47 protein-coding genes are annotated in these 57,671 nt (G+C 42.1%); 16 read left to right on the forward strand and 31 right to left on the reverse strand.

The window, feature by feature from the left end; genetic code table 11:
* Nucleotides 1-1,047 precede the first annotated feature (1,047 nt).
* A complete protein-coding gene (locus tag GKO22_RS09480) occupies nucleotides 1,048-2,283 on the forward strand; it encodes a 6-bladed beta-propeller (protein ID WP_166334447.1) in 1,236 nt (411 codons plus the stop codon).
* Nucleotides 2,283-5,087, forward strand: a complete 2,805-nt coding sequence (locus GKO22_RS09485) for an outer membrane beta-barrel protein (RefSeq protein WP_166334449.1) — start codon at nucleotides 2,283-2,285, stop codon at nucleotides 5,085-5,087. The genes GKO22_RS09480 and GKO22_RS09485 overlap by 1 nt, the downstream gene beginning before the upstream one ends.
* Nucleotides 5,088-5,527: 440 nt before the next feature.
* Here GKO22_RS09485 and GKO22_RS09490 read toward each other — a convergent pair whose 3' ends face one another.
* The 8 genes from GKO22_RS09490 to GKO22_RS09525 all read right to left on the reverse strand — a co-directional run bounded on the left by GKO22_RS09490 (nucleotide 5,528) and on the right by GKO22_RS09525 (nucleotide 17,518).
* Nucleotides 5,528-6,772, reverse strand: coding sequence for a pectate lyase (locus GKO22_RS09490; RefSeq protein ID WP_166334451.1), 1,245 nt, complete (start codon nucleotides 6,770-6,772; stop codon nucleotides 5,528-5,530).
* Nucleotides 6,759-9,173 carry a family 20 glycosylhydrolase gene (locus tag GKO22_RS09495; protein WP_166334452.1) on the reverse strand — a complete coding sequence of 805 codons (2,415 nt, stop codon included), beginning with the start codon at nucleotides 9,171-9,173 and terminating at the stop codon, nucleotides 6,759-6,761. Before GKO22_RS09495 ends, GKO22_RS09490 begins: the two co-directional genes overlap by 14 nt.
* Nucleotides 9,166-10,701, reverse strand: a complete 1,536-nt coding sequence (locus tag GKO22_RS09500; protein WP_166334454.1) for a glycoside hydrolase family 28 protein — start codon at nucleotides 10,699-10,701, stop codon at nucleotides 9,166-9,168. The genes GKO22_RS09495 and GKO22_RS09500 overlap by 8 nt, the downstream gene beginning before the upstream one ends.
* 8 nt (nucleotides 10,702-10,709) lie before the next feature.
* Nucleotides 10,710-12,005 carry an MFS transporter gene (locus tag GKO22_RS09505; RefSeq protein WP_166334456.1) on the reverse strand — a complete coding sequence of 432 codons (1,296 nt, stop codon included), beginning with the start codon at nucleotides 12,003-12,005 and terminating at the stop codon, nucleotides 10,710-10,712.
* Nucleotides 12,006-12,027: 22 nt separating this feature from the next.
* A complete protein-coding gene (locus tag GKO22_RS09510; protein ID WP_166334458.1) occupies nucleotides 12,028-12,807 on the reverse strand; it encodes a 6-phosphogluconolactonase in 780 nt (259 codons plus the stop codon).
* Nucleotides 12,808-12,836: 29 nt separating this feature from the next.
* Complete coding sequence (locus GKO22_RS09515) at nucleotides 12,837-15,605, reverse strand: TonB-dependent receptor (protein WP_166334460.1); 2,769 nt, start codon at nucleotides 15,603-15,605, stop codon at nucleotides 12,837-12,839.
* Between the two features lie 307 nt (nucleotides 15,606-15,912).
* Nucleotides 15,913-16,983 (reverse strand): LacI family DNA-binding transcriptional regulator, encoded by a 1,071-nt coding sequence (locus GKO22_RS09520; protein ID WP_166334462.1) that lies wholly within the window; start codon nucleotides 16,981-16,983, stop codon nucleotides 15,913-15,915.
* Nucleotides 16,984-17,215: 232 nt separating this feature from the next.
* Complete coding sequence (locus tag GKO22_RS09525; protein ID WP_166334464.1) at nucleotides 17,216-17,518, reverse strand: hypothetical protein; 303 nt, start codon at nucleotides 17,516-17,518, stop codon at nucleotides 17,216-17,218.
* Between the two features lie 418 nt (nucleotides 17,519-17,936).
* Between GKO22_RS09525 and GKO22_RS09530 the strand changes: the two genes are divergently transcribed.
* The 3 genes from GKO22_RS09530 (at nucleotide 17,937) to GKO22_RS09540 (ending at nucleotide 21,363) form a co-directional block, all read left to right on the forward strand.
* Nucleotides 17,937-19,088 (forward strand): TlpA disulfide reductase family protein, encoded by a 1,152-nt coding sequence (locus tag GKO22_RS09530; RefSeq protein WP_166334466.1) that lies wholly within the window; start codon nucleotides 17,937-17,939, stop codon nucleotides 19,086-19,088.
* A gap of 268 nt (nucleotides 19,089-19,356) precedes the next feature.
* Nucleotides 19,357-19,737, forward strand: a complete 381-nt coding sequence (locus GKO22_RS09535) for a hypothetical protein (RefSeq protein WP_166334468.1) — start codon at nucleotides 19,357-19,359, stop codon at nucleotides 19,735-19,737.
* A gap of 60 nt (nucleotides 19,738-19,797) precedes the next feature.
* Nucleotides 19,798-21,363, forward strand: coding sequence for a DEAD/DEAH box helicase (locus tag GKO22_RS09540; protein WP_240920239.1), 1,566 nt, complete (start codon nucleotides 19,798-19,800; stop codon nucleotides 21,361-21,363).
* Between the two features lie 106 nt (nucleotides 21,364-21,469).
* On the opposite strand, the gene GKO22_RS09545 is transcribed toward GKO22_RS09540, so the two are convergent.
* Entirely contained in the window at nucleotides 21,470-21,772 is a 303-nt protein-coding gene (locus GKO22_RS09545; RefSeq protein WP_166334470.1) for a hypothetical protein, read from the reverse strand.
* Nucleotides 21,773-21,987: 215 nt separating this feature from the next.
* On the opposite strand from GKO22_RS09545, the gene GKO22_RS09550 reads away from it, so the two are divergent.
* Nucleotides 21,988-22,428: a hypothetical protein gene (locus GKO22_RS09550; protein ID WP_166334472.1), complete on the forward strand. Its 441-nt coding sequence runs from the start codon at nucleotides 21,988-21,990 to the stop codon at nucleotides 22,426-22,428.
* Nucleotides 22,429-22,494: 66 nt separating this feature from the next.
* Here the strand turns inward: GKO22_RS09550 and GKO22_RS09555 are convergent, their stop codons facing one another.
* Complete coding sequence (locus tag GKO22_RS09555) at nucleotides 22,495-23,076, reverse strand: DUF4142 domain-containing protein (protein WP_166334474.1); 582 nt, start codon at nucleotides 23,074-23,076, stop codon at nucleotides 22,495-22,497.
* A 552-nt stretch (nucleotides 23,077-23,628) separates the two neighbouring features.
* On the opposite strand from GKO22_RS09555, the gene GKO22_RS09560 reads away from it, so the two are divergent.
* Both GKO22_RS09560 and GKO22_RS09565 read left to right on the forward strand, forming a co-directional pair.
* Nucleotides 23,629-24,114, forward strand: coding sequence for a hypothetical protein (locus GKO22_RS09560; RefSeq protein WP_166334476.1), 486 nt, complete (start codon nucleotides 23,629-23,631; stop codon nucleotides 24,112-24,114).
* A 76-nt stretch (nucleotides 24,115-24,190) separates the two neighbouring features.
* The gene (locus GKO22_RS09565; protein WP_166334478.1) at nucleotides 24,191-24,400 is read left to right on the forward strand and encodes a hypothetical protein; all 210 of its coding nucleotides are present in this window, start codon (nucleotides 24,191-24,193) and stop codon (nucleotides 24,398-24,400) included.
* A gap of 46 nt (nucleotides 24,401-24,446) precedes the next feature.
* On the opposite strand, the gene GKO22_RS09570 is transcribed toward GKO22_RS09565, so the two are convergent.
* The 7 genes from GKO22_RS09570 to GKO22_RS09600 form a co-directional block, all read right to left on the reverse strand.
* Nucleotides 24,447-24,977: a hypothetical protein gene (locus tag GKO22_RS09570; protein ID WP_166334480.1), complete on the reverse strand. Its 531-nt coding sequence runs from the start codon at nucleotides 24,975-24,977 to the stop codon at nucleotides 24,447-24,449.
* Between the two features lie 108 nt (nucleotides 24,978-25,085).
* A complete protein-coding gene (locus tag GKO22_RS09575; RefSeq protein WP_166334482.1) occupies nucleotides 25,086-25,583 on the reverse strand; it encodes a hypothetical protein in 498 nt (165 codons plus the stop codon).
* Between the two features lie 46 nt (nucleotides 25,584-25,629).
* The gene (locus GKO22_RS09580) at nucleotides 25,630-26,379 is read right to left on the reverse strand and encodes a LytR/AlgR family response regulator transcription factor (RefSeq protein WP_166334484.1); all 750 of its coding nucleotides are present in this window, start codon (nucleotides 26,377-26,379) and stop codon (nucleotides 25,630-25,632) included.
* A 4-nt stretch (nucleotides 26,380-26,383) separates the two neighbouring features.
* The gene (locus tag GKO22_RS09585; protein ID WP_166334486.1) at nucleotides 26,384-28,000 is read right to left on the reverse strand and encodes a sensor histidine kinase; all 1,617 of its coding nucleotides are present in this window, start codon (nucleotides 27,998-28,000) and stop codon (nucleotides 26,384-26,386) included.
* 185 nt (nucleotides 28,001-28,185) lie between these two features.
* A complete protein-coding gene (locus tag GKO22_RS09590; protein WP_166334487.1) occupies nucleotides 28,186-28,461 on the reverse strand; it encodes a hypothetical protein in 276 nt (91 codons plus the stop codon).
* Nucleotides 28,462-28,989: 528 nt separating this feature from the next.
* Entirely contained in the window at nucleotides 28,990-30,201 is a 1,212-nt protein-coding gene (locus tag GKO22_RS09595) for an enolase C-terminal domain-like protein (protein ID WP_166334489.1), read from the reverse strand.
* Between the two features lie 255 nt (nucleotides 30,202-30,456).
* Complete coding sequence (locus GKO22_RS09600; RefSeq protein ID WP_166334491.1) at nucleotides 30,457-31,044, reverse strand: pentapeptide repeat-containing protein; 588 nt, start codon at nucleotides 31,042-31,044, stop codon at nucleotides 30,457-30,459.
* 170 nt (nucleotides 31,045-31,214) lie between these two features.
* Between GKO22_RS09600 and ligD the strand changes: the two genes are divergently transcribed.
* The gene (gene ligD / locus GKO22_RS09605; protein ID WP_166334493.1) at nucleotides 31,215-33,686 is read left to right on the forward strand and encodes a DNA ligase D; all 2,472 of its coding nucleotides are present in this window, start codon (nucleotides 31,215-31,217) and stop codon (nucleotides 33,684-33,686) included.
* On the opposite strand, the gene ku is transcribed toward ligD, so the two are convergent.
* Complete coding sequence (ku, locus tag GKO22_RS09610; protein ID WP_166334495.1) at nucleotides 33,683-34,441, reverse strand: non-homologous end joining protein Ku; 759 nt, start codon at nucleotides 34,439-34,441, stop codon at nucleotides 33,683-33,685. The genes ligD and ku overlap by 4 nt on opposite strands.
* 175 nt (nucleotides 34,442-34,616) lie before the next feature.
* Between ku and GKO22_RS09615 the strand changes: the two genes are divergently transcribed.
* A complete protein-coding gene (locus tag GKO22_RS09615; RefSeq protein ID WP_166334497.1) occupies nucleotides 34,617-35,207 on the forward strand; it encodes a riboflavin synthase in 591 nt (196 codons plus the stop codon).
* A 9-nt stretch (nucleotides 35,208-35,216) separates the two neighbouring features.
* Here the strand turns inward: GKO22_RS09615 and GKO22_RS09620 are convergent, their stop codons facing one another.
* Entirely contained in the window at nucleotides 35,217-36,158 is a 942-nt protein-coding gene (locus GKO22_RS09620) for a hydrogen peroxide-inducible genes activator (RefSeq protein ID WP_166334499.1), read from the reverse strand.
* A gap of 142 nt (nucleotides 36,159-36,300) precedes the next feature.
* On the opposite strand from GKO22_RS09620, the gene GKO22_RS09625 reads away from it, so the two are divergent.
* Entirely contained in the window at nucleotides 36,301-38,460 is a 2,160-nt protein-coding gene (locus tag GKO22_RS09625) for a S46 family peptidase (RefSeq protein ID WP_166334501.1), read from the forward strand.
* Nucleotides 38,461-38,535: 75 nt separating this feature from the next.
* Here GKO22_RS09625 and GKO22_RS09630 read toward each other — a convergent pair whose 3' ends face one another.
* Nucleotides 38,536-38,850 carry a hypothetical protein gene (locus GKO22_RS09630; RefSeq protein ID WP_166334503.1) on the reverse strand — a complete coding sequence of 105 codons (315 nt, stop codon included), beginning with the start codon at nucleotides 38,848-38,850 and terminating at the stop codon, nucleotides 38,536-38,538.
* 104 nt (nucleotides 38,851-38,954) lie between these two features.
* Between GKO22_RS09630 and mazG the strand changes: the two genes are divergently transcribed.
* Together mazG and GKO22_RS09640 are read left to right on the forward strand one after the other, a co-directional pair.
* Nucleotides 38,955-39,758 (forward strand): nucleoside triphosphate pyrophosphohydrolase, encoded by an 804-nt coding sequence (gene mazG / locus GKO22_RS09635; protein WP_166334505.1) that lies wholly within the window; start codon nucleotides 38,955-38,957, stop codon nucleotides 39,756-39,758.
* A 17-nt stretch (nucleotides 39,759-39,775) separates the two neighbouring features.
* Nucleotides 39,776-40,924, forward strand: a complete 1,149-nt coding sequence (locus GKO22_RS09640) for a serine hydrolase domain-containing protein (protein WP_166334507.1) — start codon at nucleotides 39,776-39,778, stop codon at nucleotides 40,922-40,924.
* A 73-nt stretch (nucleotides 40,925-40,997) separates the two neighbouring features.
* On the opposite strand, the gene GKO22_RS09645 is transcribed toward GKO22_RS09640, so the two are convergent.
* From GKO22_RS09645 to GKO22_RS09670, 6 genes are all read right to left on the reverse strand, one after another.
* Nucleotides 40,998-42,281 carry an ammonium transporter gene (locus tag GKO22_RS09645; RefSeq protein ID WP_240920240.1) on the reverse strand — a complete coding sequence of 428 codons (1,284 nt, stop codon included), beginning with the start codon at nucleotides 42,279-42,281 and terminating at the stop codon, nucleotides 40,998-41,000.
* Between the two features lie 238 nt (nucleotides 42,282-42,519).
* On the reverse strand, nucleotides 42,520-42,963 hold the full coding sequence (locus tag GKO22_RS09650) for an Hsp20/alpha crystallin family protein (protein WP_166334510.1): 444 nt from the start codon (nucleotides 42,961-42,963) through the stop codon (nucleotides 42,520-42,522).
* Nucleotides 42,964-43,134: 171 nt separating this feature from the next.
* The gene (gene folB / locus GKO22_RS09655) at nucleotides 43,135-43,500 is read right to left on the reverse strand and encodes a dihydroneopterin aldolase (protein ID WP_166334512.1); all 366 of its coding nucleotides are present in this window, start codon (nucleotides 43,498-43,500) and stop codon (nucleotides 43,135-43,137) included.
* A 74-nt stretch (nucleotides 43,501-43,574) separates the two neighbouring features.
* Entirely contained in the window at nucleotides 43,575-45,086 is a 1,512-nt protein-coding gene (locus tag GKO22_RS09660; protein WP_166334514.1) for a carbon-nitrogen hydrolase family protein, read from the reverse strand.
* Between the two features lie 125 nt (nucleotides 45,087-45,211).
* Nucleotides 45,212-45,535 (reverse strand): DUF3467 domain-containing protein, encoded by a 324-nt coding sequence (locus GKO22_RS09665; protein WP_166334516.1) that lies wholly within the window; start codon nucleotides 45,533-45,535, stop codon nucleotides 45,212-45,214.
* 15 nt (nucleotides 45,536-45,550) lie between these two features.
* Nucleotides 45,551-46,666 carry a M42 family metallopeptidase gene (locus GKO22_RS09670; RefSeq protein ID WP_166334518.1) on the reverse strand — a complete coding sequence of 372 codons (1,116 nt, stop codon included), beginning with the start codon at nucleotides 46,664-46,666 and terminating at the stop codon, nucleotides 45,551-45,553.
* A 94-nt stretch (nucleotides 46,667-46,760) separates the two neighbouring features.
* On the opposite strand from GKO22_RS09670, the gene lgt reads away from it, so the two are divergent.
* On the forward strand, nucleotides 46,761-47,585 hold the full coding sequence (gene lgt / locus GKO22_RS09675; RefSeq protein WP_166334520.1) for a prolipoprotein diacylglyceryl transferase: 825 nt from the start codon (nucleotides 46,761-46,763) through the stop codon (nucleotides 47,583-47,585).
* A gap of 67 nt (nucleotides 47,586-47,652) precedes the next feature.
* The gene (locus GKO22_RS09680) at nucleotides 47,653-48,867 is read left to right on the forward strand and encodes a multidrug effflux MFS transporter (RefSeq protein WP_166334522.1); all 1,215 of its coding nucleotides are present in this window, start codon (nucleotides 47,653-47,655) and stop codon (nucleotides 48,865-48,867) included.
* Between the two features lie 10 nt (nucleotides 48,868-48,877).
* On the opposite strand, the gene aroQ is transcribed toward GKO22_RS09680, so the two are convergent.
* Together aroQ and GKO22_RS09690 are read right to left on the reverse strand one after the other, a co-directional pair.
* A complete protein-coding gene (gene aroQ / locus GKO22_RS09685; RefSeq protein ID WP_166334524.1) occupies nucleotides 48,878-49,300 on the reverse strand; it encodes a type II 3-dehydroquinate dehydratase in 423 nt (140 codons plus the stop codon).
* A 49-nt stretch (nucleotides 49,301-49,349) separates the two neighbouring features.
* The gene (locus GKO22_RS09690) at nucleotides 49,350-50,975 is read right to left on the reverse strand and encodes a gliding motility protein RemB (RefSeq protein WP_166334526.1); all 1,626 of its coding nucleotides are present in this window, start codon (nucleotides 50,973-50,975) and stop codon (nucleotides 49,350-49,352) included.
* Nucleotides 50,976-51,177: 202 nt separating this feature from the next.
* Between GKO22_RS09690 and GKO22_RS09695 the strand changes: the two genes are divergently transcribed.
* Complete coding sequence (locus GKO22_RS09695) at nucleotides 51,178-52,599, forward strand: glycoside hydrolase family 125 protein (RefSeq protein WP_166334528.1); 1,422 nt, start codon at nucleotides 51,178-51,180, stop codon at nucleotides 52,597-52,599.
* A 272-nt stretch (nucleotides 52,600-52,871) separates the two neighbouring features.
* Here GKO22_RS09695 and infB read toward each other — a convergent pair whose 3' ends face one another.
* The 3 genes from infB to rimP form a co-directional block, all read right to left on the reverse strand.
* Nucleotides 52,872-55,853 carry a translation initiation factor IF-2 gene (gene infB / locus GKO22_RS09700; protein ID WP_166334530.1) on the reverse strand — a complete coding sequence of 994 codons (2,982 nt, stop codon included), beginning with the start codon at nucleotides 55,851-55,853 and terminating at the stop codon, nucleotides 52,872-52,874.
* 103 nt (nucleotides 55,854-55,956) lie between these two features.
* On the reverse strand, nucleotides 55,957-57,195 hold the full coding sequence (nusA, locus tag GKO22_RS09705) for a transcription termination factor NusA (RefSeq protein WP_166334532.1): 1,239 nt from the start codon (nucleotides 57,193-57,195) through the stop codon (nucleotides 55,957-55,959).
* Nucleotides 57,196-57,197: 2 nt separating this feature from the next.
* Entirely contained in the window at nucleotides 57,198-57,662 is a 465-nt protein-coding gene (gene rimP, locus GKO22_RS09710) for a ribosome assembly cofactor RimP (RefSeq protein ID WP_116776534.1), read from the reverse strand.
* Nucleotides 57,663-57,671 lie beyond the last annotated feature (9 nt).

Here is a 57,671-nt window from a genome sequence, read left to right on the forward strand (position 1 = left end):
CACAAAGAAAGCAACTCTTTTAGAGTTGCTTTCTTTGTTTCCGCCCGATTCGAACAGAAACGTGGGGATGGGTTCGAACATATTCTTTGCGGCCTCGCGTATGGGGCATAGCGACGCAAAATATCCCAGCGGGATGAAAACCCAAAGAGTTCGATTCACAGAAGGCACAGGGTAAGCGTTCGGGAACTGTGCGACTGAGCCACTCCCAGCGGGATCACCAAGGCTATTTTACATTCATTACATTATTTGTACTAGAAGCAATGTAGAGCTCGCGCTTGCACACTCGGTGTTGTTTCACCTTAACTCATTAGTTATGAAAGCTAATTTTAGCGTGCTCTCCTGTTAAAGAAGCCAAAAAATTGGCAGTGATTGTTTCATCTACCATCGCATAACCTTAAATGGTAGGCGCTGGGAAGATCGCCACCTTTCCTACTTTTTCAAACCAAAGATATATAAGCCAAATTTAATTTTACCATACGCTGTATTATAGATCTATCAGAGTGGCATTCGTACCAAAAAACTTCAACAAATCTAAAATTGAAAGGATATTGTGAATATCATAAATTACTTAACTCGTGTAAATTTCACTAATAGGTGGTAATTATTGCACATCACGCGTTATTATACGGTCAAAATTATTTTCATTATGAGCTTAATTTAGTGTAATATTTACGAATAAATTTTAAGAAGTATACTTCTTAAAAAATTAACCTCAATTAATCTATAAAAATGAAAAAAACTCGGCATGCTAGCCGTATTGGGTATCCTTTCCCTTACAATTCTTACGCTAGAAAATGAAAGTAATCAAAATGGAATTTTGGGTATTTCCCCAAGTTTAAATGCACAAAACAATAGGGGTAATATTCTATTCGATGATTATTTCAAAGAAAGCTCTTATTGTTTTGTGATTAATTAAAACTTGATAACACGCAAATACTTTATCCTAAATGACCAGTTTCCGAATCATGTGAATAGGCACATTGATGATATCACGGCGAATAATATCTATCATATTTATTAGACATGGATTTTATGAAAACAATTTTAATGAAAATATACCTTTTAACCTTTCTGTTTTTTACAATAGTATCCTATTGTCATTGCCAAGTGGGCACAGTCGACTCTTCAGAAGTCAAATCCATTAGGATTGATCCCGGTCAGGCAATTGGGAAAAGTGTATCTGAGGTATTCGATCATGTACAGTATATCCCATTGGAGACGACGAAGGAAAGTAGCTTTGGAGAAATAAGCAAGCTAGAATTCTCACAAAACAGGCTGGTGATTTTCGATATAGATACTTGGGCTATCTATATATTTGACATGTCGGGAAAATTCATCAATAAGATATCAGAAAGCCAAATCAGCAAATTAAATAGCTCAATTCAGCAGAATATCGGAAGCGCCTTCAATACTTTTACTGTAAGAAAGTACCAAGGAAAAGATGTCATTGACGTCACATCGCGTAATTCTATATTACGGTTTGATATGGATGGACAATATCTTAACAAAATTAAGATAGAGCATGTTCATTACGGATTCGTATTAGCGTCGGGAACAAAAATCCTGAATGGTTATATGGATGACGCGAAGAGGTATTATGAGTTTGCTGTGGTAAGTAATGTTGGTGATACAACGCTATATTTTCCATTTGATATCATGAGTTACGATGTGGACGATTTGTTCTCTGGTAATAGAATGTCCTTTAGTAAAGACTTCCAAAGTGTTTTATACTCTAATTATTACTCTTATGATATATTTGAGGTCAATAGTACGAAGGTGTTGTATAAATATAAACTAATTCTACCTGGCGATATATCATTACCTAAAGATTTCTTAACTAACCCAGAATATAACCTTAAGAGATGGCCTTATATGGTGAAAAACAAGGCGATGGTGTACGGTTTGTCGAATATGCGTTCTATAGGTGATTATCTCTATCTTAAGTTTGACTCTTTCAGCCAACTTAAAGCTAGTCGAAAAAATATCGCCTACAACTTGCGGACTAATACTCCTATCTCTTTACAGGATCTTACCCCAGATACGCTCTCCTATTATTTACCAATCGAGGATAGTTCATGTGGCAGTAATTTTATGTCCAAAGGATTTATAAATTTTGACGGTAAGAATCTTTATACGTCGATGTCATTCCTTTGCATGAAGGCTTTTACGCAGCAAAATGTACAAAAAGAAGTCACGTATCCTAAAGAGCTTAACGACATACTCCGCACTAAACTACACAATCAAAATCCTATTCTAGTGGTATTAACACCGAAAACAAACTGATGCGTAGTACGGTACGGCGATTTCTCACACTACTGTTTTTTTTGCTATCATCATTGTCTGCACATAACCTCCTTGCTACTGTGCAACAAAGCAAGCAACTTCTCAAAGGTAGGGTTAAAAATGAGGCCAAGAACTATTTCCTAACTTCTGCAACCGCTACGCTATTCAAAGCCGATTCTACCTTGGTCAGTTTTCAGATTACCGATGCTTACGGTAGTTTTTCATTTGGTAATATCATTCTTGATCAAGAATATTTTGTACAGATTTCTAGTATGGGTTACGCACAGTTTTCTAAACCTTTTAGGATTGAAAAGGCTGGATCTACACTTGATTTGGGCATTATACACCTAGAAGAAAGCTCAATAGCAATTGATGAAGTTGCTATCCAACTATCTCCAGTAAGGATGAACGGAGATACATTAGAATTTGATCCCAGAGGGCTGAAGATGGATGCTAATGCGGTAGCCGAAGACTTCCTGCGAAAAATACCCAACATCACGATCTGGAACGATGGCCAAATTACAGTTAACGGCAGAGAAATCAGCACGCTCTTGGTCAACGGTAAACCTTTCTTTGGTGGTGACTTTAAAATCGCGACCCAAAATTTGCCCACCGATGTAATCGATAAGGTTCAGGTATACAAAAAAGAGGAAAATAAATCAAACTCTTTAGACAGTATAATGGAAATGAACATTAAACTGAAAAAAGATGCTGGCGCAGGATATTTTGGTAAAGTTTCAATCGGTAAGGGAAACCTTGATAGGATTGATGTGGAAGGTACTTTAAATTATTACACTAAGCGGACGCAAACTTCTGTGGCCTTGGCAGGAAACAATACCAATAAGATTGCAGCGGATCTGGAAACAGTCCTGTCTCAAGGAACGTATAAGAGTCCGACGAATTATTTGGATTACCAGTCCGACTCGCGCTTACCAGGCATCAATACAACTTATCTGGGCGGTGTACGTTTCAATTACAATTTTATTGAGGATCCCCAGTTTAATCAGCAAAGCGCTATTACCGCTGATCATTTTTATCAAGATCGAGCTACTTTTGAAGTGATCGACAATAGAACGATAATGCCCCTGACAGATGATTCGCAGAATTTAGAGTCGGGCACAAATACCAGTGATCGTTCTGTACGATCTAATAAATTCAACTTAAAATATAACTGGATCCAACCTGATCATACCCTCTCTCTACGCTCCGCTATTAAATATCAGGATGAAGAAGTCGCTAATCTAAACTCACGTTCTATTTCTGATGAACTGGGTCAAGAGCTAAGCAATAGCCAAGGAGTATATAACAGCAATACATCATCTCAAAGCTACCTAGTTAGTCTCGATTATAACTATAATCCGCAACATTATCTAATGAAAAAGCGGCCTCCATTTAGTTTTTCCTATTCAGGTACGTTTGATGACAGTAAGAACAATGCTGATCTTGTTAATACTTTTACCTCATTTATCGATCCGAGCTCGAATATGATTTTCGATAGAAATTACCACATAATACTTCAAGAGAATCGTCAAAATGCAAGTGTAGTACTTCCTAATTTTGAAAGAGTTATTTTAGGATACCCTACAAGATTTTTGAACATTGACCTAGTAGCCAATTACGCAAGATTCGGTAAAAAATTGAACTCTGTTGTATCTGATTCTGATATGGGAGTTTACGATATCAATGATAACTTAAGTGATCAAAATACAGAGGAAGAACAAAAGTTTCACTATGGCACAAGACTGAACAAATCTTGGGGAAAGAGACTCAGCGAAAGATATGAAAAAAACACGCGCATCTCTTTGGGGCTGTTATTCGCAAATATAGGCTATAAAAACAAGTCTCTTTTTGATTTTCGAAATATCCAGAGACAATATGCTGATTTTGTTCCAGAAGTCAGCATATCAAGATTAAACAATAATTTTGGACGTTTTATGACGTCCTTCAGTTCTGAAATTAAAACAGAGCTAAATCTTCCATATATCGATCAGCTAGCCCCACTCGTGGACAGTGCACAGGTTTTTTTTATTCGACGGGGCAATTTAAACGTAGACAGGGAGAAGGTTTATACCTCCAACACGTCATTTGAATACGTCGATCTGAAGACAAAGAATGCATTCAGGTACAAATTGGGAGTGGGATTCGATTACTCTAACAATAAAATTATAGACAGCATTTTTATTACTCCAGACAATAGGCAGCAAGCTTTTGCGGTCAATGGTTTTTCTTACAGAAAGTTTAGAGCATCTGTAGAGGTTCGTAAATCCGTCAAGTTCGCTGGTTCGGATTTTAATTTTTTTGTGGGAGCAAACTTTGACCAAACCGCTACGCCCACCTATATCAACGAAGTTTTCTTAAAGAATAATAGCAAGGATTTATCACTAACCTCGACGCTGGGTTACGGTATAAATGATGTGTTGAATATTGAATTTCGGGAAAGAATATTTTTTAATGAGCTAAAACAGGAAGTACTGAATTCGCAATTTAATGGCACTACCTTATCTCATACACTGAGCATCAATTATGCAATCGATAAAAATCTCTCAGTGAATACCAATCTGACCTATAATAGCAATAGATCGACTTGGGCATCACCTGTAAATTTTACGATTTGGAATACTTACGTAGCATATAGGATGCTGAGAAATAAAACTGCTGAAATTAAGCTTTCGGCAGTTGATCTTCTGAGACAAAACAGAAATGTTTCCAATATTTTTAACAATGGGAATTTCACTACTATCTATAGCAATAATCTGCAACAGTATTTTATGTTATCGCTTGCGTACTATCCTAGACGATTCTAAAAAAATACATCGTTATGCCATAGGAAAATAGTGAAGCTTTCAAATACATACCTACTTGCTTACGTATTGAAGATTAATTCATACATTTACTTAACGGCATTTGCAGCTAAAAAACAAGGTGAGATTTTCGGCGAGTCGCTTTTCTACACATGGCTTAAGCCATGTGAAAGCAGATTTCACCCTCAAATATGATCCCAGCGGGATCACGAAAGCCTCCGGGATCACGAAAGCCTCAACAAAAGTTGGGGCTTTTGTCGTTTATAGCCGGGATGAAAACCCAAAGAGTTCGATTCACAGAAGGCACAGGGTAAGCGTGCGGGAATTGTGCGACTGAGCCACTCCCAACGGGATCACCAAAAGTGATATTAAAAAGTAGCAAAACCACACAAACAATCAACGCATACACCGACAAGCATATTTCTGGCGCACTATTTACGCCTTTAATGGAACTGTCTATAGTGATAATAATCCGTCATGAATCGCAAGCCAAAACTCGTCCCAATGTCGCGATTGACGAACCAAACCCGATCATTGCGAAAACGCGTACGCGTTTCTAATACCTGTCCCCGAAGATTTTTATCTGCATGATCCTGTGCAAACCGATTATTCACTAACCAACGAGCCGATAATTCGATATTTGGAACAAACTCCTGATAACCCAATTCTGCTAAACGCATCCAAACAATGCCGGCGAACGCAACCGCCGAACCTGTAATCGACCCTTTGTCTGGCGCCCTCCCATCAGTGTAGTTGTCATAAAGAATCGTTCCGTCTTTCAATTGTGCCTTGGCATGTGTACGGGCGGTCTTGGCTGCTGCCTCAACGTATTTTTTATCTTTGGTGAGCGCATGAGCCTCCAAAAGCGACTCGGCATACCAAAGATTGAATCGCGGGTGAAAAGAATGATTGATGGCAGAATTGGGCATGAACTGTGGCCAAACACCATGCTCGTCCTGCAGCTCTACAAGTTTGTCGCATAAGCGTAGAAAGGCGTCGCGGAAGGCCTCATTACCTGTGAACTCGTAGGCATCTTTGAAAAGTGATCCTTCGGTATTCGGCCGAGATACATCGTATAAAGTCTGCTCACCCAATGCCTTATTTTTCCAAAAAGGACTATACTCCTTCTGAACCTCGCCAGTCTCTGCGTCTACGTTGTCATAACAGATACCCTTTTCGGCATCGTACATATGATCGAGCATCCATTGCGCTGCTTCACTGGCAATACGTGCATAACGTTGGTCACCTGTGGCATGGCTGAGCGCATAAATACCTGGAGTACCATCAGAAATCGTAGCAAACACAATCAAGTCATCTCCAATAAAATCACCATGTGTAGCTCGAATCATCCCGTTTAGCACAGGATGCTCCTTAATTTGCAATGCAGTCCAATAATCACCACCACGACGTGCGACATTCAACCATTTCTTATTGCCTACCACCTCATAAGCACCTACTAAAGCATTGATCGCTTGCCCTGTATGCCAAGGTACTTCGTAGGGATACCATTCGCTCAGCGTAAGGTTATAATCGCAAAGCGATCGCCCTTGTTTGTCCATAATAACAGTCGCTACGGTATTGGCCATTTCATTGATCGTCTTTGAAGTCTCCTGCTTCGTCAATTGGGCATAGCCCGTGAACCATGCGGACAACTGAAAAAATACGATAACCCATCTAATCTGCTTCATGTTTATTCGGATTTGGATTTAAGGTGTATTTATGTTTGTGGTTTATAACTGGCAATGGAGTGGCTAGCCGAAAGGTAAAGCGGTCGGTCTCGGCAACAGCATGCATCTCCAATAAAATATCGTTGTAACCGCGTTTCAACCGTAGCGTGTACGCAAATTCGGGCAACACCCCTTCTTCCGTGCTAGGATTACCCGTTAACCACACGCCATTCAAATTCAATCGACCGGCATGCCCCCAATGTGCCACGATACTGGTATCTTCATCGACATGGATTTTCGCATAGGCATACCATCGGCTTCCTTTTCCGTTGATCGGCATGAATCCACCGACCGATGAATTTACCTTGGTCCATCGCAGCGTCTTGTCTCCCCTACGTGTAAAATCGCCTGGCTTGGGTGGATGATTCTGATCGACATCATCACTGTACACACCACTAATCTGTGGTGAAGCTGAAAATGGGCCGGATAAGAGCCAATACCCGAAATAATAATGCGGAGATACGTGCACCCGATTTAATGCTACACGGTCGTCGCCCAGCAATCTATCTAAATCCGCTATACGACTTTGATAAGGTTTGAGCGCGTAATCTAGACTATACTGCTGGTTCTCACGATGCCACAAGCGTACGAACCGGCTTTGAAGATCTTCATACTCTTTTCTGAGGGATTGGATTTTATGAGGAATTACCTGACCTTTCTCAGCCTGTGAGGCAATGATTAACCTTGTCTTCAATAGCAACTTGTAGCGGTCAATGATATACTGCAAAACTAACAGATCAGTCTGATTTCGAACGGCGGTTGACTTGCTCAGTAGAGAATCTGCTTTAGACACGTAATCTAATGCGCTCGGCACGTCCGTATTGTTGAGTAACAGCTCATCCACACCAGATGGAAGCAAATCTTGCCACCAGACAGCATCAGACATATTGTAGGTCAAAGGTAGATTGCTTAATTCCACGAGTTGGCGTATGGCGGGTACCACAGATGGTAGGTCTGTGCCATACACAACGCGTTCGAAGTGCTCATCCTGCTTTGCATCTAAAGTCTGTTCAGCATTCCAGCTCTTGGCCGCTGCCATTGATACCGGATACCAATCCATTGAAAACAACTGATCTTGTCCACCTTCGTCCCAAATAGTGGTAAATACACCACGCGCGCCAGCTTGGTGGCCTGCGGCGGTAAACCCATCGATGTTTGCGATAGCGGTAGCCACATCTGGGAAAAGACGCAAGGAATTCAATACGCCCGGGCAAACCATATAGGGCAATCCACGGCTGGCGAATGGCTTGATCCATTTGTCATAAGAGTCGTGGTTGCTGTATTCCCAAGTCATGTATATGATATCCTTTGGTAACATATCCAGAATCTCCTCATGTTCCAATACAATATCTCCCCAGATCATGAGCTGCTTGCCATGGGACTTGACTACATCGTACAAAAACCGGATGTGATCCGCGTAGTATGTGGCTATACCCACGCTGTCTACATAGGCTTTGGACTTGCCTTTGCCAAGATCAAATGTCTCGTCGCAGTTGACATGAAAATAGGGAGAATTGAAAGCGGTACACAGTTCTCCGAGCACAGTTTCTAAAAATTGCTTGGCTTTGGGATTGTTTGGCGATATCAAATTGATGGTCTCTCCGAGATCAGCATAGGCGGGTTGCGAAAGAATATTCCGAAAGTGGCCAAAGGATTGAAAATTACCAATGAGCTTAATGTGATGTTTTTCGGCATAGGCTGATAGTTCTCGAATATCCTCCACGGTGAAATGACCATCGTCTGGCGAAAAATCCGGATAAGCTTCCGAACGGAAAACGTGCTCAATATAGCATGAAAATCCATTGACTTTGAGCTCTGCAAGTCGCCTAATCTGTTCCTTCGCATACGCAACGGTGGATATAGGCCCGCGGCTGATATCATCAAACACCACGCGATCTTTAAACGATGGCCAATCGGCTATCAGCACATCTCGGTCATATCCCGCACGGAGCAGTTGCTTATACGTCTGTAGACCATAGAAAAGCCCTGCTTCGGTATGTGCTACCAATCGCTTATCTGCGTTGGTAATCTCCAGAATATAGCCCTCTGTACCGATACTGTCCAGCCAAGGTTTTGCAGCGTCGGGAATTATCGCGATATCACTATCTGCGATCAGTGCAAGGCGTAGCCCTTCTTCTGCTAAACGCCCGCCAGCGACCTCAAGTAGACGGGACAGCACCGCCGTATCCAGACCGTCTAGACTGATCGTAAAACTAGTATCCGCTTGCGCAACCTGATCTCCGACCACAACGTATTGAGGATAGGGAAATAATACCGGCAAAGGTGCAACATGCCGTGTACATCCAGAAAGATACAAAATGGCTATAATCGCCGTAAAGAGTATAGCATATCGCTTATTCATCACCGATAAAATTTCCTACGCTTTGTATTTTCTTAGCTGATCCGGTGAGTTGTATCTGCCGCTTTTTATCCTTGGGCAACCAACTATTCGTCATAAACAGTCCATCTACCGCAGCCGCCTGAATCATCGGTGCCGTCTTCGACAGTGCAGCATCCAGTTGGGAGATATGCACGCGTCTAGCGTCCTTCAATACAATAGCTGCCCGATTGTCTGCAGTTAACGACGAGAACCTGACCTGATGGAGCGATAAGCCATCAACGTGACGTGCAAATAATCCATACGCAGGCAATAGTCCGAACATGGTCGCTTCGGGATAATGTTCTGCCAACTCTTCGATCTCGCGATGTCGCAGAGTATCAGAGCCTCCCCCAGCGAAACTAATATCAACACGATTTAGCGTCACATTCTCAATGACACCTCCCGGAACACCGACTATGGAACAACCCGTTTGTCCGGCACGAGTAGCGGTAATATCCGATAGGTGGATGTTGCGGGCAATCCCAATAGAAGGGCTATCGGCGCCATCATAATATTTTCTGGCACGGTTACCCAGTCGCACGAAAATGGGAACTTCCGTCCCTTCCATAATGATTCCCTGCACTTGAATATTCTCCATCACTCCGCCATCGACCATCTCCAACGATATGCCACTGCTGCCGTCGGGCTTACCATAAATGACGGTACGCTGAGCCGAAGGTCGTATAATACAATTGCTGATCCGGATATTTCGAAAACCACCAGTCGACTCTGTCCCCAATTTGATCGCATTGCAGTGGCTACTGATGATACATTGATCGATCACGATGTTTTCAGAGACAAATGGAGAAGTACTTTTTATCGTAATTCCATCGTCATCGGCATCGCCCACGAGATTACGAACTAGTACATCTCGGCAGCCGTCAAGGTCGAGCATATCGTTGTTTTTGTTGGAATGATTCCAGACGGTGATGCCGTCTATCACCAATCGCTCGCATCCGAGGTAATGTTGCATCCAAAACGCGGAATTGCGTAAGGTAACTCCGCTCACGCGAATATCTTTGCACTGTACAAACCATAGCAAATACGGACGATCTCGATAGCGATCTGGCTTTTTCAGCGTATTGGATATGAATTGCGCTCCTTGACCATCCAGTGTACCACTTCCTTCAATAGATACATTGGTCACGCCATTAGCGTAGATCAATGCCTGCTTAGCCCAATCACCTCCATAGAAAGTGACACCGGGATCCTGATACGGATAATCGCTAGCCCGATCACTGCCTAGCAGAACGGACTTCGCCGAAAAATGTAAGGTAACGTCACTTTTGAGCACGAGGGTCGCGGAACGAAATACACCTGTTGGAAAAAACACCTTGCCTCCGCGCATCGCACAGCTATCAATAGCGAGCTGTATGGCTTTTGTATCGTCAGTAGTGCCATCTCCTACTGCTCCGAATTGTCGGATGTCCCAGTGATGAGCATACATATTCGTCCCTAACAGCGACAAGAATGCTATTAACAAGGTGTGTATCCTAAGTAACTTAATCATAATAACGTTTATTTTATTCGTACACGTTCCAATCTTGGCGTGAGCCAATGAATCAGTAACCAAGCAATCAAGAATGAACAACCACAAACCATGAAAATAATATTATACCCTGCGACGATATTATCTGCTGCTTTGTAAAAATCAAGCACCCAGCCAATGAATAGCGGAAATAGAAATCCTCCTATCGCACCGGCCATGCCACCCATTCCCACCACCGAGCTTACCGCCTTCTTGGGAAACATGTCGGAAACCATCGTGAATATGTTGGCACTCCACGCTTGGTTGGCAGCAACGGACAGACTGATCAATCCGATGATGACCCACATCTCGTGGAAAAACCGCGTGGTCATAATCGGGATGACACAGATCGCAGCAATGAGCAACGCCCTTTTTCGAGCTTTGTGCACTGCCCAACCTCTACCAATAAGCCAAGAAGACAGGTATCCGCCGCCGATGCTGCCGACCATGGTACCCAAATAGATCACAGCCAAAGGAAGGTTGGGCTCGCGAGGATTCAGCTCAAAATAGGACGAAAAGTATGAGGGCAACCAAAAGAGAAAAAAATACCAAATCGGATCCGTAAAAAACTTACCGACGATGAATGCCCAAGTCTGACGCATCCGGATTAGCTTAGCCCAAGTAAAGTCATTCGCAGTAGTGTGATCGTCACCATCGTCATCAGCCAAAATGAGATTGCGTTCGGCTTCGCCTAGTCGCTTGGATTTGGCGGGCAGCTGATAAGCAATCATCCACACAACAAGCCAGATCAAACCCAGTGCACCAGTAAGCACGAATGCCATCTTCCACCCAAACAACAGTGAAATCAACGGTACAATAAGAGGTGCAATGCAAGCACCGATATTCGCACCAGAATCCACCAAACCCATAGCTAGAGCGCGTTCTTTGCGGGGAAACCATTCGGCAACGGTTTTGACTGCTGCCGGATAGTTGCCCGATTCGCCAATACCTAATAAGGCGCGCATGAAGCCAAATCCAAAAGTAGATCTTGCAAGAGCATGTAACATAGCGGCCACACTCCATAAGGTGATGGATATCGAATACCCCAGCTTGGTGCCGATACGATCGATTACCCGACCATATAGCAGCTGTCCCAAAGCATACGTAGCTGTAAATGCCATCACAATATAGCTGTAGTCGGTCTCTGTCCAATCAAACTCGCCTTCCAACTGCGGCTTCAACAAGCCCAGAATCTGCCTATCTAAATAATTGATGGTGGTCGCGAGAAACAGCAGAAAACAGATGAACCATCTATAATTTCCAACTGAGGTATGCTTCGTATCCATAAGTCTACTGGTTAATAATTGATTATGTAGGCACTTTCTCTATCCGTGATGCGCTATCCCTATCCAGAAACAGCCTGGCGTGAGGCAACGTGCGTAGGATGGTTGAGGGATAAACCTCCGAAATCTCACTATAGAAGGTATGGAATACTGCTTCCGCTTTGCGAATACCAGGTACCATACAATACCCAAAATTAGCCGCTAGCAATGATGGAATAGTCAACGTAAAAGCCATTGTCGGCACCTCGGCAATAGTGCTAAAGCAACCTTCATTGACCTGCTGTTGGCGGCTGCGGTCGTCGATATGAACGACCTTGACCTTTGCGTCGTCACCAAATTTAGCAACGTGAGGATCATTGAATGCCAAATGCGTGTTCTCCCCGATCCCGAAGAATACCAAATCTGGCTTATACTGATCCAGCAAGGTGCTATAGCGACTGCATTCAGCCGAAAGATCTTCTGGAGTGCTGTTGAGAAGATGCACCTGCTTAAACGGGACAAGGTCAAAAATACGTTCTCCTAAAAAGCGGCCAAATGTTTTGTCTGAATCTGCCGATAGGCCAATATACTCATCCATGTGGAAAGCGTGAATGCGTGTCCATGGAATATCCAGTTGCACCAACTCCACCAGAAAATCATGTTGTGAATCTGCCGCGGCGAATATAATACCTATCTCCTCCTTTTCCTTCAATAGTTCATTGATCTTGTCTGCAGCCAATCGAGCCGACCGTTTTCCCAATTCTTTCCGGTCTTCAAAAATCTCCACAACCAACTCTCCCGCTTTAGCGGTTTTAAAATCTGCCATTTAACGTAAATATATAATAGATGATAAACTTATAATCTCATTTTAATACCAGCTCGTCCCCAGAAAGAGTAAAACTGATTTTGATAAATCCGATTCCGCTGTCCGAAATAATCGATCTGCGGCGCGCCAGTCAGGTTGACGCCTTCTGCGTAAAGGGATATTTTGGGTGTAATCTTGAAAGCCATATTGGCATCCAATTGAAGCCTGCTGTGTCGGATGACATCCGTAGCATCCTGATCACCGAGAAGTTCGGTATAAGCGCCGTTGTAATTAACATTGCCCTGTATGGAGAAACGTTTGTAGGTAAATGAAAGAGATGCATTCCCCGTATGTGCCGCTTGCCCAGGCAGTCGAAGATCCTCGCGGAACTGTGCATCTGCATTGGAATAGGTATAGGTGTAGTTGGCCATCACCGATAGTCCACTCAGAATACCTGGAAGAAAGGTCAGATTGCTTTGCACATTCACCTCCACACCTGCCACATGTGCCACATCGCCATTTAAGGTGCGAAACCAACGCCATCCGGTGTAAGCGTCCGCTCCGTCAAACTCATTGCCTGTAAGGGCAAATACGCTGTTGTACTGAAATTGATCGATGCGCTTGTAAAATGTTCCTGCGGAAATAATTCCTAGATTAGATAGGTACTTCTCGTACATCAAATCCAAATTCATCGACGTGGCGGGCTGCAAATCAGGATTACCATCGGTGATCGCTTCACCCAATAAATTGATCAATCTGCCCGGAACAAGATCTACGAAGTTGGCGCGACTGTAGCCATAAGTCCACGCTAACCGCAACAGCGATGAACGATCCAAATCATATTTGAATTGAACGTTGGGCAACACTTTGACATAAGAATTGGATTGAAAATTGGGCGTAGTCGATACCCACTGTTCGGTGTCATCCGTTTCGATGATGTTTCCAGCATAATCCACTTGATTGTGCTCTAGACGCACACCTGCTAAAAACATCAGCTTATTGATTTGTACCCGATTCATGAGATACCCCGATTTGATCGTTTCTTCTGAATTGTAGAAATAGGAATCGATACTACTGCGTGTAGCTCTTTCATTGATTGGAAAAAGATCAGTTCCTAAGTTTTGATCTAGAAAAGAAATGGTCTTGTCGCGATCAACAGCTAACCCAAAGTTGGTATGACCATCAAGTAGATCGTCTGAAAGCTCGGCTACTCCCGCAAAATTGCTTAAGTTGCCCGTGGCAGCGTCGCCAGCATAGGTCGTAACAAGGGTATTATCAGGCCGCCAGCGTTGATTATTCATCCGCTTGTATTTGACGCCGGCTTTGAACAGGGCATCATTACCCCAAAGGGAATAACTGTAACTTCCATTGAGTCTGGCCGTATAATTCTGTCCTTTGGTATTCCAATAATTGCGCTCTACCGCATTGTAGGTATACAGTGATGCGTCATTTTTCCAATCTGCCCCAGAAGCCTCTAAAAAATCGGTTTCAATATCGTCGATCTGCAAATTGATATTTCCGGTGATAAAATTATACGTTCCACCGCGGTATACCATCTCTGATTGACTATAGAAGCCGGCAGCATCCAACATGACACCACCAATCTTAGTTTCACCTTCCAGACTGAATGTCAGCACATCATTATCTTCCGTTCCCGCCATCACTTCATTGTATCCTCGCCCCCGAGTATTAACAAATGATCCCGACTCCGCATCATACGTAGTACGTGCTGATTGCATACGGGTACGCTTACGGTATCGCGTCAGATCGTTGTTGTGACTACTATAAAGCATGTTTGCGACCAAGGTAGTAGATGGATTTACGACGTAGTCCACTGTAGCAGAAGTACCAAATCTTTTCCTATCATTCTGCATATACAAATAGCGAATATCCGTAGGGAAATAGATCTCTCCAAAACCATAATCTTTGGCTTCCCAGACCTGAGCACGCAGATCATCATATCCATTTTGGGTACGAAAGTAGCTCCCAGTGGCGATCACCCCCAAGCGTCCGTTCGGAACAGCATCACTAGGTAAAAATCGCTTTCCTAAACCTCCATTAACGATATTATTAATTTTAGACCGCAAATCATTGTACCCCACTCCCACATCAAGTGTAGCAACAGTTTTCATCGAAGCAGCGGTAGGAGTTTTCATATTGATCGTCCCTGCGATGGCATCGCCATCTAAATCGGGTGTCAGGGTTTTGATCACTTCCATGGAAGACAACACATTGACAGGAATAACATCCAACGATGGATTGCGCGCACCATTTTCATCACTCCCCATCATCTGTTCCCCATTAATATTGATGTTAGTAAAGTTGCCAGGTGTACCGCGCAATTGTACTTTGGCACCTTCGCCACTGCTATTGCGACCAATGGTGACACCAGGAAGGCGCTGTAGTGACTCAGCGACATTGAGATCAGGATAACGCCCCATTACATCAGCCGAAATCACTTGCTTAATATTGTCAGCCATGCGCTGCTGGTTCAACGCCTTCTGTTGTCCTTCCATCACTGCTGTGATCTCGACCACACCGAGCTTTTCGGCATTAAGGGTCAAGACTACGTTGCCTAACAATACGTTTTCATTGGCCACCTGAACTGTACGTTCTAACGTTTCGTACCCCATATAGTTGAACACCAATGTACGTTCCCCCGTCGGTACATTGTTTAATACAAATCTTCCGTTCAGATCGGTAGCCACGGTAATCGAAGCACCTTGCACCGAAACCGACGCACCAGGAAGAGGGCGCATTTCGGCATTAAAAACTTGCCCTTGTATAGAGCGCCTAACTTGGGCTTGGGTGTCTTTCATACTGAAAAGAGCACACATTATTAAACACATCATGCTTAATAAGGAAGAATATCGAGCTGTTATCATTTTTTAGGTTATTTTGGTCAATAAAATCGCTACATTCTTATTAAAAATTTGATACTATTATCTTTACGTGCACGTGCACGTAACTGGTTAAAAAAAATCTCTAGCTAAGAATTTTCAGGAACCGCATAAAGGCATGTATTCATAATATGTATAATTAGGTAAAAGAAATATGTGTCGGGCACGTACACGAAAGTACGAATCCAAATTTCTAAAACAAATTTTTTAACAAAAAAAATTAAAATCAGTTTCGATAGTACACCAAGTTTGTTCTCGTAATGATATCAATCGGTGTAAAGTAGTCGCCAGACATTTCCTTTTTATGGACGGCCAACTGGAAAATGGCCATAATCCCGCGATATCCCTGTTCGTTAGGTCTTTCGCAGAGCAGGAAGTTGATGAATCCATCCTCAAGGTATCTCAAATTGTCCGTCAAATGGTCATTGCCAATAATCAAGATATCCTGCATGCCGCGTTCTTTCGCCCAGCGTGCCACTAGCGATGATCTGGAATTGGTCACGTATAGCAATCCTATATCATGGGACTTAGCGAACACGTCGTCCAATTTAGTACGGACACTTTCATACCCAGTCTCCGTACAACTAAATGTAAATACCTGATCAGCCGCTTTGCGATCCTGAAAATAAGATCTAAAACCTTCTTCCTTTTCAAGCACCGCGTTATTTCCTACGATCTCTTTTGCAATGTGAATAATGCCTGCTTTTTGCTTCTCTTGCAGTGCAACGTAGGCAAGCTCTCCAGCTAAACGACCACTATCAAATAGTTTAGGGCCAATATAAGAGAGCCTTTGTGTACTTGGCAAATCGGAGTTGATGAAGACATAAGGTATTTGGTGCTTATCGCAATACGAAGCAAGTTCCTTCGCTTCCTGTTCAAAAGTGGGTGTCAAGAGAATACCATCTACCGCTTTTTCATGTGCTATTGCTGAAACGGCTTTGGCAAAGGAGGATTGCTCATTTTGATCGAAAAAATACCGTTTAACGACCACGCCATACTGTGCGATTTCGGATAAAGCCTGATCTACTCCATCTTGGGGTGCCTGCCAAAACTCGGACTCTTCCGAAACCGAAGGTAATAAAACAATGATCTTGAAAGTCTCACGCGCACTTTTAGCCAACCGTTGAGCCAATACATTCGGCTTGTAGTCTACCTCTTTGATGATCGCATTCACGCGTGCTCTGGTTTCTTCCGAAACTCCCGTTCGATTGTGAATCACCCGATCTACCGTACCTTTAGATACGTTCGCGCGACGAGCTATTTCTTTTACTCCGATCAATTCCTTCGATGCTGGCATGAGATGTATTGAGTTGACAGATACAAAGACAAACTTACGACAAAATTCTCTTAGGAGATTATATAACTAACGTATCTGGGGAAGTAGCCAAAAACTCAAGATACATATTGAGCGAAACCCTTCAAGAAGTGTTCCGCTCAATTTGCACATAAGCCTCAAATTTAGCTCGAAGATAATACTAGAATGGAAATGGTAAAAATTGCTGCCGTTTCAAATTGGGCATTGAAATCTCTTAATTGTTGCAATTGACATCCAATATTACCTCGCCTTCAGGACCTTCTACGTATATGACACCTGTGAAACAACCAGAATTTACACGCCCCGGCGATGGAGTCCAGTTAAAAAATGCTGGCGTATTAGGTCCTCCGATCGTGACTTCGATACCAGTTACCATCGAGCCTTCATAGAAAACCTGTACATGAAAACCATCTTTGATGAATCTAATATCGTTCGTGGTAATATGCTGATCGCTTGAAAAGCTGAATGCAGTGAATGATGATACTACAACTAGAAGTGCAATTACATTTTTTTTCATAGTTAGTTTTTTAGAAAAAGGTTAGAGAATAGGAGTAAATTTTAGATGGAAACACCTTGGTTATTATTATTCATAAAGCTCACTGGACCATAAGTAAGTCAAGTATCGGTGTACCAACTGCTTAAATATACAAATAAAATAATCATGAATTGTGATCAAAATATATTTTTTTCTTTCCAACGCGACTTTATATAATAATCATTAAGTCTAAAAATCAAATACATAGCTATTTCGAAGCACGTCAATAAGTGATCTTCAATGCATAATTCTCAATTCTTACCCATTTTCATTAAATTTACTATTTTTGTATGATCACATTCATTATCACTTTCTAATTCAAGATAATGAAAGTGCACCTAACTACCCTTCAAATGAACGGTAAAAACAACCCAATCAACCTCATTAAGCGTCAACTTCCATGAGTTTATTATCAAGAAGCATCACAACACTCAAGATCCTGATAACCGCCTTTGCAGGCGCTCTAGCTATCGCAAACGCTTCCATTGCGCAATCTAAATTTACCATCAGAGGAATTGTTGAAGATGTAAACAGTGGAGATAGTATCTTTTTATCTTATAGAGAAAATGACCAACACATAGTACACAAGGTCGTAGCTAGCAATAAATTTTTCACTATAGAAGGATACGTTCAAGAACCGATTAAAGCATCGCTTTATAGAAATGAAAATCCGCAGCTAATAGATTATACTACTGACTACATTAAATTATATCTTGAGTCCGGTGATATTACCATTAAAGGATCGAAAAGTCTATCCTCTGCGCGTGTTTCCGGCACTGCGTTAAACGACAGTTTTAATCTGCTACAAACTAAAATCGATCAAATTAGATCTCGGTACGATTCGATAAAAGAACCTCACTTGCTAACAGAGCAAGAAAAAAAAGATACTGCTTTTATCAATCGCAATTCCTACGCACTAAACAAGCTACATTTTGAAATTGTGGATGAAGAATTAGCATTTGCGGAGGCAAACACGGATTCTAAGATAAGTCTTGATATTTTAGACAACCGCTCAAGAATCAATAACTACGTTGATAAAGTTGCATCAATCTATGAAAAGCTGTCAGAGCAACTAAAACAAACACCGCAAGGAAATGAAATAGAGAGTCGAATATGTAAAAAAAGAATGGTTACTGTAGGAACACAGGCGCCCAACTTTGTTCTGCCCGATTCAACTAAAAAACCTATCAGCTTATCTTCTTTACGAGGTGGCTACGTATTACTGGATTTTTGGGCCTCATGGTGTCTACCGTGTCGTGAGGGACATCCGAATTTGATTTCTCTATATGATACCTACAAAGATTCCAATTTTCAGATCGTAAGTGTATCTATAGATAAAGATTATAATAATTGGATTTCTGCAATCTCTGAAGATAACCTATCATGGCCACAGGTATCGGATCTGAAAGCAAATAAGAGCGAGGTGTATCTGAGATATGGCATCACATCCATACCGTCAAATTTTTTGCTTGACCCCGATGGCATAGTGATCGCAAAGGATTTAAAGGGAGAGGATTTAAAATTAAAATTAGAGGAGCTACTTTCGAAATAGGTCATAATCGTGCTGTGTAAACTTAATTACTCAATCCAAAAAACCTCAGCCCGACTCTACTCATTACCTGACTATTCCCCACCACTCATAAGGTTTCTTTATTCAGCATCGCCAAATGCGCTCTCACAAAATAACATAACATTATCTCCGCTGAGTAGCAAATACATGCTAAATGTGTAGGGAAAAGAACAAATCACCGCATTCGGAGTTCTTACTATGCTATGGGTCTACATGTAGATGCATTAGCGCTTACTAGAAATTAGTCAATATGCATTTGTCAAAAAGTTCTCATCAAGTCGTCGATGCTAAAAGCAGGGCAGCTTATGATCTATTTTTTGATGAATATGCAGCAGTTATCTATGGTCTAATTAACCATACCTCCTATTGCCAAAAGGAGAAAGAAGAGATTTTTGCCCAAGCAGTGCATGTGCTGTGGAGCGAGCGCTGCCATACCGTATCTCCCGAAAGATTAGGTAATCTAGCCATCATCAAGGCAATAGCAAAAATCGCAATTAGTTTACGTACCGTAAATGATATGTCCATTAGCACACTCAGCAATACCAAAGATAGGCTACAGTGGGCCAAGGATTTTATCCATCACTTGCTAACCAAAAGTGCTGAGCTAGGCAGCCAAAATAAGACAGCATAGTTCAATCGCGCTGTCTCCCCAACATTGTTTTCAAGTAGTATTTCTTCGATGTAAATTATTATGGATACGGTCAAACATTCGGACTCCATACTAGGTTTTATTTCTATGAAATGCATCAATACCTCTACCAAGAAAAAGTCTGCAAGTAGGACACCTTATTATTTTCAGCAGAATGATATTGATCTGCTATTTGGCAAATTGGCAGCCGATACGCGCGACAAACGCCGCATCCTGTACCAACTGCCTACCGGTGGTGGCAAGACCTTAATATTTTCTGAAATAGCGAAGCGTTATATTGAAGAGCATCAAAAGAAAGTAATTGTACTGACGCACCGAACGGAATTGTGTGCACAGACCACACGCGCGCTGAAAGAGAGCGGCGTAGTCAATAAGGTGATTAATAGTAAAGTGAAACGCATTCCTAAAAAGGATCTATTTCACTGTTTTGTGGCGATGGTAGAAACCTTGAATAACCGCATCGATGAAGGTATGATCAATACTCACGAAGTCGGTTTGATCATTGTAGATGAAGCACACCACAACTCCTTTCAAAAATTATTGGATCGATTCGAAAATGCTACCGTGATCGGTGTAACGGCAACACCATTCTCATCCGATGTTAATCTACCGATGAACGGCTTTTATGAAGAATTGGTGGTCGGCGCTCCTATTGCTCAGTTGATTAATGAGGGATTTTTAGCAAAACCCAAGTACCACGGTTACGATGTCGAACTAAACAGTCTCCAAACAGGTAGCAACGGGGATTTTACCATTAGCACATCCGACATGCTCTTCGGTTCGGATGCTATGCTCGATTTACTATTGCACGCCTATCAGTCACATGCACTTAAAAAGAAGACGTTAATATTTAATAACGGCATTTTCACCTCTCGCCGAGTGCTGGAAGTATTCGAAGCTGCGGGATACCCGATACGTCATTTGGACAACAAAACGTCCAGCGCCGAGAGAGAAGAAATTCTAAAATGGTATCGTAAAACAAAGGGCGCCATCCTGACTTCGGTATCGATCTTGACGACCGGTTTTGATGAACCAAAGACGCAAGCCGTGATCCTGTATAGAGCCACGACTTCGATCACGCTGTACCATCAAATGGTGGGGCGTGGAGCCCGGCGTTTGCCAAAGAAAGCAACCTTTACTTTGGTCGATTTAGGAAATAATGCGGATCGATTTGGCAATTGGGATGCAGAGATTGATTGGCAGCATGTGTTTGAAAATCCTGACATCTACCATGAAAGCATGAAACATACGGTAAGCAATATCCGTCAGATCGATCCGGAGATGCGTACACGCTTTCCCAACAGTCTGGAAACTTCCTTCGATATGCTTTCCGCCTATCAGGCATTGATCGCAGCGGACGAAAAACCGAAGAATGCCATACGCGACTCCATCCGGCAACATGCCAGCATGTGTCTAGAAAATAGCGAAAACACCACCGAAGCTTTGCAGCTGGTGGAATACTTGCACGCAGAAATCAATATCCGTATTAGAGAATATGCAAAATGCTTAGGCAACGTCACGAAGAATTATCGGGAATGGCTGCGGGAAGATTATCTGAATCGGCTGCAACAGATGATTCGCCGGTTGAAAGGAAAATTGGCGGGTTAATACGTATCGTATGGCCTTTCTCAGCTTAGGTTAATTGCTCGTCAATCTATAAAAACACCAAAGCCTCTTGTTGTTCAAGAGGCTTTGGTGTTAAAAGAGGCAGTGGCTAGATTGCCGCTACGTCTACCCTTTCAAATTCGGTAAAGGTCACATTTGGATATTGGATCTTGCAATAATCTGCAAAATTACCCAGTACCATTTGCTCATTGTCGATCCGTAAGGATTTGTTGACGAAAAATTTGCCCTCTGTTTTGTCTACCTCACACCAAGCGCCCACTTCTTGTCCGCCGTTTACATACACGCCCGAACCGTTAAGATTCGTTTTATCAGAATGTACATCATAGTATTCGTAGCTCGTGTCGCCAGCTTGCTCAGCCTTCAAACTTGTTTGATTTGTTTTATGTATCATCGCTTATTTCTTTCTACCTAAAAGAGATCTACGCTCGTTTTGTTTTCCCGCTATATGTAATAGACTGAGCAATAGTGGCATTCAGTTTAATAGGATGATACAGGGATAAACAATTGCGCTGTACGCTTGTTGTCTTAGCACATATGACCTGGTGAGAAGCATGCTATGAGTACGCGTGCTATTCGAGAAATAGTCATCACCATAAAACGCATACCATGAAAAAAACATTGGGAAACCTCGTAGGCGGCCTTGTTGGCGCTGCCGTTCTTAATATCGTACATCAAGCAGTTGCACAATTTAGTGAGGATGCGCCGCGCGTAGACAAGGTGGGCGAAGAAGCACTTTCCAAAGGGCTCGGCAAAGTCGGCGTACAGCCACCGCAAGGGGAGAAATTATTCTTGACGACGCTTGCTGCAGATGTGATTAGCAATGCCGCTTATTACAGCCTTATCGGCATGGCGCGTCGCAAAAATATCATTGGTCTTGGGTTGGCATCTGGTCTTATCGCCGGAGCAGGCGCATTGGCCTTAACCAAGCCTATGGGTTTGGATGACAAACCTATCACGCGCACCACAAAAACAAAATACATGACGGTTGCTTGGTATGCCATCGGCGGACTAGCAGCTGGTTTGGTGATCAAATCATTAAGAAAGTAGGTGAAAAACTAACAAAGCCCCGCTATATAGCGAGGCTTTAAAGTATATCGTTTTTATACGAATGACTTATTTCATGTCAGCGTGCATCTTCTTCACCATCTCTAGGTGTTGTTTTACGACAGGCTCTGTTTTCGCAGCAAAATCACGCAGTTGCTGATCCAGATTGTTTTTTGCACCATCTTCCATCACTTTATGCGCATCTTCATGTCCTTTGACCATCGCCTCGATATAAGCCTTATCGAATTCCACACCTTCTTTCTTCATCAAATCTTGTTTCTTCTGCTCGTGCGCAGCATCTAGTGAGGTCGGTACCATCACATTCTTTTGATCGGCGATGGATTTCAATTCCTCATTTACTTTTGTATGATCGTTGACCATCATCGTCGCAAACTCCTTGACTTTTGAATTGCTGCTTTTGTCGACGGCCAGTTTGCTCATCTCTACCTCAGCCATACCTCCTATTGCTGCTTTTCGTACAAAAGCAGTATCCGCCTGGGCATTACTCATGGCCTCGTCGTTAACCGCAGGTGGTGTAGTCGCCACACCCATCGTAGTATCAGAAGTTCCATCGGTCTTGTTCGCACTGTTGTTACAAGCGGTCGCCGCTAATATAGCCGAAACTGCCAGTGGATAAATTACATTTTTCATAGTTATCAATTTTATATGTTTATAAATGTTTTTCTTCTGTTGTACAACGATTTATATGTCTTTTAGTTTTAAAAGGTTTAGAAAGACTGTCTTGAGGAATGATAATTTAATGATTACATAACCACAGCTAACTCTCCATTCCCTAACGCACCATTCACCATACATTCAGGGAAGATTAACCTTTAATAGGCGTCTCCTTGTCGTTTGTAAGTACAGTTCTAATACAGTACCAATACAGTACCAATACTCAAAATGACTATGTTAGTTACACTAACGATACACTAACAATACGGGAAAGGTGAAGCAATGCCGAATCAGTGGGCGATCTATCTCCAATTAATTTGGCCTTTCAAGGCAGTTGAAAAGAGCTATAACCCAAAATTGAATTAATCATCACAGCGTTAATAAACTGTTAATCAGCGGCCAACTACCGGAATAAAAATACAAATAAGATTAAATTACTTAACTTGCAGTTATGCGTTAATTTATACCCATGGTATTCTGATTTTTTTTTAGAACCGCTCGCACACAGCTAGAAAAAAGCGACAGGTAATGGCAAAACAAATAGACATATCGAAATTGATCCAAATGGTCAACCATCTTTCCTCATCGGAAAGTGGCATCAACCGCTTTGCCTTCGGCAAGAAAAAGGGCGTGAGTGGCAAACGTGTCTTGAAAGATCCGAAGTTTCAGCGTACACGCGAAAATGCTTATGAATTCGGCCGTGCCTCCAAAAAAGCCAAGCAAATACGTCAGCAGCTCCACTATGTCACGAGAGAAATGGCCGATAAATCGCTAAGGACTAGATTGGTTTCCTTGGTACACCGCATACAGAAAAGCGACAGCAAAAGCTTGCGGGGCGATCGCATGTTACGAGACGAAAACACGCCCCAATTGCGCGGATTTGAATTTAATATCAATAGCAGCCTATCCCACCTCTTGGCAGAGCGGCTGATCACAAAGTTCGATCGCATTTCTGGAATGGCGACACTTAAAATCCCGCCTTTCGAACCTGAAATCGGCATGAAAAAAACATAAGGGTGCTACACATATAAAATTTCGATTTGCAGTTGCTGCGCTTCCAAACACTGAAGAGCGATTGCCTCGGCCGATCATGACGGAGACGGATTACATTCCGCTCATGGGCTATTACGAAGGGGATGAACTGCGGGCAACACTTCCTGCTCCCACATCGGAAGTGGTGTACTGCATTGCGGGTATATCGATACATCAAATCATCCACGGCACGTATTATCCACTAGTGAATGGACTACATAATGCGCTTACCATTACACTAGTAGATGTGTCGAAAGAAGTAGAATAAGCATTGTAATGCTTGTTCTATTTCTTCTTTAATCAATGTTCTCGCACTATTTTTTACGTCCGTAATCCAACCATTGTTCCTCTACAAAATTTAGTTGTCCATTATGCTTTAGGTAAAATCTGAAAAGTAGCGGTTCATAAACCATAGCATATTCACTCTCCTGCACACCAAAATCAATTTCCTTAGAAATGTTCATCTTCTCAAATATTCCGACCTGATCAAACACGATAATCTCGACACTATCTAATGTTAGGAAACCGATGCTTGCCGCGCTATAATCCTTCGAATGCAATTCAAAGAATCTAGGTTCGACAATTGAAAAGTCAAAAAACACGCTATCCTGTCTGTTCTTGACATTTAAAATATTGATATCTTCGAATCCCAAGTCACCAATACCGTATTCTTTCTTTAGTATATCAACGGCTTTTCTAAGAGAAGAAGTATCACCCTGATAGGCGAATTCAGATAATTCCTTCACGTAACTATTTTCCTTGCTATCAGCCGTCGTGGCGGATTTATCATTAATACAAGCGATTATGACTATGGAAGTGATACAAATAAATACGAATAGCTTCATCAAAACAGATTTTGTAGCGATATTATTAAAGTTCTATATAACAGATGTGCAATCGATACTTTTTACATAAAATAAGAGTGAATTATTAGCTATACACTTTCCTTATGTCTAGAACTTATCACTTGCTTTAAGTTTCACCTTTGAATACAACACATCATCAATAGCGTCGTAGGCTTTAAAATGATAGTTATAATTTATCAGCGATTTTATCACAGAAGCTAGCTGAGCGTTATTATACAAATATTGCCCTCGTGCGTTAAAAAAATCATCATTACTATTGAAATAAACACTATTCCGATTTTCTACGATAATAAATATATTTTCAGAATAGCCATCTAAAGAATTCTTCGCGACTCCAAGAGATGAATTGTCTGTTAAACTGGAAGAAATGACTTTTTCTATCGAATCAAATTTTTCAGGCGTTACAGTAACATCCTTTAGACTCCTTATTGTTGCTGGCACTAATTCCTCATAGCTCCCAAAATCTGGCCATGTATTCGGACCATCATCAAAAAAACCATTTGAAAAATAGATTAAAATTTCTTTCTCTTCGGTGTTACAAGCACTTAAAAGTATCATTGTAATTAATAAACAAGCTAACTTCATAACTCAAAAATTTATTCATCCATTTTCATCAAGCAGCGAAAGCTAATCAACACACCCCTCTCAAAGCTTTTTTCACAGTATCTTTATTTGGTTTAGAAATTGGAATTTTCTGGCCGGATAGTAAAAGTAACACACCACCATCTTCTTTCAGCCAGCTTTTCACGAATTGTGGGTTGATGAGGTGACTTTGGTGCGTTCTCAGAAAACCATTCGGAGAGAGCATATCCGCATATTCTTTGAGCGATTTGGACACCATGATCTGCTCACCATTGGATAGGAAAAACTGCGTATAGGTATTGTCTGCTTCACAACGAACAATGTCGGACAAGCTGACATAGCGTATCTCTTGCTGCATTTGCAATGCAATTTTGCTTAGGCTAGTATCTGGTTTTTGCAATTGCTGTAGAAAAAAATCAAGTTGCGCGGTCTGTTTTTGCGTCGCGAGCTTCGCTCCTGCTTTATCGACCGCCTGCACCAATTCTTCGATATCGATTGGCTTCAACAAATAATCTAAGGCAGCACATTTGACCGCTCGTATGGCATAATGGTCGTAAGCAGTCACGAAGATGACTTCGAAATCGCGGGCAGGCAGCTGTTGCAATACATCAAATCCCGTCTTATCGCCGAGCTGAATATCTAGAAACAACAGATCGGGGGCATATCTCTGCACCACCTCAATAGCAGTGGATACCGTTTGCGCTGTCGCAACGATGCTCATCTGCGGGCAACGCTTTTCGAGTAAAGTCCGCAGGTTTTCCAGATTAGAAATTTCGTCATCAATTAATACTGCTCTCATTATGCTAAAGCCAATCGGTTAAGGTCATGCTAACTACGGTTCCGCTGGTAGTCGAGCGGATATCTAAGATAACTTGATTTTCTTTATAAATACTATTTAATAGTGCTACCCTGCGTTGGCTCAACAGCAGCCCCAAGCCATCACTTTTCTGTTGGGTATCGAAGCCATGTCCATTATCGGTGATGGTGAATAGTAAATCATTGTTGCGCCGTAAAAACTCAATCGTGATCATGCCATCAGCGCCTTTTTGCGCTATACCATGCTTCACGGCATTCTCTACGAAAGGCTGTAGCAGCATACTGGGAATTTCAATATTGGCAAGATCGACCTCATCAGCAACTTTGATGTCGTATTGGAAGCCAAACCGCAACTGCTCCATCTGCAAGTAATCGTCGAGCAATGCTTTTTCTTGTGCCAAGGTAATCCGTTCGCGATCATTGAGCACATTACGGGTTAGTCGGGCAAATTTCGCCAAGTATTGATTAGCATGATCTATCTCATTTTTGTTCATGAGATTTTGAATACCAGCCAATGCATTGAATAGAAAATGCGGATTCAATTGCGAACGTATGGTACTGAGTTGCAACTTAACAGTATTCTTTTGTTGTTCTTTTTCTTCCAGCACCTTTCTATTTCTTCTTTTTATGATAGTAAGCACCATTAAAAATAGGAAACCAAGAATTAGAATTACCAGGAAGGTGTACGTTAACAATTCCTTCTGACTGTAGATCTCCTGATCTAAAGTAATAGCGAGTGTATGTCTGGCCGTATATTTTTCAATATCTGCTGGGGTCATATTACAATCTAGACAATTTTTCCAGTCTATCGATGGCTGAATGATGATCTCATAATCGCCTGATTTTTTGAAAATGCTTTTATCAAGGTTTACGTTAGGTAAATGCTGACCATCTTCGTCCATATAACCCAAATAGAGCCACGCAGAAGATTCAAAGATAATTTTATCACTATGTTTATCTTTTACAGAAATGCCGTATGCATAGTCAATATCTGACCGTTCTCTTACAATCGTTAACTGGGAATCATTCTTCGTAAAAGTAAAGGTGGTCTTGTCCTTTCCTAAATCTATGAAGTCAGCATGATAGCCATTATCATTTTTTGACTGTTTTGTAAGGAGTTTGATCTTAGCTTTCGGAATTGGTTTCCCGTAAAACACATTTTTGTAGATATTGGCAGGTCTTTGGATATCATAGGTGAGTATGGTAATGGTTTGATTTTTAATAGGGAATACACCCAATGACATAAAGTCAAATATTTCTTCATCACCTCTACTGCCTTCTTTAAGCTGCGCCATGTCAATCGATTTATTGACTATTAATGGCTTGTCATCGACCAAGATGGTGTAACGGTAATTCTGTACAGTCTCTGTTTTCTTAAAGTAAATTTCAATATTTACAGCATTGACATCTGGCAGGAAATTAAAGTAAGTGTTGGGTTGATTTGGAAAAATATTAGCATAGTACACGTTCTTGGCAGCACTATCAACCTGCATATTCAATCTTCCTCCTGCGGCGTAATTGTAATTAAAGTCAATGCCTTTTTGTGCATATACTGTGCTGAGCGCGACAATAAAACTGAGGATGGTGTAGATGAGCTTTATCATAATGTTTAAGTTTGATTTTTCTCAAACTTGTCACAATTATAATAAATCTAAAACCCGAAAACAGCAAAGACCGCTATGGAATTAGTAAAGTTGCTATTGGGTGCAGTATTTGAATATTGAATCAGCAGACTGATGCGATTAACTCAACTACTGTCAAGTTGCTTGAAATATGGGAACCTCTATGTCTAAGCTTCTTCCACACTTACACTATTTTGTGATCGCTCAAAATACAATTCCAGCGCCCTGTTCGCGATTCGTGCAATAGCGGGTTCTGGCCACTCATAACTCGTGAGCTCTTGATTACAATAGGCAAATAATGCTGAGATATTATATAAATGATCTTCATTATGCTGAACCGCAAAACTCATAAACACGCTCCGAAGCATTTGAATATGATGCTCTTCTAAGTTACGTGCAACCTCATGATTTATAAGATAATCTTCAATAAGTTTTTCAGTCATATTGTTTGTCGTTTTATGTACTAACTCGTACGGACTTTGCATCATTGGTCGATGATAATAGCATACTTCCCAAAACTATAATCTTTAAAAAATCTCTCCTGTGATAATTACCTAATGACGCTATAAAGGCAGCAAAAATACAGTCTTATTTGTAATTAAAATATAATTAGTAGTAAATGTCCCGTATTTGTCCCGTCGACATGGTTTTGATATTTTCTTTGATATGGCATATAGTGACTTTTATCGTTTTTAGGATGATTTTAACGAAAAGGGGTTGGAGATTTGGAGGTTGCATGATCGTTTTTGTTGCGCGCCATAAACTTGATTGATGACTTTCAAATCATGATTACGGGTCACTACATGAGCGTAGATTTGTCAACGTGTACGACTATCAGAGCTAGATACATTAAAAACGCACCATTACAGTGCGTTTTCTATTGTGACCTTTCAAGAAAGGTATAATTTAGTCTGGACATGAACACGTTTTTAATCAAATAACGCTCACGAACAGACAAAGAAGGTAGATCATTACACTTCCTTCAACAATCGCATCCCAAAGCCAGGCAATGCTGGAGGTATCAATTTTCCATCTTTCAATTGATAACCAGACAGATCCACATCTTCAGACGTACTCGATACGCCTTCAATAGTCACGACATTACCCAGACCACCAGCCAGATGAGCGGTGTAGTATGATTTCAACAATGATCCCCAGGCGTGTGGTGAAGCCGACGTATTGGTTTTCTTTAATTCCGGAATCAATTTGCGCCAATTGGTAAATCCCAACTCTTCAATATCGGTGAGGTGTACATCCAGCAATTTCTTCTCAATCAAGGTGTTTAAGAATTGTTGATCGGCATCGGCTTCGCCATCAGCGAGCAAAGGATTTAGTCCTTGTCCTTTTAGGTAAGCTCTTAGCTTCTCATACTCTGGTACCGTTTCGTGGAAAGGCTCTTCAATCCAAAATAACTTGACGCCAGCAATTCCTTCTAGGTATTGAATAAATTCCTCAACCGAGAACCCATTGTTGCCATCCACCAAGATTCCACAATCTGGAAATGCGCTGGCAACTGCTTTGGTGACTTCTATATCGCGCTTCAGCCCTTGTTCGAATGGCATCCAACGGTGACCACGACCAATCTTCAACTTAAACTGCCGATAACCCAGATGGTAATCATACTTACACTCTTCCAAAATCTTCTCAATACCACCCGGTTGATGCGATGGCTCCAGATCATCAAAGTAAATCATACCGCTATAGCAATCCGTAATGATTGGCTCCGATTGTCCCAACAGTGCATAAACGGGTTTGTTGAGAATGACGCCGGCGAGATCATGCAACGCAAAATCGAAGGCAATATGACTTGGGGTGGTAATGCCCAACTCTGGCTTAAACAAGTCAGACACCTTCTTGCCGACTAATTGTGTACTGAGGTTTTCCGCATCACGCCGGCTTCCGCGCAGCGAGCCCCAACCCATCGCGCCTTGATTGGTATCGATCATACAAATCTCAACACGCGGGCCATAGCCATGTAGATCCAATCGGGCATTTTTACCGACCAACCTTGGGTATTGTAACCTCACATTCGAAAATCGTATCCGCTGAATGGTGTGATGGGATAAGTCGTCGGCTGGGCGATCGGCTAGACGTTCCATCAGTGATTGACCATAGGAGCTCTGCCCTAGCGTGGTCGATAAAGCCCCAATACCCAGAGCCTGCAAGAAATTGCTGCGTTTCATAGTGTAGAATTTATAGTTAGCGGCACTTGAGTGCCTAAGTTTATATCATCGTCCCACTCTAGACAAATCAATATTATGACTTGCTATAACGATTTATCTTTTTGAGCTAATAATTGACATAGCTAAGCTCATATCAGGAAAAATCGATCTACTGGAACGGGGCGTTTAGTTTATAATGTGTTGTAAATATAGCATTTATACCAAACTACGGTCAAGAAAAACAGGAAAATAAGTGAGGCGTTCAGATGACTCAGCTTAATGATTGTTATAATCGATATCTAGATTGTATTTCAATAGCAGACCACTTAAGTTCATAGCAGAGAATTTCGCTTTCTTCATTTTATTACGATCGGGATCTATCGCAAAGTTGACTGCCGTACTAAAATCTACTTTTTCTAGATTGGTATTGGAAAAACGAGTCGCGGAAAGATCACAGTTTTGAAATGATGAACTAGTCAGGTCGGCTTCGGTAAATTCTACCTCCTTGAGCTTACAGTTGGTAAAAATGGTTTTCCGCAACTTCGTACCGAAGAAATTGCTATAATCTAGATAGCAGTCGGTAAAAGAAAATGAAAAGGCAAACATATTGCAGCGGGTAAAATCCAGACCCAGCATCTTGCAAGCGATGAATTCCGCATTTCTAAAACCGACACCATCGATCAGCGCCATCGTAAGATCACATAGTTGGAATGTACAGTCTTCGAAAGCATTGCCCATCAAGTCACTTTTATTAAAATTGCAACTCACAAAGGTGCAGTTCACAAATTCTCGATTCCTCAATTTCTTCTCTGAATAATCGACTCCTGTAAATGTTTTATCTTGATGTACTACCGTTTCTTCCATGCTTTCCAGTGTAAGCGAAGATGCGAAAACGACATAGATAACGCAAAAAATATATTGAAAAATAAGTGGATAAATTCTTTAAAGACCACAAAATCATCGTACACGTACTACCTCTTGCGGCGGAATAGAATCCATAGCAAACCAATCCATCGGCCAAACGTTTTCTGGATATGGCGAAGCTCAATACATATCAGCAGAAACGCGATTTCGACAAAACAAAAGAGCCAAAGGGCGATGAGACAACGAAACGTTCTGCGAAAAAATTGCGCTTCGTGGTGCAGCGGCATCATGCCTCACGATTGCATTATGATTTCCGGTTGGAAATGGATGGCGTCTTGAAAAGTTGGGCTATTCCCAAAGGACCTTCCCTCCATTCAACTGATAAACGTTTGGCAGTAATGGTCGAAGACCATCCGTTGAGTTATCGTACATTTGAAGGCGAGATACCCAAAGGAAGCTATGGTTTTGGAACGGTCACCATTTTCGACGAAGGTTATTATACCCCTTTGGAAAAGTCGCACGGGGAAAAAGAGCTGTTGGCTGAGCTAGATAGTGGTAGCCTAAAAATTGTACTTCATGGCAAAAAGTTAAAGGGCGAATTTGCCTTGGTACGTATGAAACATGCTCAGGATGATAATGCCTGGCTTCTGCTGAAACATAACGACAAATATGCTGTGGAGCAAGCATATGATGCAGAAGACGAAGTCAGCGCAGCGGATAAAGCCGCTGGAACACGTTTTCGCGAACAAACTGCTAATTCGACCAAAAAAGTAGTAAATCCCACCACAACCAATTCATTCGCATTCGAACCAATGCTCGCCGTTTTGGCGACCGCCACCACCGAAGATGACGATTGGATTTTTGAGCAAAAACTAGATGGATTTCGTGCAATCGCGCATCTATCGAAAAAAGATGTTCAGCTACGCTCCCGCAATGGGAAAAGCTTCAACAAACAGTTTCCCTCATTAGCGAATGCGCTAAAAACCGATGAACGCTCACTCATATTGGATGGAGAAATCGTGGCAGAAGACGCCAAAGGAAATTCGCGCTTTCAGCTGTTGCAGCACGGAGAACCTCTGCCTGCCAAGTATCAATTGGTGTATTATGTATTCGATCTATTAATGCTGGATGGCAATGATCTACGAGAATATCCGCTGGTAGAACGCCGTGATTTGCTGGAACGTTGGATGAAAAAGGTTAAAATTCCTAATGTGCGTTTGGTAGAAAGTATGCAAACTTCGGATGAAAAGGAAGCATTAAAAATGGCGCAGAAAAAGAACTGGGAAGGTGTCGTCGCCAAAATGAGCGACAGCACCTATCTATCTAACAAACGATCCGATGCTTGGCGCAAATTGAAGCTGTTGCAATCCCAGGAAGCCATCATTGTCGGATTCACCGCAGCTGCTGGCAGTCGCGTGGGATTTGGAGCATTGGTCTTAGCGGTCATGCAAGAAAAGCAATATCAATACATTGGAAATGTAGGAACTGGCTTCACGGATGTACAGTTGAAAGAATTGAGCGTGCAACTGAGCAAGATTAAAACTACGAAAAAACCCTTTGCAGCATCGGTCGCTGTGGCCAACGAGAATAAAGTAACTTGGGTAAAACCCAAACTAATAGCGGAAGTTACATTTAGTGAGTGGACAACGGAAAATCATCTTCGACATCCCGTATTTAAAGCTCTACGTCACGATAAGAAGATTCAAGATATCACCAAAGTCCTACCATTAGTAGAAGTGGTCAATGAGCGCGAACTGTCTTTTGGCAGAAAGAAACTAACCTTATCCAATCAAAAGAAAATATATTGGCCTGATGACGGTATCACAAAAGGTGATCTATTGCATTACTATGAGCAAGTCGGCGAGCTGATGTTGCCCTACCTGAAAGATAAACCCATTTCGATGAATCGCTTTCCCAATGGCATCCAACAAAAGGGTTTTTTTCAAAAAGATGTGGACAAGAATACCGGGCCAAACTGGTTAAAAACCGTAGCGCTAGAATCCGAATCTACTGGCAATACGGTAAATTACCTGATATGCAATGATCTGCCAACCTTATTATGGATTGCTAATATGGGATCTATCGAGATCAATCCTTGGTTGGCCACGTATCGCCAGAAAACAAAACCTGTTTTTGCCGTATTGGATCTAGATCCTAATGGTGCAGATTTCACAGCAGTCGTAGCCGTAGCCAATACGGCACACGCGATATTAGATCAAGCTGGCGTACCCAACTTTATCAAAACATCGGGATCTACAGGATTGCACATTTATATATATGTGGCCGAGCAATATAGTTTTGATGTTGTCCGTGATTTTATGGAAATGGTAGCCGAATTGGTGCACGAACAACATCCAGACAATACCAGCGTAGAACGGTCACCATCTAAAAGAAAAAAGAAAATATATCTGGACTTTATGCAGAATAAACGTGCGCAAACCATTGTAGCGCCCTATTCCGTACGTCCTAAACCTGGCGCTACCGTTTCGACACCTTTGGCATGGGACGAGGTAAACGATGACTTGAGCATAGCGCAGTTTTCCATGAGTGCTGTATTGACCAGAATAGAATCGCAACAAGATCCCTGGAAAGATATCTTTGAGCATAAAGCTAACTTAAAGAAAGCTATTGCTTCCTTTTAAGCCAGACTCGCTTTCAATTTTGCCAACAATTCAGAAGCTTTGGTATTCTCCTTTTCGACGTTAATTTTGCGAATACTAGCACGCTTTCCTTGTGCCTTCTTCTTGATGATTTTTAGCAATTCCTTGCTATACTCGTTGCGAAAACCTGATATATCAAAATCCGAGCTGTTCTGCTTAATCAACTTAGTAGCCATATCCATCTCTGTCTTGGCGATACGGGTACTCGGAATTTTAAGATCGGACGTGGCGCGAATTTCTTCTTCGAAACGCAATTTGTTTAAGAGTAACATCCCATCATAAGGCCGTACAATAGCCAAGTTTTCTGTCGTACGCATGACGAAAGTACTTAAGCCGACGTGACCCGTTTTTTCCAACGATTTATACAAAAGGGAATAGGCTTTTTCCCCTCCTTTCTGTGGCTCCAAGTAATACGGCGTATCAAAGTATATGGTATCAATGTCGCGCTCCTTGACGAAAGTCTGCAAATTAATCATCTTGTTTTTTTCGGGTAATGCCTCCTCAAAATCAGCTTCTTCAATCACCACATATTTATCCTTCAGCAAATATCCCTTTACGATATTTTTCCAGGCAACCTCTTTGCCCGTCTTGTCGTTGACGCGTTTATATCGAATATTGGATAGATCTTTCCGATCCAACATATCCAAATCCAGCTGACTTTCTTGAATAGCACTAAATATTTTGATGGGAATGTTTACCAGTCCAAAACCGATTGCCCCTGTCCAGATTGCGCGCATAGTGATAGATTATTTTCAAAGAAAACGAATGAGACATCTAAAATGTTTGTAGCGCTGAGTTAAGGTATCATATAGCAAGAATTTTAAAGGATGGCACCATGATACACACATTTTTTATGACGCCAAATCATTCCTTCTTCTGTTAAAAATGAATAGCTTTGTATAAAATAACGTCATGTTTACAGGAATCATCGAAGGCTTAGGTACGATTTTGAAAATCGAAAAGGAAGATCAAAATATACATTTCACCGTACAATCAGACATCAGCAAGGATTTAAAGATCGACCAAAGTATCTCTCACAATGGAGTTTGCTTGACGGTAGTGGCTCAGGATCAGCAGACGCACCGGGTGACCGCGATCCAAGAAACTTTGTTGAAATCCAGCTTGGGGAATTTAAAAGAAAACGATGTGGTTAATTTGGAACGCTGTACGGTTGCTGGCGGACGATTGGACGGTCATATCGTACAAGGACATGTAGACCAAACTGCGGTTTGCGTAGATATCGAAGATCAAGGTGGAAGCACACTCCTCACCTTTGAGTACGACGCTTCGTTGAACAATATCACCGTAGAAAAAGGTTCTATCACAGTGGATGGCATCAGCCTCACGGTTGTCAATTCGCGCACCAATCGTTTTTCGGTAGCCATTATTCCTTATACCAAAGAACATACAAACTTCGCGCATATTGCTGTGGGCAACGTCGTCAACATCGAATTTGACATTATTGGAAAGTACGTTAGCAAACTGCTTTCACTACGCGATTAAATAGAACAATTAATGCCGGAAGCCGAGCACATCCATACGTCGCTTGGATCTAAATCGCTCGGGCACGGCACGCCATATTTCTTGTTTCAGTGCTTCAATGGCTTTTTGCTTACTGAAATTTTTAGTCATCACGATACTGATTTCACGAACAGGTTCTGGAGATTTAAAATAGCGCACATGTTGTAACTCATCTTCGCCGTAATCCAGAATGGTTAATTCGGGTAAAATGGTGATGCCGCCATTAATGTCCACCATGCGTTTTAGGGTTTCTACACTACCTGTATTGTAGTCGAAAGTGGCATTCGCGGATTGACTTTGTCTGTATTTGCAAATATTCAACACCTGCCCACGCATACAATGCCCTTCATTGAGTAACCAAAGATTATCATCAGCAATTTCATTAGTCTGGAGCAATTTTTTTCCATACAATTTACTTTCGGCAGATACGTAAGCCACAAAGGTTTCATAGTAGAGCGGCAATTCAGCGATAGCCGAATCTTGCAACGGTGTCGATAAGATACCACAATCCAATGTACCGTTTTTAAGCTCCTGAACGATCTTTTCAGTCGTATATTCCCAGATTTGTATCTTCAACTTTGGATATTTCTTGGCAAAAGAAGCAATCACCGGTGGCAGCAAATAAGGCGCTACCGTTGGAATGACGCCAATACGAAATTCTCCCGCCAGCTGACCTGATGCTTCCTGTAAAATATCGCCAATCTTCTTACTTTCTGTCAGCACAATACGTGCTTGCCTAATAACGCGCTCACCGATCTCAGTCGGCACGACGGGCTGCCGGCTGCGATCAAATATTTTTGCCCCAAGATTTTCTTCCAATTTCTGTATCTGCATACTCAGTGTAGGTTGCGTCACAAAACACTTTTCAGCGGCAGCAACAAAACTCCGATAAGTGTCTACAGCTATAACGTATTCTAATTGAACCAGTGTCATAATATAAATTTAAACTATACTAAGGTAAACATTTTACACTTAAAATATTTCTCTTTAAGTAAAAAAACGTTAGTTGGAGACAATCTGCTACTACAGAAAGTTTTTGTAATTTTGAGATCCAACAACACAAGGTTACAAGTTTATGATTTCACACAAAGTATTATTGACGGCTCTGCTGCTCGGCGCCAGCGCTTTTCAATTTGCCGCAACCGTTCCCGACGAAGGCATGTTCCCGCTCAGCGATCTTAATCGCGCAGGACTTAAGAAAGCGGGATTAAAAATTTCAGAAAAAGATATTTACAACCCCGGAAGCATTGGCTTGGTCGATGCCTTGGTACGCGTAGGCGGATGTTCAGGTTCTTTTGTCTCTGGCAAAGGCCTTATCATCACCAATCACCACTGTGCTTTCAGCGCTGTTCAATTGGCCAGCACACCGCAACACAACTATTTAGAAAATGGTTTTGTTGCACAGCAACAAGAGCAAGAGATCGAAGCAAAGGGACTGACCATTCGCATCACCGATTCATACGAAGATGTATCCAAACAAGTTCTTGAGGCTGTAAAAAATATCAGCGATCCGCTACAACGCATCGAAGTGATCAATCAAAAGCGAAGCGAATTGGCGAAGCAAGCAGAGCAAGCCGATCCAACCATCAAAGCCGAAGTGTCTGAGATGTTTATCGGAAAGAGCTATGTCTTGTTTAAATACAAAACCATTGAAGATGTACGATTGGTATACGTACCTCGACAAAATATAGGCGAATTTGGCTTCGAAACAGATAACTGGGTATGGCCACGCCACACCGGTGATTATTCTTTCTTGCGCGCCTATGTAGCTAAAGATGGCTCAGCTGCACCTTACTCGAAAGACAATGTGCCCTACGAACCAAAGAAACATTTGAAGGTCAATCCAAATGGCGTAGAAGAAAATGATTTTGTATTCATCTTGGGTTATCCAGGTCGCACTTTCCGTCACAGACCAGCACAATACATCGAGTATCAAGAGAAATTCTTATTGCCGTACACTTCCGATTTGTATGATTTTGAAAATCAACGCATGGAGGCTGCCGGTAAACGTGATAAAGCCGTAGAATTGGCTTTGGCTACGCGTATCAAACGTAACGCGAACGTGTTGAAGAACTACCGCGGCAAGCTGAAAGGCCTGCGCAACACCAATCTCATTCAAAGTAAAATGGATGATGATGCGGCTCTAGCCAAATTTATTGACAGCAAACCGGAGTTAAAATCTGCTTACGGCACCTTGATGAATGACATCGAACAACACTACAATATGGTGTTTGCAGATGCACCTAAAGAGCTTTGGATGAATAATGTATATCACGGTGTGAAGACCTTTGATATCGTCAGCTACTTTCAATCTTTTCAAGATGCTTTGGCGCAGCAAACTTCGCCAAAAGCACAACAAGCGCTGTATGATCAAAATATCGCCAACTTTAGTAAACGGATTCCCGAACTATTCGAGGCGTATCATTTGGGTGTGGATCAACAAATTGCCGCTCACCTATTCGCAGAAGGCGCAAAAATGCAAGGTGCGAATTCTTTGAAATTCTTACAAAATACCGCTCTTGCTAAAGGGGATACGACTGGTGCATGGATTGCACAATTACTGGGCAGCAGCAAATTGAATAACGAGGCATCCTTCCGTCAAATCATAGCTTCACCAGCCAGTATTTTGGGATATAAAGACGATGTATTGACCTTGCACCGCGATTTGGCAAAAGAATATGCGCAATTCACTGCCGAGCAAAAACGCCGCGAAGGTGCGTTGAACAAGCTAATGGGTGATTATGTAGCGGTACGTGAACAGTTTATGGACAAAAACTTTGTACCCGATGCCAACTCGACCTTGCGTCTCACGTTTGGCAATATTAAAGGTTACAGTCCAGCAGATGCTACCTATATGCATCCTTTTACCAGCGTCAAAGGTTTGTTGGAAAAAGGAAATTCTGGACTTCCAGAATTTGGTTATCCACACAAGATCAAAGAAGCTTGGTTGGCAAAAGACTTTGGCAGCTATTTGAAGAAAGATATGAATGATGTACCTGTAAACATCTTGTATAATATGGATACGACAGGTGGCAATTCAGGATCACCAATTATGAATGCGCATGGCGAATTGATCGGCGTCAATTTCGATCGTGCCTACGATGCAACGATCAATGATTTCGCTTGGAATGAGAGCTATAGCAGATCCATCGGTGTCGATATCCGCTTCGTACTGTGGGTGGCAGACAAAATAGATAATGCACACTTCATCTTGAAAGAGATGGGCGTACAATAGTCTGATCATTAAAATAGAAAAAGGTCGACAGCGCATGCAGTCGACCTTTTTTTACGTATATGCTAGTACAACGTACTAATCTTTTTGCTCATCGTGCCGCGCACGGAGATCGAGCTCCAAGATAATATCTCTTTTTTTGCCCTCAATGACCGAAATATCTCCAGCCACAAATATTCCCTTTGAACCCGTTTTTACGTTTTGGATACCGTATACATGTGATTCGTCGCCAGGATCAGTATCGCCCTCGTAGCGGTAAATTTGATCAATCTTATAATCTTGCGCGGTGGCATGCAATTCATCAAATTCAATATTGTAATCTACCTCGTATCCCTCTTGCTTCAACTTCTCGATTGCTACGGAAGCTGATTCGTAATTATGTCTCGTTTTCATAAGTCTATTATCTCCTATTCTTTAAGAACTAACAACTCAAATAAAAATGTGTTTTTAAGGCTAGCATTTTTTAACTTGCTTTGAATTACGACAAACTATTTACTATGGCTTACCCAATTCCACCGGCAGTACCTACTCCAACTGCGGCTTTCGATCGATTACTCACTGTGTTAAATACGCTGCGCGAAGCTTGCCCGTGGGATAGAAAGCAAACCATGGAAAGCCTTCGCCTGCTCACTATCGAAGAAATGTACGAACTGGGCGATGCTATTTTGGAGGCTGATCTGCCTGAAGTAAAGAAAGAATTGGGCGACTTGATGATGCATTTGGTATTTTATGCGCGCATCGCGGAAGAGCAAAAAGCATTTGATATCGTCGATGTACTTAATGGCGTATGTGATAAATTGATCTCTCGACATCCACACATCTATAGTGATGTGCAAGTAGAAAATGAGAACGATGTCAAGCAGAATTGGGAAAAGTTGAAACTGAAAGAGGGCAATCAATCCGTACTTTCCGGCGTACCAAAAGGACTTCCCGCTTTGGTAAAAGCCTACCGAATCCAAGACAAAGTGCGTGGCGTCGGTTTTGATTGGAAAGATCCGGCCGAAGTATGGAAGAAAGTGGAAGAAGAAATCGCGGAATTCAAGGCAGAATTCGACCTTAATACACATACTACGATCGATACCGATCGTGCCGAAGCCGAATTTGGCGATGTGCTCTTTTCGCTAATCAACTATGCGCGTCATCTGGGCATTAATCCTGAAAATGCGCTAGAACGCACGAATAAAAAGTTCATTAAGCGCTTCACGCATGTAGAAAAGCGGACGTTAGAATCTGGTCGCCAACTGCAAGACATGAGCCTAGAAGAAATGGATGTGTACTGGAAAGAAGCTAAGAAGATGTAAACTTAAAACGGAAACCGATGCGTATCATTTGGAAATTGCTTGCTGGCTTGATCGGCCTTATTGCGATCATCATCGCAGGGATGTATATCTTTGGATATGGATATATCGTTAAAGGGGCATATGTCACCTATTTACACGGACATAAAACAGCTTATTTATCCGATTATACACATTTTGACAACCATATAATCGAACACGGAACTGGCCAAGCTTGGCCACAAGCTCGCCCAGAAAATCAGCTTGAATTACCCGATTCTTTGCGTCAGTTTCATGAAAACATCCAATCGGTTGCGTACGTCATTATTCAGCGCGACAGTGTGTTGCTCGATGCCTATTTTGATGGCTATTCCTCCGATTCAAAATCTAACTCTTTCTCCATGGCCAAAAGTGTTGTGGCCGCCATCCTCGGAAAGGCAATTTCCGAAGGGAAAATCCAAAGTCTAGATCAAAAAATCATAGATTTTGTTCCCGAGATCACCGGAGAATTTTCCTCGGAACTCACGTTCAAAGATTTAGTCAGCATGAGCTCGGGCATGCGCTGGGAAGAAGATTATTACAGTCCATTCTCCGTAACCACCCAATTATACTTTGATTCAAACATCCAAAAAGTCATTACCGACTTGCCGATCTATAAAAAGCCTGGAACAGCATTTATCTACCAAAGTGGCGACACGCAACTGTTGGGCATCGCTATACAGCGCGCAACAGGACAGAGCTTAAGCGAATTATTATCCACTTATTTTTGGCAGCCGATGCAAGCAGAGCATGATGCTTTGTGGCAAGTAGACAGCGAAGCCAATGGTATTGAAAAAGCGTACTGTTGCATTGCCAGTAATGCGTTGGATTTTGCTCGATTCGGTAAACTGTATCGGGATAATGGAAAATGGAATGGACAACAATTGTTAGATAGCGCCTACGTGCAAGCCTCGCTAAAACCGCGCTTTGCAGATTCACCAGAATATGGCTATGGTTGGTGGATGGGCACTTTCGATCAAAAGCCTTTTTTCTACATGGATGGACATCTTGGCCAATACGTCATCACCATTCCAGCAGATGATTTGATCATTGTGCGGCTGGGGCATCAAATAGACAATTTGAGTCGTTCTAATCCAGCCTCCAATTTCCATCAACTGATTGCACAAGCATATCAGCTACTGAATAAATAAAAAAACTTGTCCCGAGAACCGAGACAAGTTTCTAATAGAGGGTAGTGTAGTATAATAGAAACAATTAGAAATCTTACAACTTCTCACCGTGCTGAGAAAAGTCGAGACCAAGTTCTTCTTCTTCGTCGGTCACACGAAGTGGCGTCACAAGATCCGTTACCTTTAATAATATAAAAGCCATAATCAAGGTAAAGACTGTTGCGCCGAGCAAACCAATCACATGTGCTGTAAACAATCCAGTTTCACCGAAGAAAAGTCCGTTAGTTTCTACCGCTTCATTAATTGCGCTATGCGCAAATACGCCGGTAAGCAACATACCTACCATGCCACCCACGCCGTGACTTGGAAATACATCTAACGTATCATCTAGCTTAGATTTTGTTCTCCACTCGATACACAAACGACTGATGATCGCGGCTACTGCTCCGATAATCAATGAATGAGGCACCGTGACGAAACCAGCCGCTGGCGTGATCGCAACCAATCCGACTACGACACCGATACAGACTCCGGTAGCCGAAGGTTTGATTCCTTTGGCGGCATCGAAAAACAAGTAAGTAAGGGCGGCAGCACCCGAAGCGGTAGATGTTGTAGCTAGTGCTGTGGCGGCCAAAGCCGAAGCACCAAAAGCAGACCCACCGTTAAAACCAATCCAACCAAACCAAAGCATTCCTGTTCCCATCAATACGTAGGTAATGCGAGCAGGCACATGTGGATGTGTATGGAAATCTTTGCCGTGTTTTAAGTAAATCGCGGATGCCAAAGCGGTCAAACCAGCTGACATATGCACAACTGTACCTCCAGCAAAATCCAAAACGCCCATATTAAACAAAATACCATCTGGATGCCAAGTGGCATGCGCTAACGGCGCATAAATAAAGACGAAGAAAAGGCAGACGAAAAGCACGTAAGATGTGAATTTGATACGCTCTGCAAATGCACCTGTAATCAGAGCGGGCGTAATAATCGCAAACTTCAACTGATACATCGCAAATAAAACAAAGGGAATCGTCGGAGCACCTCCCCAAGGTTCTCCGTCGACCACGCCTTCAAACATAAAATAGGTCATCGGATTACCGATGAAACCTCCTACTGACTCACCAAAGACGAGTGAGAAGCCAAAAACCACCCATAAAACAGCGACGATGGCCATACAGATAAAACTTTGTAACATCGTGGAGATCACATTCTTCTTTTTGACCATACCACCGTAGAAATAGGCTAAGCCGGGCGTCATAATCAACACCAAGGCTGCTGAAGCAAGCATCCAAGCTACATCCGCTCCGTTATATTCATATACTTTTGAAATATCTGGAATTCCAGGATTGAAAAATGCTAAAATAACAACTATACCCATTAGTATTATAGGTATGAAAGATCTTTTTCCAGATAAACTCATAATTTTTTGTTGAAATATTAAATAACTATCCAAAAAAACAACAAAAAAATATTATTTCAAACATTTTATTGAAAATATTTGATTTAAAAATAGATTTTATAAAAAAATATCGCAGAAATAAACAAAACACCAACCTTTAAACAAAAAAGAGCTCTCCAAACCGGAGAGCTCCAACAATAATCATAAAATACAAAAACTACATTACCTCAATACTTCTTTTAGTCACGATTGCATCTTCTTTCTTCCCAATTTTGACCAATAACACACCATCTACATAATTTGCATCGATATTGTTATAGTTCACCACATCCGGAAGGGTAAATGAGCGACTAAACGAGTTATAATTGAACTCGCGTTTACTGTAGCTCTTATCGCCATTTTCTGAAGCAGTTTTCTTTTCAGCAGTAATGGTGATGAGATTTTTATCCACGTTAATCGTGAAGTCTTCTTTTTTCAAGCCGGGAGCTGCTAACTCTAATTCAAATGCAGCATCCGTTTCCACAATATTTACCGCTGGTACACGGGTTACCAGACGATCGCTGATAAACGAATCTGTAAATAAGCTATCAAACACGTTGTTGACAAATGGGTTTACTGCATCGGTGTTTACGCTACGCGTTGGAAATTTTACTAAAGCCATGATATATCCTCCAATTTTAAATTTTAATTTATTTATGGAACGATTTACAATTGCTGTACCATCGTGAAAAACAGATATAATTTATGACTTTTTAACATCTTAAAGCGAATTAAAATGCCATAATGTCTTATTTACGGAAATAATAGCCAGATTTACGAAATTCCAAGCATTTTAGCGCTGGTAGGTTAAGCCTACTACGGACTGCGACACATCGCCTCCAAAAGGAGGATTTTGCTTTCTGATATGTACCGATATTTGCGCTAGCGTGGCGTATCGTTCGAGTAAGCGATTGAGAATATCTTCGGCGGCAGACTCAAGTAGCTCTCGCTTTGGAGCCATTACCTCCACCATGATTTGATAAAGCTCTTCGTAATTAATAGTATTTTCTAAACGCTCTGCATTGGGGTTAGCAAAAGGAAAAGAAACAGAAACATCCACGTAAAATTCATTTCCCAACAACTGTTCCTCAGGATAAAAACCTATCGGAGAAAAGAACCGTGCATCTTTTATTGCTACTTCTTGCGTAATGGTTGCCATGAATGAGTAGATATGTTTATTTAAAGATAATAATAAACATAGAATTCCCTAATTCATGGCAACCTTAGCTCATCTTACTTCAATAGATTAACCTCGTAGAGATCTTTACGGCGATCTTTCAAAATCTTGACCGTACCATATTCATGTAAATCGCGCAAAGCATATAAATCGACATCCGCGATCAGCACCATCTCGGTGTTTGGCGTAGCTTCGGCCTTGATGGCATTATTTGGAAAAGCAAAATCAGATGGTGTAAACACCGCCGACTGCGAATATTGAATATCCATATTACTCACGCGCGGCAAGTTGCCCACGGAGCCAGCAATAGCCACATAACATTCGTTTTCAATGGCGCGTGCTTGCGCACAGGCACGTACGCGCATATAACCATTCTGCGTATCGGTCATAAATGGTACAAAAAGGATTTGTAATCCTTGATCAGCAAGGATTCGACCTAATTCCGGAAATTCTACATCATAGCAGATCAGCAAGCCAACTTTACCGCAATCCGTATCAAATACCTTCACCTCATTGCCACCGACCATGCCATAATACTTGGATTCGTTAGGTGTGATATGTATCTTCTTGTAAGTATCTAATTGCCCGTTACGATGACAGAGGAACGTGGCATTGTACAACTTACCGCGTTCTACGACCGGCATAGATCCCGCGATGATATTTACATTATAAGACACCGCGAATTCCTGAATTTTAGCGACCGTCTCTTTCGTCAGCTCAGCCAGCTTCTCCATCGCCATCCGCTCGGGCATGTCGTTGTACGAGCTCATCAACGGCGTATTAAAAAACTCTGGGAACAACGCAAAGTCAGCACCATAGTCACTCACCGCATCCACAAAGAACTCGACTTGATCGAAAAATTCATTGATATCTTTGAACAAACGCATTTGCCATTGCACCAATCCTAAACGGATGGTCTGTTTGGAAGCAGAACTAGATTTTGCATCCGGTTCATAATAGATGTTATTCCACTCCAGCAGTGTTGCAAATTGCATAGATTCCGCATCTTCTGGCAAGTAATGCTTCAGAATTTTCTTGACATGAAAATCGTTAGACAGCTGAAAAGTCAAGGTCGGATCGTAAATCTCTTTTCTTTTCACGCGCTCAATATACATCCTCGGACTCATCGTATCGGCATAGGTATGATAGTTTGGAATACGACCTCCCGCTACAATACTTTTGAGATTCATCTCCTCACACAACTCTTTGCGCGCATCGTACAATCTTCGCCCTAAACGTAACGAGCGATATTCGGAATGCACAAAAACTTCGATACCATATAAGGTATCGCCTTCATTATCGTGCTTTGAAAATTTACCATCGTCTATGATTTCATAATACTTCTCATACACGTTAGTCTTTTTGGTGTTGATAATGATAGACAGCGCACAAGCCACCACCTTTTTGTCGACTTCTACGCAAATTTGTCCTTCTGGAAACATATCCACCAAATCGTCGATATGCGCACGTGTCCATACATCTCCAGCATGGCCGTCATAAGCTTGGATCATAGACTCACGAAGGTCTTTATAATCCTTCTTGGTCAAGGTTCTTAAATTAATATCCATTATAAAATCTGTATTGCACTGTAGTAACAGGCCATGGAAAAGATTGTTTGCGCGCTAATAGACGTCTTTTATCTACAAAAAGCAAGCGGCCTATCTGTAGGCCGCTTGCAAACGATTATCAACTTTTAAGCTTGCCCAGTTGGGCCACCAAAATTGAGTGGAATGGGCACCTCTCTAGGATCGATCTTCCCATTTTGTGCTTCGAAGCGATTCACATTATCTTGTAATGCCGACAACAACCGTTTGGCATGCTCCGGCGTAAGCACGATGCGTGATTTCACTTTTGCTTTGGGCACCCCCGGCATGATTCGCACAAAATCGACTACAAATTCCGTATTCGAATGTGTGATAATTGCAAGATTAGAATAGATACCTTCCGCTATTTCTTCCGTCAGTTCGATATTGATCTCCTGCCCTTCTGGGTTCGGGTTATTTGGATTATTACTCATATTGGCTGTCTACAATTATTTGGTGAAAGTACGAAAATCTTGATCAGGCTGAATAGCAAGCACCATTTCGTAAATCAAACGAATCACGTTATCCACATCTTCCTTGTGAATCATCTCGACGGTGGTGTGCATATAGCGCAAAGGCAAAGAAATCAATGCCGAAGGCACGCCACCATTAGAATAAGCAAAAGCATCGGTATCTGTACCAGTAAAGCGAGACGATGCTTGCCGTTGGAATGGTATATTATGCTCTTTTGCGACTTCAATCAGCATTTTATTCAGATTGATCTGTACTGCAGGTGCATAAGAAACGACAGGACCCTTACCACAAGCCAACTCACCTTGCGTGATTTTATTAATCATGGGCGTTGTCGTATCGTGCGTGACATCGGTCACGATGGCTACATTCGGTTTGATGTAATCGGCAATCATTTCCGCCCCTTTCAGTCCGATCTCTTCTTGCACCGAATTTACGATGTACAATCCAAAAGGTAATTTCTTCTTATTCTCTTTCAATAAACGCGCAACTTCGGCAATCATTAGACCACCGGCCCGATTATCCAACGCACGCCCTACATAGTAACGATCGTTGAGCACCATAAACTCGTCTTCGTACGTCACGACGCTACCGACGTGAATGCCCAACGCTTCCACTTCGTCTTTGGAAGTACAACCGCAGTCCAAAAATATATTTTTCAAGCTTGGCGCATCCTCTTTCTCGCCCGAGCGCGTATGAATGGCCGGCCAGCCGAATACGGCTTTCACAATACCATTGTCTGTATGGATATTCACTCTTTTAGAAGGTGCGATCTGATGATCGGATCCACCATTGCGAATCACATAAATCAATCCATCGGAAGTAATATAATTGACAAACCAGGAGATCTCGTCCGAATGCGCTTCGATCACGACTTTATAAGGTGCATCTGGATTAATGATCCCAACCGCAGTACCGTAATTATCAACATAGGTATCATCTACATAAGGCTTCAGGTAATCTAACCAAAGGCGCTGCCCTTGCCATTCAAAACCGGTAGGTGAAGGATTGTTTATATAGCTTTCGAAAAAGGCCAATGATTGCTTATTGACCACTTCTACGTGTTTATGCTCTTTAGAACTCTTTTTACTCATAATGCTTAATTTGTGCTACGCAAAATAAGTATTTCAAATAGATATGACAAAAACTAACCCAGTAAACCTTATCTTTACGCCATAATTTGACCGCATGACAACTTCCCTAGCACACATCGTTTGGAATATCGAACCCGAAATATTTACGATAGGATCTTTCGGCTTACGGTACTACTCGCTATGCTGGCTATTAGCCTTTGCTTCTTCGTATTTTTTCATGTTAAAAGTGTTTAATCGAGAAGGCAAATCGCAAGAGTTATTGGATAAGCTCACGATCTATATTTTTCTCGGTACGTTACTAGGAGCTCGCCTTGGCCATTGCCTCTTTTACGACTTTGCCTATTATAAAGATCACCTTTTGGAGATTTTCATCCCATTTCAGCAGGTCAATGGTCAATGGCAGATGACTGGTTTCACGGGATTGGCTAGCCACGGTGGCGCTATCGGGATAATAACCGCATTGTGGTTATTCGCTCGCAATACCCAGATGAATTTTATCTGGATCACCGATCGTTTAGTCTTAGTCGTGCCGATCGCTTGTTTTTTCATCCGCTTAGGCAACTTCTTCAACTCGGAAATACTTGGTCACCCGACGGACTTACCTTGGGCAATCATCTTTCAGCAAATAGATAATATACCAAGACATCCTGCTCAGCTTTACGAAGCCATTGCGTACCTGATCTCCTTCGGGATCATGTGGTATCTGTATCAGAAAAATCAGAATCCGAAACCAGGAAAATTGTTCGGAACGTTATTGATCCTTTTGTTTGGAGCACGACTGACTTTAGAGCATTTCAAGATCGATCAGGTCGCATTCGAGCAAGGAATGGCGCTCAACATGGGTCAGATTCTGAGTATTCCTTTTATACTCGTCGGGTTATACTTATTACTGCGAAAAACCACACCGGTAACTCGCTAAAAATAGAAGCCCTTCGATCACAAAGAAGGGCTTTTTAATTTTCTCTTTTTCAACACGCAACAACTATATGAATTTTAATTCTCTTTCCAAATCAAGACGTTTTGCCATATTGCTCATCCTTGGTTTGCTTTCTGCTATTGGGCCGTTTTCCATCGACATGTATTTGCCGGCTTTTGATACGATAGCGGCAGATTTCGATTCACCAATCGAAAAGATACAATTATCCCTGACTGCTTTCTTTGTGGGAATCGCTATCGGTCAGATCATCTACGGACCACTATTGGATAAATTCGGACGTAAAAAACCACTTTTTGTCGGCCTCGGAATTTACATACTTGCTTCTATTATGTGTGCTTTCACAGAAGATGCTGATCATTTGATTGTGTTTCGCTTCTTGCAAGCTTTAGGAAGCTGCTCTGGTATGGTTGCTTCGAGAGCGATGGTTCGCGACTATTTCGATCCTCGTGAAGGCGCGAAAGTTTTCAGTATGCTGATGTTGGTGATTGGTATTTCTCCAATTATTGCTCCAAGTGTTGGTGCCTTTGTTTTAGCGCATTTTGATTGGCATATTATCTTCCTGATTCTAACAGGTTTAGCGACATTAATTTTGTTAGCCGTCATTTTTGTTTTGCCGGAATCTTACAAGGGTAATCGGGGGATGTCGTTATATCCCAAAGCGATCTTAACTGGATATTGGTCGGTATTCAAAACACCTGTTTTTTTGCTATATGCCATGGTAGGTGGTTTTGCAGCAAGTGGATTATATGCCTATCTTTCGGGATCACCATTTGTACTTCAATCATTGCATGGACTTACCGAATCACAGTACGGTATTGCATTCGCGATGGTAGCTTCCTGCCTCATCATTGCCACGCAATTGAATCGGGTTTTGTTAAATAGATTGACGAGCGAAGAGATTTCCAAAAAAGCGAGTTACTTTCAGGCTGCAGCCGGTGTTTTATTGGTCATTTTTGCCCTGACGGGAATGCTTAACTTGATCACGCTGTTGGCATTAATCTGTTTGTTTCTTTGCGCACAAGGATTTATTTTCCCGAATACCTCTGCTATGGCTTTAGCACCATTTGATCGCTTAGCTGGTAGTGCTTCTGCTTTGTTAGGATGTATACAGATGGCTTTGGGCGCAGGTTCTTCTGCTTTGGTGAGTCATTTTCACAATGGTACACAAGTACCGATGACAGCCGTGATGTGTGGTGGAGCGGTGATCAGCTTTCTGATCTATTTATTATTACCAAAATTTAAGCAGCGCAGAGCGCAAGTTTAATGTTGTCTTTTTAAGACAACATTAAACTTAAAATACCTAAGCGGTAGCTATTCAGGCCAAATCCAAGGATTACGCCTTTACATTGTGCAGAAAGGTACGAATGGTGTCTAAACTCCTCCCGCTGATGTACATTAGAGATATGAACTTCGATCACGGGAGTATTTACTGCCGCAATCGCGTCCGCAATCGCGATAGAAGTATGCGTGTAAGCACCCGCATTGAGCACGATGCCGTCCCATTCAAATCCTACACGTTGAATTTCATCAATAATAGCACCTTCGCTATTTGCTTGAAAATAGCTTAAATCAACATCTGGAAATTCGTCTTTTAGTTCTTCAAAGAACGACACAAAATCCTGGTCGCCATAAATGCTTTTTTCCCGTACGCCCAACAAGTTGAGGTTAGGACCGTTTAGTAATACTATTTTTTTCATAGATGATGATTGTCAAATGTTTGATGCGATACAGCGTCGTTAAGGAAGCTTAAATATCGCCGTAGAATGGTCGGAAAGTAGAACGTAAACCTACCGATATCACGCCAGTGCGTATCGATGGCCGATCAGCAATATTCTGCTGACGATGAGTATAACCGAGTTCAAAACGTAAGTTGTACGTCGGATTGAGCACATAGGAAGCACGCACATCGGCAAAGTATAAATCATTACGAATACCTTGGCCAATGCTGTTCCCATACCAGTTAGGGTAATTCTCGTACGATTCGAAAATATCTCCACCATAACTGGTACCATCGCCCGGATCTGTACCAAATAAGCTATACATGCCCTGCAATGAAAAATGGAATCTTCTCCAAGCGTAGTTGGCAATACCAACGACCTCTTTGAAATTAGCACCACGGGGATGTGCCAATGGCTCGGCATTATTACTGTAATTAGAGATCGACACAAAGTGCTGGTAGGTATACGGTCGTGCCAAATTGTACTCTGCCAACAAGCTCAGGTTGCGTACGCCAAACATATGATATCCACGTGCTCCAAACTGTGCCGCCCATTTGTTATGGATGTATCCATTACCCGAAAAAAATTCACTTCCCGTAAATTCACCTAAGAGAAACTGGCTATATAAGGTAATGTTTTCCCACGTTTTATATTTGGCACTCGCGCCCAAAAACATCTTGTCTGGCGAGGAAGAATTATTGGATTCGATCGGTCGCAGAAAATTTACAGGGATCGCGTAATTCCAATCGAAACCGCGGCGACCTGCCTGATTTCTATTAGCCCAAATCACCGCTTGAAAGAAACCGACTGACAAACGATTAGAAATATTATAATCTAAGTATTGGAAAGCACCCCACTTTTTACCATCACCAAATTCTGCACCACTGTTTAATGAATCTATTCTAGCCGTTCTCGGATCATTCATATAGGCCCACACCGAGGTATACCGAACATTGCCGATCGTACCGGTCAATCGAAGTTGCGCGTAATTGGAAGAGAAGTCGGATAAAAGCACAGAGCGATAACCATCGCCAATGTGATTACGATCATACCCAACCGAAGCTTGAAAATAATCACCGAAAGCGTAGGTTGCATTGGCAGTAGCAAAAAGCCATGATTGCCGTTCTCCATTACTACTTTGTAACACGCCTTGGCCCGGCACTACTTCATTTGTATTGATATAATCGGTTAAATAGTTTGGAAATACCGCGCGATTATCAATCAAATTACCATAAAAGACAAACTTGTCTTTATACGTGAACCCTGCCTGTACGCCAGCAGATCCTAACCAAACATTTCTTTTGTCAGAATTTCTGAGATCAGAACCAATCATCAGATCGGGTATAAAGTCTGCGTAAAAGCGATAGTCCTCTCCGTTCGCTTCTACCAAATGCTCATTGAATAGTTTTCTGGCAAACCAATTATCTGAATTGGTACGGTTCAAATTGGTGATAGAGTCGTGTGCAGCAAACAACCTTTTTTTCAATAAAAAAGGCTTGACCGTAGTGAACTCACGACTATCGGCTCCGTAAAGGGTTTCTCCATATTGCTGATAGAGGGAATAAGAATAAGGCAAATAATCTATCTGCGCACGAGCCGGAAGAGCAAATCCTAAACACCCTAACGCTAGGATCAAACCGTGAGAAATCTTCATAACCACGAAATTAGACAAAATTTTTAATGCAGGACGCAATTTTTGTACCTAAATGGCTACTTATACAGCATTTGCCATTTAAATCCAACAGCGATAGATTGATAAGGTAAGCTAAAACGTTTTTATTAATGTTATTGCACAGAAAATATGTATATTGGAGCTCGCAATAATAAACTAAAAACATCAATAATTATACATTAGCATGAAGCGTAGAACCTTTATTCAGAACTCCGCTCTTTTGGGCGCAGGCATGTTAGCCAGCAAGTTCTCACTAGCTGCCGACGGATACGCCAACTTCCCAGTAGTTAGAGTAGCTGAGAAAGACAGACACTTTAAAAGTAAAGTTGTCGAAAATATTATCAAAGAATTTCAAAGCAAGGTGGCCGATAAGGAATTGGGCTGGTTGTTTCACAACTGCTTTCCAAACACATTGGATACCACTATCTATGACGAATCTACCGCCAATCAAAAATTGACCTACGTCATTACGGGCGATATTGATGCGATGTGGTTGCGCGATAGTAGTGCACAAGTATGGCCGTATTTGCCTTTTATGAAAAAGGATAAAAACCTACAAAACTTGATCGTTGGATTAATCAACAAACAAGCAAAATGTATCAATATTGATCCTTATGCTAATGCATTCTACAACGATCCAACCAAAGAAGGCGAATGGTTTTCGGATCATACAGAAATGAAAGCCGGTATTCATGAGCGCAAGTGGGAAATTGATTCCTTGTGTTATCCAATCCGTCTAGCTCATGCTTACTGGGAGGAGACTAAAGATACTTCTCCATTCGATGCGGAATGGGTACAAGCACAAGAGAATGTTTACAAAACTTTCGTAGAGCAACAGCGCAAAGAAAGCTTAGGGCCATACAATTTCATGCGTACGACGCCGCGCGGTACAGATACGCTGCAAGTGGATGGCTGGGGATATCCCGTGAAGCCAGTTGGTTTAATTTGTTCTAGTTTCCGCCCTTCGGATGACTGTACGATGTTACCATTCTTGATTCCTTCGAACCTATTTGCCATCGTTAGTTTGAGACAATCGGCTGAGATCTTGAGAAAGGTGAAAAACAACACGGACTTAGCGCAAAAAATGGAAGCTTTGGCGAACGAAGTAGAGCAAGCTGTCAACCAATATGGTATCATCGATCACCCGACCCATGGACGCGTTTACGCATTCGAAGTGGATGGTTACGGTAGTTATATGATGATGGATGATGCGAATGTTCCTAGCTTATTATCGTTACCCTATTTAGGTGCAGTAGATAAAAATGATGAAGTTTACCAGCGCACGCGCAAATTCATTCTTTCGGAAGAAAATCCATTCTTCTTCAAAGGAACGGCTGCTGAAGGTGTTGGTGGTCCGCATATTGGACGTGATATGATCTGGCCAATGGCAATCATTATGCGTGCAATGACCTCTTCAGACGATGAAGAGATCAGAACATGTATCCAAACCTTGAAGAAAACACACGGTGATACTGGTTTTATGCACGAATCATTCCATAAGGATGATCCGAAGAACTTTACTCGCCATTGGTTCGCTTGGACGAATACTTTATTCGGTGAATTGCTTTGGAAAACTTATCAAGAGAAACCAAGCTTATTGGTGTAATTGAGCCATCAAGCAAGCAAAAGTAGGATTGACACTTAAATCATCCTTACTTCATAAATATAAAATAGCCATCCCAAAAAGGATGGCTATTTTTATTTGCTGCACATGCTACAAGCTATCACTGAAGATGCTAAAATAGGTGAATACGATAGCTTTGGAAATAGATAGATCTATGGGTACATAAAGAAAAGTCCTGATAGGAAATAACCTATCAGGACTTGTTGCAAATACTCTTTGTATAGCCTGGGGCAATTATTCCCCCAGCTTTGCGATTACAACTTACGCTTAACTTCTACTTGTTCGTAAGCTTCTACAATATCTCCTTGTTGGATATCATTGAAGCGGTCAATGTTAAGACCACACTCGTAACCGAATGTCACCTCTTTCACATCGTCTTTAAAGCGTTTCAAGGAAGCTAGTTTACCTGTATGAATTACCACACCATCACGGATCACGCGGATATCATTATTTCTATTGATCTTGCCTTCCAAGACCATACATCCGGCAATAGTTCCGACTTTAGATATTTTAAAGGTTTCACGGATCTCCACGTTAGCCACGATTTTCTCTTCAAATTTCGGTGCCAACATACCCTCCATCGCAGACTTGATCTCATCGATCGCATCGTAGATGATCGAGTACAATCGGATATCGATTTGCTCTTGCTCTGCCAATCTACGTGAGCCTTGTGTAGGACGTACTTGGAAACCAATGATGATCGCATCTGACGCAGAAGCTAATAATACATCTGACTCAGAGATTGCTCCAACCGATTTGTGAATGATATTCACTTGGATCTCGTCGGTAGACAATTTTAATAATGAATCGGATAATGCCTCAATAGATCCATCCACATCACCTTTCACGATCAAGTTAAGCTCCTTGAAGTTACCAATTGCCAAACGACGACCGATCTCATCCAACGTAATGTGCTTAGTAGCACGCATTCCTTGCTCACGTTGCAATTGTAGACGTTTGTTGGCTACCTGTCTTGCTTCTGGCTCGCTTTCCATCGCGTAGAATTTATCTCCCGCTGTAGGTGCGCCACCCATACCCAAGATTTGTACTGGTGTAGCCGGACCGGCTTCTTTCACACGCTCGCCACGCTCATTGGTCAAAGCTTTCACTTTACCTGAGTGTGAACCTGCTAAGATCGCATCTCCCACACGTAAGGTACCACCTTGAATCAATACGGTAGTCACGATACCGCGACCTTTATCTAGAGCAGCTTCAATGACAGAACCTACAGCACGTTTCTTAGGATCGGCTTTCAGGTCTAATAATTCTGCTTCTAATAATACTTTCTCTAACAATAACTCGACGTTATCACCTGTTTTTGCAGAGATCTCCTGAGCTTGGTATTTACCACCCCACTCTTCGACCAAGATATTCATCGCAGAAAGTTGCTCACGAATTCTATCTGGGTTTGATCCTGCCTTATCGACTTTCGTGAAAGCAAACACAATTGGTACACCAGCGGCTTGCGCATGGTTGATGGCCTCTTTAGTTTGCGGCATCACGGCATCATCTGCCGCGATCACGATGATAACAATATCCGTTACTTTGGCACCACGTGCACGCATCGCCGTAAAGGCTTCGTGACCCGGTGTATCTAAGAACGTGATCTGACGACCGTCTTCTAGTTTTACGGCATATGCACCGATGTGCTGCGTAATACCTCCGGCTTCTCCGCCTGTCACGTTAGCCTTACGTATAAAATCTAATAAGGAAGTTTTACCGTGATCTACGTGTCCCATCACCGTTACGATTGGTGCTCTAGGAATTAGGTTTTCTTCGGTATCTGCTACTTCTAGATCAGCTACTTCTTCGTCCTCTGGTTTGATGAACTCGATTTCGTAACCAAATTCGTCTGCTACAATCGTGAGTGTTTCGGCATCCAAACGTTGGTTGATGGATACAAACATGCCTAAACTCATACAGGTTGAAATAACCTGCGTCACCGACACATCCATCAAATTTGCCAATTCATTTGCGGTAACAAATTCCGTTACACGTAAAATTCTTGATTGTGCTTCTTGCTCCATTGCCGCCTCTTCTGCAGATAGGGCAACATCATCCCTTTTTTGACGACGTAGTTTAGCACGCTGTGCAAACTTACCTGATTTACCCGCTCCACTCAAGCGAGCTAGCGTCGCTTTGATTTGATCTTGGATATCTTTTTCAGTAGGCTCTTCTTTTGGAGTAGCTGGTCCTGTTCCTCTTCCGCGATTATCATGGCGACCTCTGTTGCCTGGGTGATTACGATCTCCCGGACGGCCAGGTCCACCTGTTCTGTTACGATCATTAGGACCGCCACCTGGACGATTTTGTTGATCGCCAGTAGCTCCCGGTGTTGTTTGTCCCGGTTTATTTGGCGTACTAGTACGCTTGCGCTTCCGTCTGTTGTCGTTATTAGCGGCATCAGATGAAGAAGCAACTGGTTTATTCGATTTAAAGACAGGAAGATCAATCTTGCCGATTACTTTCGGCCCTGACAAAGTAGTAGATCTGGCACGAATGACGTCGTTGCCAGCTTCTGGGGCTTTCGCAGGAGCTGGAGTTTCCTCCTTTTTCTCAGCTGCTGGCGCTTTAGCTACTTCCGCAGGTTTTTCTTCTGGCTTTTTGTCCTCAGCTACTACAGTTGCTGGCTTTTCTACTGGTTTCTGTTCCACTTTAGGTTCAGGGGCTGTTTCTTGTTTCGGAGTTTCTGCTTGAGGTTTTTCCGCTACGGGCTCTTCCCTCTTCACCTCTGCGACCACTGGTGGCGTCACCACAGGCTCAGCCTTAGGTTCTTGCTTAGCCGGCTGTTCGGTTTTTTGCGCTGGTTTACCTCTCTTAAGGCTATCCAAATCGATCTTACCGACAACTTTCAGTGGACTTTTCTCTTCCTGATTTTGTTCTTGCTGTTGTTCTGTTACGGGCTCCGTAGGCGCCTGCTTCGCAGCTGGTTCCTGACTAGCTTCCGCTTTGCTTTCGCGGTCATCAGTAGCGTCGACAGTAGTTTCAGGTTGATTGGCAACAGGAGCTTCGTCGCGACGAATCTTCCCGATTACAATTTGTTTTGCCTCGTCTTTTACTATTTTATCTCCCTGAAACTCTTTCAAAAGAACCGCATACATATCTGGTCCCAACTTCGTATTTGGCTTCGACTCTACGTCAAACCCTTTCTTCACCAAGAAGTCTACGGCTGTCCCGATTCCTATGTTTAGTTCTTTTGCTGCTTTCAGCAAATTAATGCTCTTACCTTCTGTCATCTAACTTATACTCGCTATAAAATATGATACTACAAAAATATGTTTTTTTTACACCTATTTAACATTTTAATGAAAAATAGTCTTGCCGCTTTTGTTGTGCATACTATTCAAATTCTGCTTGCAGAATGCGCACAATCTCTTGGATAGTATCTTCCTCCAAGTCGGTACGGCGTACCAATTCTTCTTGAGACAGTGACAATACTGATTTGGCGGTATCTAGACCAACGCGTTTTAATTCGTCGATGATCCAGCTATCGATCTCGTCAGAGAATTCTTCGATATCCACATCTTCATCAATTTCATCATTCTCTCTGTATACATCAATCTCGTAACCAGTCAACTTGCCGGCCAACTTAATGTTGTGGCCACCACGACCAATCGCTAACGATACTTGATCTGGCTTCAGGTATACGGCTGCTGTAGCATCCTCATCGCTCAATTTAATAGAGCTGATGCGTGCTGGACTCAAGGCACGAGTGATGTATAGTGAACTATTGGTGGTGAAGTTAATCACGTCAATATTCTCATTGCGCAACTCGCGAACAATACCATGAATACGGGAACCTTTCATACCGACACAAGCACCTACTGGATCAATACGATCATCGTAAGATTCTACGGCTACTTTGGCGCGTTCTCCCGGCTCGCGAACGATTTTCTTAATGGTAATCAATCCATCGAAAATCTCTGGAACTTCCAGTTCGAACAGGCGTTGTAAGAACTCTGGTGCGGTACGAGAGATAATAATCTTTGGATTATTATTCATCATGTCTACCTTGTGTACTACCGCACGCACGTTGTCACCTTTTTTGAAATAATCGGCAGGGATCTGCTCGGTTTTTGGCATGATCAACTCATTACCATCCTCATCCAATACCAAAATTTCTTTTTTCCAGATTTGGTATACCTCACCAATCACCAATTCGCCTTCGCGATCTTTGTATTTCTTGAAGACCTCGTCTTTCTCCAGCTCCAATACTTTCGAAACCAACGTTTGGCGCGCAGCTAAAATGGCTCTACGACCAAAGCTCTCTAAAGTGATTTGCTCGATATAATCGTCTCCAACTTCTAAATCAGGATCGTAGGTATGTGCTTCTTTCAACTCGATCTCCAGATCATCATCTTCCGAAAAACCATCATCCATTACCGTACGGGTACGCCAGATCTCTAAATCTCCATTATCAGGATTGACAATAACATCGACATTTTCGTCGGTGCCAAAGCGTTTACGAATCATACTACGGAATACCTCTTCCAATACGGTAATTACCGTCGGACGATCTATATTCTTGAAATCTTTAAACTCCTGAAACGAGTCAATTAAATTAATATCGCTGCTCATTTTTATTTAAATGAAATTAACACCTTAGTCTCCTTTATATCTGTGAAAGGAATTTCACGTTCTTCTTCACGCGCTTTCTTTCCTTTTTCTTTTACTTTTTCAGTTAGCTGCACAACCGTGTCGGAGGCTGCTAATAATGTCCCTTCTCGTTTGGTACCGTCTTGCAAAGTAATTTTCACTTGGCGTCCCACATTTTTGTGGTATTGACGCAACAACTCCAAAGGATAATCAATACCTGGAGAGGATACTTCTAATCGATAAGCTTGATCGAGCACATTTTCTTCTTCCAAATGATATCCGACATGTCGGCTGATCTGCGCACAATCTTCAATCGGCAAACCTTGATCTCCATCTACTAAGATAGACAAAACACCATTGCTTTGCATTTTAATGCGAACAATAAATAAGTCTTCCCGATCGGCGATTTTTTCCTCTACCAGCTCCCGTACCCGTTGCTCTACCTGCATAAATGATTC

The organism is Sphingobacterium chungjuense (assembly GCF_011316935.1).
GTDB lineage: Bacteria > Bacteroidota > Bacteroidia > Sphingobacteriales > Sphingobacteriaceae > Sphingobacterium > Sphingobacterium chungjuense.

Bases quoted from the DNA above. Each gene is read 5' to 3' on its own strand.
- GKO22_RS09545 (WP_166334470.1), bottom strand. From the start codon at position 21,772: ATGATACATAAAACAAATCAAACAAGTTTGAAGGCTGAGCAAGCTGGC.
- rimP (WP_116776534.1), bottom strand. From the start codon at position 57,662: ATGCAGGTAGAGCAACGGGTACGGGAGCTGGTAGAGGAAAAAATCGCC.
- GKO22_RS09645 (WP_240920240.1), bottom strand. From the start codon at position 42,281: ATGGGTATAGTTGTTATTTTAGCATTTTTCAATCCTGGAATTCCAGAT.
- GKO22_RS09570 (WP_166334480.1), bottom strand. From the start codon at position 24,977: ATGAAGCTATTCGTATTTATTTGTATCACTTCCATAGTCATAATCGCT.
- GKO22_RS09560 (WP_166334476.1), top strand. From the start codon at position 23,629: ATGGCAAAACAAATAGACATATCGAAATTGATCCAAATGGTCAACCAT.
- GKO22_RS09540 (WP_240920239.1), top strand. From the start codon at position 19,798: ATGGATACGGTCAAACATTCGGACTCCATACTAGGTTTTATTTCTATG.
- GKO22_RS09565 (WP_166334478.1), top strand. From the start codon at position 24,191: ATGACGGAGACGGATTACATTCCGCTCATGGGCTATTACGAAGGGGAT.
- GKO22_RS09525 (WP_166334464.1), bottom strand. From the start codon at position 17,518: ATGAAAAAAAATGTAATTGCACTTCTAGTTGTAGTATCATCATTCACT.
- GKO22_RS09660 (WP_166334514.1), bottom strand. From the start codon at position 45,086: ATGGATATTAATTTAAGAACCTTGACCAAGAAGGATTATAAAGACCTT.
- GKO22_RS09630 (WP_166334503.1), bottom strand. From the start codon at position 38,850: ATGAAAACGAGACATAATTACGAATCAGCTTCCGTAGCAATCGAGAAG.
- GKO22_RS09510 (WP_166334458.1), bottom strand. From the start codon at position 12,807: ATGGCAGATTTTAAAACCGCTAAAGCGGGAGAGTTGGTTGTGGAGATT.
- GKO22_RS09670 (WP_166334518.1), bottom strand. From the start codon at position 46,666: ATGAGTAAAAAGAGTTCTAAAGAGCATAAACACGTAGAAGTGGTCAAT.
- GKO22_RS09615 (WP_166334497.1), top strand. From the start codon at position 34,617: ATGTTTACAGGAATCATCGAAGGCTTAGGTACGATTTTGAAAATCGAA.
- aroQ (WP_166334524.1), bottom strand. From the start codon at position 49,300: ATGAAAAAAATAGTATTACTAAACGGTCCTAACCTCAACTTGTTGGGC.
- GKO22_RS09595 (WP_166334489.1), bottom strand. From the start codon at position 30,201: ATGAAACGCAGCAATTTCTTGCAGGCTCTGGGTATTGGGGCTTTATCG.
- lgt (WP_166334520.1), top strand. From the start codon at position 46,761: ATGACAACTTCCCTAGCACACATCGTTTGGAATATCGAACCCGAAATA.
- GKO22_RS09625 (WP_166334501.1), top strand. From the start codon at position 36,301: ATGATTTCACACAAAGTATTATTGACGGCTCTGCTGCTCGGCGCCAGC.
- GKO22_RS09590 (WP_166334487.1), bottom strand. From the start codon at position 28,461: ATGACTGAAAAACTTATTGAAGATTATCTTATAAATCATGAGGTTGCA.
- folB (WP_166334512.1), bottom strand. From the start codon at position 43,500: ATGGCAACCATTACGCAAGAAGTAGCAATAAAAGATGCACGGTTCTTT.
- GKO22_RS09620 (WP_166334499.1), bottom strand. From the start codon at position 36,158: ATGACACTGGTTCAATTAGAATACGTTATAGCTGTAGACACTTATCGG.
- GKO22_RS09695 (WP_166334528.1), top strand. From the start codon at position 51,178: ATGAAGCGTAGAACCTTTATTCAGAACTCCGCTCTTTTGGGCGCAGGC.
- GKO22_RS09535 (WP_166334468.1), top strand. From the start codon at position 19,357: ATGCATTTGTCAAAAAGTTCTCATCAAGTCGTCGATGCTAAAAGCAGG.
- GKO22_RS09490 (WP_166334451.1), bottom strand. From the start codon at position 6,772: ATGAAGCAGATTAGATGGGTTATCGTATTTTTTCAGTTGTCCGCATGG.
- ku (WP_166334495.1), bottom strand. From the start codon at position 34,441: ATGCGCGCAATCTGGACAGGGGCAATCGGTTTTGGACTGGTAAACATT.
- GKO22_RS09650 (WP_166334510.1), bottom strand. From the start codon at position 42,963: ATGGCTTTAGTAAAATTTCCAACGCGTAGCGTAAACACCGATGCAGTA.
- infB (WP_166334530.1), bottom strand. From the start codon at position 55,853: ATGACAGAAGGTAAGAGCATTAATTTGCTGAAAGCAGCAAAAGAACTA.
- GKO22_RS09640 (WP_166334507.1), top strand. From the start codon at position 39,776: ATGCGTATCATTTGGAAATTGCTTGCTGGCTTGATCGGCCTTATTGCG.
- GKO22_RS09505 (WP_166334456.1), bottom strand. From the start codon at position 12,005: ATGGATACGAAGCATACCTCAGTTGGAAATTATAGATGGTTCATCTGT.
- GKO22_RS09520 (WP_166334462.1), bottom strand. From the start codon at position 16,983: ATGCCAGCATCGAAGGAATTGATCGGAGTAAAAGAAATAGCTCGTCGC.
- mazG (WP_166334505.1), top strand. From the start codon at position 38,955: ATGGCTTACCCAATTCCACCGGCAGTACCTACTCCAACTGCGGCTTTC.
- GKO22_RS09495 (WP_166334452.1), bottom strand. From the start codon at position 9,173: ATGAATAAGCGATATGCTATACTCTTTACGGCGATTATAGCCATTTTG.
- GKO22_RS09665 (WP_166334516.1), bottom strand. From the start codon at position 45,535: ATGAGTAATAATCCAAATAACCCGAACCCAGAAGGGCAGGAGATCAAT.
- GKO22_RS09580 (WP_166334484.1), bottom strand. From the start codon at position 26,379: ATGAGAGCAGTATTAATTGATGACGAAATTTCTAATCTGGAAAACCTG.
- nusA (WP_166334532.1), bottom strand. From the start codon at position 57,195: ATGAGCAGCGATATTAATTTAATTGACTCGTTTCAGGAGTTTAAAGAT.
- GKO22_RS09500 (WP_166334454.1), bottom strand. From the start codon at position 10,701: ATGATTAAGTTACTTAGGATACACACCTTGTTAATAGCATTCTTGTCG.
- GKO22_RS09575 (WP_166334482.1), bottom strand. From the start codon at position 25,583: ATGAAGTTAGCTTGTTTATTAATTACAATGATACTTTTAAGTGCTTGT.
- GKO22_RS09600 (WP_166334491.1), bottom strand. From the start codon at position 31,044: ATGGAAGAAACGGTAGTACATCAAGATAAAACATTTACAGGAGTCGAT.
- GKO22_RS09585 (WP_166334486.1), bottom strand. From the start codon at position 28,000: ATGATAAAGCTCATCTACACCATCCTCAGTTTTATTGTCGCGCTCAGC.
- GKO22_RS09515 (WP_166334460.1), bottom strand. From the start codon at position 15,605: ATGAAAGACACCCAAGCCCAAGTTAGGCGCTCTATACAAGGGCAAGTT.
- GKO22_RS09550 (WP_166334472.1), top strand. From the start codon at position 21,988: ATGAAAAAAACATTGGGAAACCTCGTAGGCGGCCTTGTTGGCGCTGCC.
- GKO22_RS09480 (WP_166334447.1), top strand. From the start codon at position 1,048: ATGAAAATATACCTTTTAACCTTTCTGTTTTTTACAATAGTATCCTAT.
- GKO22_RS09680 (WP_166334522.1), top strand. From the start codon at position 47,653: ATGAATTTTAATTCTCTTTCCAAATCAAGACGTTTTGCCATATTGCTC.
- GKO22_RS09690 (WP_166334526.1), bottom strand. From the start codon at position 50,975: ATGAAGATTTCTCACGGTTTGATCCTAGCGTTAGGGTGTTTAGGATTT.
- ligD (WP_166334493.1), top strand. From the start codon at position 31,215: ATGGCGAAGCTCAATACATATCAGCAGAAACGCGATTTCGACAAAACA.
- GKO22_RS09485 (WP_166334449.1), top strand. From the start codon at position 2,283: ATGCGTAGTACGGTACGGCGATTTCTCACACTACTGTTTTTTTTGCTA.
- GKO22_RS09530 (WP_166334466.1), top strand. From the start codon at position 17,937: ATGAGTTTATTATCAAGAAGCATCACAACACTCAAGATCCTGATAACC.
- GKO22_RS09555 (WP_166334474.1), bottom strand. From the start codon at position 23,076: ATGAAAAATGTAATTTATCCACTGGCAGTTTCGGCTATATTAGCGGCG.